This is a genomic window from Limnohabitans sp. JirII-31, assembly GCF_002778315.1.
Taxonomy (GTDB): Bacteria; Pseudomonadota; Gammaproteobacteria; order Burkholderiales; family Burkholderiaceae_C; genus Limnohabitans.
In genome coordinates, this window is record NZ_NESA01000002.1 from 54,480 (window position 1) to 112,150 (window position 57,671).

The 57,671-nt window shown below is 58.7% G+C and carries 44 protein-coding genes and 1 other RNA gene (2 of these 45 cut by a window edge); 35 read left to right on the plus strand and 10 right to left on the minus strand.

Features of this window, described 5'->3' with window-relative positions; translation table 11 throughout:
• On the minus strand, positions 1-363 hold the beginning of the coding sequence (locus B9Z41_RS03850) for an NAD(P)/FAD-dependent oxidoreductase (RefSeq protein WP_100145265.1). The gene continues 1,482 nt to the left of window position 1, outside the view; the window shows 363 of its 1,845 coding nt (coding positions 1-363); its start codon is at positions 361-363; its stop codon lies off the left edge, out of view.
• 72 nt (positions 364-435) lie between these two features.
• On the opposite strand from B9Z41_RS03850, the gene rnpB reads away from it, so the two are divergent.
• An RNA gene (rnpB, locus tag B9Z41_RS03855) (RNase P RNA component class A) lies at positions 436-779 on the plus strand.
• Positions 780-781: 2 nt separating this feature from the next.
• Here the strand turns inward: rnpB and B9Z41_RS03860 are convergent.
• Positions 782-2,446 (minus strand): MBL fold metallo-hydrolase, encoded by a 1,665-nt coding sequence (locus tag B9Z41_RS03860; protein ID WP_100145267.1) that lies wholly within the window; start codon positions 2,444-2,446, stop codon positions 782-784.
• Between the two features lie 124 nt (positions 2,447-2,570).
• Between B9Z41_RS03860 and B9Z41_RS03865 the strand changes: the two genes are divergently transcribed.
• Entirely contained in the window at positions 2,571-3,551 is a 981-nt protein-coding gene (locus B9Z41_RS03865; protein WP_100145269.1) for a tripartite tricarboxylate transporter substrate binding protein, read from the plus strand.
• Positions 3,552-3,616: 65 nt separating this feature from the next.
• On the opposite strand, the gene B9Z41_RS03870 is transcribed toward B9Z41_RS03865, so the two are convergent.
• Positions 3,617-4,162: a carboxymuconolactone decarboxylase family protein gene (locus B9Z41_RS03870; protein WP_100145271.1), complete on the minus strand. Its 546-nt coding sequence runs from the start codon at positions 4,160-4,162 to the stop codon at positions 3,617-3,619.
• Positions 4,163-4,270: 108 nt separating this feature from the next.
• Here B9Z41_RS03870 and dapF point away from each other — a divergent pair, with 108 nt between their 5' ends.
• From dapF to lpxC, 22 genes are all read left to right on the plus strand, one after another.
• Entirely contained in the window at positions 4,271-5,152 is an 882-nt protein-coding gene (gene dapF, locus B9Z41_RS03875) for a diaminopimelate epimerase (protein WP_100145774.1), read from the plus strand.
• Complete coding sequence (locus tag B9Z41_RS03880; protein WP_100145273.1) at positions 5,149-5,853, plus strand: DUF484 family protein; 705 nt, start codon at positions 5,149-5,151, stop codon at positions 5,851-5,853. The genes dapF and B9Z41_RS03880 overlap by 4 nt, the downstream gene beginning before the upstream one ends.
• On the plus strand, positions 5,853-6,797 hold the full coding sequence (locus B9Z41_RS03885) for a tyrosine recombinase XerC (RefSeq protein WP_100145275.1): 945 nt from the start codon (positions 5,853-5,855) through the stop codon (positions 6,795-6,797). Before B9Z41_RS03880 ends, B9Z41_RS03885 begins: the two co-directional genes overlap by 1 nt.
• A 185-nt stretch (positions 6,798-6,982) precedes the next feature.
• Complete coding sequence (locus B9Z41_RS03890) at positions 6,983-8,218, plus strand: class I SAM-dependent rRNA methyltransferase (RefSeq protein ID WP_100145277.1); 1,236 nt, start codon at positions 6,983-6,985, stop codon at positions 8,216-8,218.
• A gap of 20 nt (positions 8,219-8,238) precedes the next feature.
• Positions 8,239-9,327: a GTP-binding protein gene (locus tag B9Z41_RS03895; protein WP_100145278.1), complete on the plus strand. Its 1,089-nt coding sequence runs from the start codon at positions 8,239-8,241 to the stop codon at positions 9,325-9,327.
• 207 nt (positions 9,328-9,534) lie between these two features.
• Positions 9,535-10,686 carry an RNA polymerase-binding protein DksA gene (gene dksA / locus B9Z41_RS03905; RefSeq protein ID WP_369823283.1) on the plus strand — a complete coding sequence of 384 codons (1,152 nt, stop codon included), beginning with the start codon at positions 9,535-9,537 and terminating at the stop codon, positions 10,684-10,686.
• A 296-nt stretch (positions 10,687-10,982) separates the two neighbouring features.
• Positions 10,983-11,411: a division/cell wall cluster transcriptional repressor MraZ gene (gene mraZ, locus B9Z41_RS03910; protein ID WP_100145282.1), complete on the plus strand. Its 429-nt coding sequence runs from the start codon at positions 10,983-10,985 to the stop codon at positions 11,409-11,411.
• Positions 11,412-11,420: 9 nt separating this feature from the next.
• Positions 11,421-12,344: a 16S rRNA (cytosine(1402)-N(4))-methyltransferase RsmH gene (gene rsmH / locus B9Z41_RS03915; protein ID WP_100145284.1), complete on the plus strand. Its 924-nt coding sequence runs from the start codon at positions 11,421-11,423 to the stop codon at positions 12,342-12,344.
• Complete coding sequence (gene ftsL, locus B9Z41_RS03920; protein WP_100145286.1) at positions 12,341-12,634, plus strand: cell division protein FtsL; 294 nt, start codon at positions 12,341-12,343, stop codon at positions 12,632-12,634. The genes rsmH and ftsL overlap by 4 nt, the downstream gene beginning before the upstream one ends.
• Positions 12,631-14,367 (plus strand): penicillin-binding protein 2, encoded by a 1,737-nt coding sequence (locus B9Z41_RS03925; RefSeq protein ID WP_100145288.1) that lies wholly within the window; start codon positions 12,631-12,633, stop codon positions 14,365-14,367. The genes ftsL and B9Z41_RS03925 overlap by 4 nt, the downstream gene beginning before the upstream one ends.
• A complete protein-coding gene (locus B9Z41_RS03930; RefSeq protein ID WP_100145290.1) occupies positions 14,367-15,911 on the plus strand; it encodes a UDP-N-acetylmuramoyl-L-alanyl-D-glutamate--2,6-diaminopimelate ligase in 1,545 nt (514 codons plus the stop codon). Before B9Z41_RS03925 ends, B9Z41_RS03930 begins: the two co-directional genes overlap by 1 nt.
• Positions 15,904-17,334, plus strand: a complete 1,431-nt coding sequence (gene murF, locus B9Z41_RS03935) for a UDP-N-acetylmuramoyl-tripeptide--D-alanyl-D-alanine ligase (protein WP_100145292.1) — start codon at positions 15,904-15,906, stop codon at positions 17,332-17,334. The genes B9Z41_RS03930 and murF overlap by 8 nt, the downstream gene beginning before the upstream one ends.
• A complete protein-coding gene (gene mraY, locus B9Z41_RS03940; protein WP_100145294.1) occupies positions 17,325-18,503 on the plus strand; it encodes a phospho-N-acetylmuramoyl-pentapeptide-transferase in 1,179 nt (392 codons plus the stop codon). The genes murF and mraY overlap by 10 nt, the downstream gene beginning before the upstream one ends.
• A 7-nt stretch (positions 18,504-18,510) precedes the next feature.
• Positions 18,511-20,373 (plus strand): UDP-N-acetylmuramoyl-L-alanine--D-glutamate ligase, encoded by a 1,863-nt coding sequence (murD, locus tag B9Z41_RS03945; protein WP_100145296.1) that lies wholly within the window; start codon positions 18,511-18,513, stop codon positions 20,371-20,373.
• Between the two features lie 44 nt (positions 20,374-20,417).
• Complete coding sequence (gene ftsW, locus B9Z41_RS03950; RefSeq protein WP_233202526.1) at positions 20,418-21,677, plus strand: putative lipid II flippase FtsW; 1,260 nt, start codon at positions 20,418-20,420, stop codon at positions 21,675-21,677.
• Positions 21,674-22,762 carry an undecaprenyldiphospho-muramoylpentapeptide beta-N-acetylglucosaminyltransferase gene (gene murG / locus B9Z41_RS03955; RefSeq protein WP_100145298.1) on the plus strand — a complete coding sequence of 363 codons (1,089 nt, stop codon included), beginning with the start codon at positions 21,674-21,676 and terminating at the stop codon, positions 22,760-22,762. The genes ftsW and murG overlap by 4 nt, the downstream gene beginning before the upstream one ends.
• Positions 22,759-24,165, plus strand: a complete 1,407-nt coding sequence (murC, locus tag B9Z41_RS03960; protein ID WP_100145300.1) for a UDP-N-acetylmuramate--L-alanine ligase — start codon at positions 22,759-22,761, stop codon at positions 24,163-24,165. The genes murG and murC overlap by 4 nt, the downstream gene beginning before the upstream one ends.
• Before the next feature lie 4 nt (positions 24,166-24,169).
• Positions 24,170-25,156 carry a D-alanine--D-alanine ligase gene (locus B9Z41_RS03965; RefSeq protein ID WP_100145302.1) on the plus strand — a complete coding sequence of 329 codons (987 nt, stop codon included), beginning with the start codon at positions 24,170-24,172 and terminating at the stop codon, positions 25,154-25,156.
• Positions 25,153-25,977: a cell division protein FtsQ/DivIB gene (locus B9Z41_RS03970; protein WP_233202506.1), complete on the plus strand. Its 825-nt coding sequence runs from the start codon at positions 25,153-25,155 to the stop codon at positions 25,975-25,977. The genes B9Z41_RS03965 and B9Z41_RS03970 overlap by 4 nt, the downstream gene beginning before the upstream one ends.
• Positions 25,978-26,013: 36 nt before the next feature.
• On the plus strand, positions 26,014-27,243 hold the full coding sequence (gene ftsA, locus B9Z41_RS03975) for a cell division protein FtsA (protein ID WP_100145304.1): 1,230 nt from the start codon (positions 26,014-26,016) through the stop codon (positions 27,241-27,243).
• Between the two features lie 182 nt (positions 27,244-27,425).
• Entirely contained in the window at positions 27,426-28,691 is a 1,266-nt protein-coding gene (ftsZ, locus tag B9Z41_RS03980) for a cell division protein FtsZ (RefSeq protein ID WP_100145306.1), read from the plus strand.
• A gap of 75 nt (positions 28,692-28,766) precedes the next feature.
• Positions 28,767-29,690, plus strand: coding sequence for a UDP-3-O-acyl-N-acetylglucosamine deacetylase (gene lpxC / locus B9Z41_RS03985; protein ID WP_100145308.1), 924 nt, complete (start codon positions 28,767-28,769; stop codon positions 29,688-29,690).
• A 1-nt stretch (position 29,691) separates the two neighbouring features.
• On the opposite strand, the gene ruvC is transcribed toward lpxC, so the two are convergent.
• Genes ruvC through B9Z41_RS04015 form a run of 6 tightly spaced genes read right to left on the minus strand, consistent with a single transcriptional unit; the run spans position 29,692 to position 45,385 of the window.
• The gene (ruvC, locus tag B9Z41_RS03990) at positions 29,692-30,240 is read right to left on the minus strand and encodes a crossover junction endodeoxyribonuclease RuvC (RefSeq protein ID WP_100145310.1); all 549 of its coding nucleotides are present in this window, start codon (positions 30,238-30,240) and stop codon (positions 29,692-29,694) included.
• 9 nt (positions 30,241-30,249) lie between these two features.
• Positions 30,250-30,987: a monofunctional biosynthetic peptidoglycan transglycosylase gene (gene mtgA, locus B9Z41_RS03995; protein ID WP_100145312.1), complete on the minus strand. Its 738-nt coding sequence runs from the start codon at positions 30,985-30,987 to the stop codon at positions 30,250-30,252.
• Entirely contained in the window at positions 30,984-31,796 is an 813-nt protein-coding gene (locus B9Z41_RS04000; protein WP_100145782.1) for an energy transducer TonB, read from the minus strand. Before B9Z41_RS04000 ends, mtgA begins: the two co-directional genes overlap by 4 nt.
• Before the next feature lie 47 nt (positions 31,797-31,843).
• Complete coding sequence (locus tag B9Z41_RS04005) at positions 31,844-33,937, minus strand: ribonuclease catalytic domain-containing protein (protein WP_100145314.1); 2,094 nt, start codon at positions 33,935-33,937, stop codon at positions 31,844-31,846.
• Positions 33,938-33,989: 52 nt separating this feature from the next.
• Positions 33,990-34,580: a YqiA/YcfP family alpha/beta fold hydrolase gene (locus B9Z41_RS04010; protein ID WP_100145316.1), complete on the minus strand. Its 591-nt coding sequence runs from the start codon at positions 34,578-34,580 to the stop codon at positions 33,990-33,992.
• 29 nt (positions 34,581-34,609) lie between these two features.
• Positions 34,610-45,385 carry an S-layer family protein gene (locus B9Z41_RS04015; protein WP_100145318.1) on the minus strand — a complete coding sequence of 3,592 codons (10,776 nt, stop codon included), beginning with the start codon at positions 45,383-45,385 and terminating at the stop codon, positions 34,610-34,612.
• Positions 45,386-45,996: 611 nt separating this feature from the next.
• On the opposite strand from B9Z41_RS04015, the gene B9Z41_RS04020 reads away from it, so the two are divergent.
• The 4 genes from B9Z41_RS04020 to B9Z41_RS04035 all read left to right on the plus strand — a co-directional run bounded on the left by B9Z41_RS04020 (position 45,997) and on the right by B9Z41_RS04035 (position 51,356).
• On the plus strand, positions 45,997-47,292 hold the full coding sequence (locus B9Z41_RS04020) for an alpha/beta fold hydrolase (RefSeq protein ID WP_233202507.1): 1,296 nt from the start codon (positions 45,997-45,999) through the stop codon (positions 47,290-47,292).
• Between the two features lie 70 nt (positions 47,293-47,362).
• Positions 47,363-48,517 (plus strand): rod shape-determining protein RodA, encoded by a 1,155-nt coding sequence (rodA, locus tag B9Z41_RS04025; protein WP_100145323.1) that lies wholly within the window; start codon positions 47,363-47,365, stop codon positions 48,515-48,517.
• A gap of 64 nt (positions 48,518-48,581) precedes the next feature.
• Positions 48,582-50,042 (plus strand): metalloprotease TldD, encoded by a 1,461-nt coding sequence (gene tldD / locus B9Z41_RS04030; RefSeq protein ID WP_100145784.1) that lies wholly within the window; start codon positions 48,582-48,584, stop codon positions 50,040-50,042.
• A 198-nt stretch (positions 50,043-50,240) separates the two neighbouring features.
• Positions 50,241-51,356, plus strand: a complete 1,116-nt coding sequence (locus B9Z41_RS04035) for a 3-deoxy-7-phosphoheptulonate synthase (RefSeq protein ID WP_100145325.1) — start codon at positions 50,241-50,243, stop codon at positions 51,354-51,356.
• A gap of 1 nt (position 51,357) precedes the next feature.
• Here B9Z41_RS04035 and mpl read toward each other — a convergent pair whose 3' ends face one another.
• Positions 51,358-52,797, minus strand: coding sequence for a UDP-N-acetylmuramate:L-alanyl-gamma-D-glutamyl-meso-diaminopimelate ligase (mpl, locus tag B9Z41_RS04040; RefSeq protein ID WP_100145327.1), 1,440 nt, complete (start codon positions 52,795-52,797; stop codon positions 51,358-51,360).
• A 34-nt stretch (positions 52,798-52,831) separates the two neighbouring features.
• On the opposite strand from mpl, the gene B9Z41_RS04045 reads away from it, so the two are divergent.
• The 7 genes from B9Z41_RS04045 to B9Z41_RS04075 all read left to right on the plus strand — a co-directional run.
• Complete coding sequence (locus tag B9Z41_RS04045; RefSeq protein WP_100145329.1) at positions 52,832-53,422, plus strand: hypothetical protein; 591 nt, start codon at positions 52,832-52,834, stop codon at positions 53,420-53,422.
• Positions 53,419-53,943 carry a TlpA disulfide reductase family protein gene (locus tag B9Z41_RS04050; RefSeq protein WP_100145331.1) on the plus strand — a complete coding sequence of 175 codons (525 nt, stop codon included), beginning with the start codon at positions 53,419-53,421 and terminating at the stop codon, positions 53,941-53,943. The genes B9Z41_RS04045 and B9Z41_RS04050 overlap by 4 nt, the downstream gene beginning before the upstream one ends.
• An 85-nt stretch (positions 53,944-54,028) precedes the next feature.
• Positions 54,029-54,478: an acetyl-CoA carboxylase biotin carboxyl carrier protein gene (gene accB, locus B9Z41_RS04055; RefSeq protein ID WP_100145333.1), complete on the plus strand. Its 450-nt coding sequence runs from the start codon at positions 54,029-54,031 to the stop codon at positions 54,476-54,478.
• A gap of 14 nt (positions 54,479-54,492) precedes the next feature.
• Positions 54,493-55,842: an acetyl-CoA carboxylase biotin carboxylase subunit gene (gene accC, locus B9Z41_RS04060; protein WP_100145335.1), complete on the plus strand. Its 1,350-nt coding sequence runs from the start codon at positions 54,493-54,495 to the stop codon at positions 55,840-55,842.
• Positions 55,842-56,723: a 50S ribosomal protein L11 methyltransferase gene (prmA, locus tag B9Z41_RS04065; RefSeq protein ID WP_100145337.1), complete on the plus strand. Its 882-nt coding sequence runs from the start codon at positions 55,842-55,844 to the stop codon at positions 56,721-56,723. Before accC ends, prmA begins: the two co-directional genes overlap by 1 nt.
• Complete coding sequence (locus B9Z41_RS04070; protein WP_100145786.1) at positions 56,723-57,442, plus strand: zinc-ribbon and DUF3426 domain-containing protein; 720 nt, start codon at positions 56,723-56,725, stop codon at positions 57,440-57,442. Before prmA ends, B9Z41_RS04070 begins: the two co-directional genes overlap by 1 nt.
• Positions 57,443-57,458: 16 nt before the next feature.
• Positions 57,459-57,671, plus strand: the 5' portion of a protein-coding gene (locus B9Z41_RS04075) for a carbohydrate kinase family protein (protein WP_100145339.1). 687 nt of this gene lie beyond the right edge of the window; the window shows 213 of its 900 coding nt (coding positions 1-213); the start codon lies at positions 57,459-57,461; its stop codon lies beyond the right edge, outside the window.

Here is a 57,671-nt window from a genome sequence, read left to right on the forward strand (position 1 = left end):
GCCCCAATCGCCTGGGGCGTGGGCAGGGGGCTGCCAAGTCATGGCCGGTGTGGGGTGAATGTGTGGGTGCTGCGCGTGCTGAGCCAGCAAGGCGGCCTCTTGCGCGGGGTCGGTCAGTGTGACGTCGACGATGTAGACCACCAGCAATTTTTTGCGCGCATCAAAGCTGCGCTTGAACACGTCCAGGGTGGCAATGGCAGACGGAGCCAGCCCCAAAGCTTGTGCCGCCATCTGGCGCAAGGTGTCTACGGGGTGGGGCACCGCATGGCGGTCAGCCTCGGTTTCTGCGGGGGCATCGGCGGCTCGTCGCTCGGGCAGCGGCAGATCAGACAGGGGAAGTTTGAGTTCAGAGAGTCGAATCACAAGCGTAGGGCCCGTGGTGATCGGGCAAAGCAATGAGTGAGGCCATGATTATCGGCGGATAATCGCGCCCGTGAAGCTCACTAGGCCGTCGCCGGTGCAAGCCGCAAGGTCAACGCGCAAGCGTTGGGCAGAAATGCCGCACTGGAGGAACGTCCGGACTGCATAGGACAGCGCAGGAGGTAACACCTCTCCACCGTGAGGTGAGGATCAGAGCAACAGAGACGAGCCGCTTGAGTGCGGGTGAAACGGGCAATCTCTGCGCGCAGCAATACCAAGTAGGCCAACGTTGAGGCGGTCCGCTGAGTTGGCGGGTAGGTAGCACCGAGCCGAGTGGGTGACCCTCGGCCCAGATTAATGACGGTCACAGGGTGGGCAACCACTCTGCACAGAATCCGGCGTATCGGTGGGCTTCACACTTTTATCCCAGACTTCGAATCCGCTCCACATGCGCCAACAACGAGCGCATCGCCACCGGCCACAAACGTGGGGGCACATCGTCGTAGGCCAGTTGCACCCAGTCGTCCATGCTGCCCTCGGGGTGCTGTTGCATCACCCCCAAAATTTTGGCTTCGCGCTTGAGACGGTGTGCTTTGAGGTGCGCAATGCAGGCGCGTGCGTCATGTGGTTCATCCCACAAGTTGCCCAGCACGTAGCCGTGCGCTGGCAAGATGAATTCAATGTGGTCTTGCTCACACGCATCCAACAATTTGTCGAGTGACTGGAGGTAGTCGTGCATGTGGCCATCGGGTGGGTCGACCACGGTGGTGCTGCCATTGAGCACATGGTCGCCGCTGAACAACAAACCGTCTTCTTCCAGTACCAAACACAGGTGGTTGGCTGCGTGGCCAGGGGTGTGCACCACCCGCAAGGTGTGCGTGATGTGCGTGCCTTGCAGCACCAACAATTCGCCATCATGGAGTTCGCGATCGGGGGTGAAGTGGCTGTGTGCGCGTGCTGTGGCTGCCGAGCTCAAGCCCAGCACGGGCGGGCGATGGCCATGCTGTGCGCACAAGGCTTGCAGTGGCGCAGCACCGGGCGAATGGTCGGGGTGCGAGTGGGTGCACACGATGAGTCGGATGTTGCCGCCAGCGGCACGCCACAAGCGATCCAGGTGCTCAAGATCAGCAGGGCCTGGGTCGATGGCGATGAACCCAGTGTCGGGGTCACCCACTAGGTAGCTGTTGGTGCCGGGGCCCGTCATCACGCCTGGGTTGGGGGCGGTGAGGCGTTGCACGTTTTTCAAAAGCAACACGGGCTGGTCGGTTTGCCAGTCGAGGTGGTGCACGATTTGGCCATCGGGGCAGGTCAATGCCAGTTCGCCAAACGGGGGCTCGTGTTCCATGTGCCGAGACTCTTTACCGGCTATCCAGCCCGCACGTGGGCAACTGGTGAACCAGGGCTGTTCGTTGGCACATGCGGCCAACACGCTCTGGGCATCGGCAAAGTGCTGCAAGCGCTCCAAGGTGCGGATGGTGGGGAAGATGATGAAAAAGTCGCCTGCTGCATGGCGACTCAGCGCATCGGCTGGGCGCACCCATACCGGTTCAAACTGTTCTTTGTCATCGGCGACCGGGGTTTGGCCATCGGGCATGTGGGCTACCAAAAACGGCACGTCAAAGCGACGTGGCAAATCGCGATCGGTGACCCAATGCGCCAACAGATACACCTGGTCGGCGGCCAAGGTGAGGCCACGTTGTTGGCATTGCTGCGCAAAGTCGGCTGCCGAGGCATGGCGATCTAGGGCCGCAATGTCGCTGTCATCGGCCATGCGGCCATCGCCATGGCGTGCCAGCAAGATGCCCAGCTCTTCAAAGCTCTCGCGGATCGCGGCAATGGCTTGGGTCAGCTGGGTGTCGCTTTGCGTGGCGCGACGTGCAGCCAGCGCGTGGGCCTGTGCATCGGCAGGGTCGATGCCACCACCCGGGAACACATAGGCACCGGGCGCAAAGCTGGCGGTCATGGCACGGCGTGTCATGAGCACTTCCAGGCCTTGCGGCCCATTGCGCAGCAGTAACACGGTGGCGGCAGGGCGCAGAGGGGCTGGCTCGCGTTGGGTGTGGATGAGTTGGGTAGGTCTGACCATGGTGGGATTATGAAGAGTGAACGGTGCGTACTTTCCCCATCCGTAAAAGCCGCAGGCTTGAGGCACTGTCCGTGACGACAATTCTGGCTTTGACAACTCTCCCTCATTTCTGGAGCGCCTCACCATGCAACGACGTACTTTGAAAGCTGCCCTAGGCTGTGCTTTGACTTTTGCCGCACTGAGCGTGCCGATGCTGGCTTGCGCACAAGCCTGGCCCAGCAAACAAGCCATTCGTCTGGTGGCGGTGTTCCCACCTGGGGGTTCGGTGGACCAAGTGGCGCGCATCATTGCCCAGCCGCTGTCACAGCAATTGGGGCAAACCGTGATTGTGGAAAACCGCGGCGGCGCTTCTGGCGTCATTGGCACAGCAGCCGTGGTGCAAGCCCCAGCTGATGGCTACACCTTTGCGGTGGTGTTTGACACCCACGGCGTGAACCCGAGCCTGAACCCCAGCATGCCGTTCGACAGCAAAAAAGATTTGATGCCTCTGGTGCTGGTTGGCACGTCGCCCATGGTGCTGGCCACCAACGTCAACTCCGAATACAAAACCTTTGCCGATGTGATGGCGGCGGCCAAGGCCAAAAAGAATGTGAGCTTTGGCACCATCGGCAACGGCAGCCTGGGTCACTTGGCCATGGCTTTGCTGGCCAAGGATGCCGGTGTGGAGTGGACCCACGTGCCTTACAAAGGCGGTGGTCCCTTGATGAGCGATGCGGTGGCGGGCCATGTGCCCTTGTCGATTGGTTCGGTGTTTGTGACCAAGCCCCACATTGACAGTGGCCGCATGCGCCCGTTGGCCGTGACCAGCAGCAAGCGTGCTGCTGATTTGCCCAATGTGCCCACCATCGCTGAAAACGGCTACCCCGGCTTTGAAGCACCGGCTTGGTGGGCCGTGTTGGCATCCACCAAAACGCCTCCTGAAATCACCAAGCGCATGAATGAAGAACTCAACAAAGTGCTCAAGAACCCCGAGGTGGCTAAAAAGCTAGACGCCCAAGGGATTGATGTGGCAGGTGGCACCCCAGAGCAAGCCCGTGTTTTCATTGAAAAGCAAATGAACATCTGGGCCAAGGTGGTGAAAGATAACAACATCAAAGCTGACTGAGGTCTTCTCAAACCTGATGCAAAAAGCCGCCTCAAGGCGGCTTTTGCTTTTGGACGGTGCTGCGTTCAGTGTTCTGGCGACACACCCAAAGCCACCAAAAATCGCGCCACCATGTTGTAGGTGGCAATGGCCGTGGTCAGTTCCACCACCTCGGTGGTGTTGAAGTGAGATTGCAACTGGGCAAACAGCGCGTCATCCACTTTCACGTCCAGGGTCATTTGCGCAGCGTACTGCACCACCAAGCGGCCCACCTCGTCCAAGCCCGCATCCGTGCTGGTGCGACGTGCATCGCCTTGCACCACACGGTTGAGGGCATCCAGCTCGGCTTGGGTGCCGCCGGCCTTGAGGAAGTCGGGCGCATGGTGGTGGTATTCGTAGGTGGCACCGGTCAACAGGGCCACGGTGCAAATGCCCAACTCTCGCAGCTTCCAGCTGGTGGGCAGGCCAGAGCGCACATTGCCCACGTAGTGGTTCCAGCCACGCGCTACGGGTTCGCTCCAAAGCAACGCGCGGTCTAAATTGATGAACTCGCCACCCCGACGCTTCAGCACAGCGTCGATCAAATCTTGGGGTTGGGGTTTTTGTTCAGGGGTCCAATCTGGAATACGCATGGTGAGGCCTCGGTTAAAACATGAATGACAAACAAGGCCGCGAGGATAAACCGCGCTTCTTGTGTCAGATGACCGTTGCGCGACAGCTGGGTGGCCGATAATCCACGCATGCGAATTCGCTTCACCAAAATGCAAGGCGCAGGCAACGATTTCGTGGTCTTAGACGAGACCCGGGAGCGCTTGAACCTGAGCCCTGCACATTACCGTTTCTTGGCCGATCGCCACTTTGGCGTGGGAGCCGATCAAATTCTGAGCGTGCGCCCCGCGCCGCAACCCGATGTTGACTTTGAGTACGTTATCCACAACGCCGACGGCGGCGAGGTGGAGCAGTGTGGCAACGGTTCCCGCTGCTTCGTGAGCTTTGTGCGTGAGCAGGGCCTGACGGACAAAACCAGCGTGCGCGTCAAAGTCCATGGTGGCGTGATCGAGCTGCACCAACTGCCCAACGGCCAGGTCACGGTTGACATGGGCGCTCCTGTGTTCGACGTGCGCCGCGTGCCGTTTGACCCGTTGCATGCAAACGCTTTGCACGATGAGAGCACAACGTCGACTCCTGCGCAAACCTGGCAACTCGCACTCAGCACTGGGGACCGCGTGGACGTGGGCGTGGTCTCCATGGGCAACCCGCATGCCGTGCAAGTGGTGGACAACGTGGACACCGCCCCCGTGCTGACCCAAGGTCCGTTGATAGAACACCACGCAGCGTTTCCTAGGCGCGTGAATGCCGGCTTCATGCAAATCGTCAACCGCCACATCATCCACTTGCGCGTGTTCGAGCGTGGTGCCGGTGAAACCTTGGCCTGTGGCACCGGTGCTTGTGCTGCTGTGGTCACGGGCATTCGTTGGGGCCTGTTAGACCCTGAAGTGCTGGTGCACACACAGGGCGGCGACCTGACCATTGCGTGGGCAGGGGGCGGCCATCCGGTGTACATGACCGGCCCCGCAACCACCGTTTTTCACGGCGAAATTAACCTACCTGATACCTTATGACTTCTTCTGCCATGAACCCGATCACCGAAGACGACATCGCCAACTTCTTGGTGAATACGCCTGATTTCTTCAATCGCCATGCCGAGTTGCTGGCTGCGGTGCGCCTGAGCAGCCCGCACGGCCAACGTGCCGTGAGTTTGCAAGAGCGTCAAGCCGAGATGCTGCGCGAAAAAATCCGTGCGCTTGAATTGCGCATGATGGACTTGATGCGCCACGGCACTGAAAACGAGGTGCTGGTGGAGCGCCAACAGCGCTGGGTCAAAACCTTGTTGATGACCACCAATGCGCGTGACTTGCCCCACACCATTGCAGACCAAATTCAACACGACTTCATGGTGCCGCAAGTGGCCATCAAGGTGTGGGGCGTGGCCGACACCTTTCAGATCGAGCCTTTCGCGGTGGGTGTGAGCGATGCTGTGAAAGAATTTGCCGCAGGTTTGGCCACGCCCTATGTGGGCCTCAATACCGAGTTTGAAGCCACGCAATGGCTTGCTGAGCCGAGTGCGGCACAGTCGGTGGCCTTGATTGCCTTGCGTGCCACGCGGGTTGAAGACACGCCACAAACCGCAGCGTCAGCGCCAGTCATTGGCCTGTTGGTGTTGGCCTCACCCGACGCCCAGCGCTACCACGAGGGCATGGGCACGGCCTTCATTGAGCGCTTGGGTGATTTAGCCAGCGCGGCACTGTCGCACCTGCGCTGATGAACGCCACGCACATGGACTGGGTTGCCCGCTACCTGGACCATGTGCGCTTTGAAAAGCGCTTGGCCGAGCGCACGCTGGCGCTTTACACCCTCGACCTGCAAAAACTTGCAGATTACGCTGCCCAAGCTAATGTGGCGTTGGACGCTGTGCAGACCAGCCACATCCGCCGTTGGGTGGCGCAGATGCACAGTGGTGGCCGCAGTGGCCGTGGCATTGCCCTTATCTTGTCGGGTTGGCGCGGCTTTTATGTCTGGATGGGACGTGAGGGCTTGATTACCAACAACCCGGTACAAGGTGTGCGTGCCCCCAAAGCCCCCAAACCTTTGCCCAAGGCCTTGAGCGTGGACGACGCGGTGCAACTTGCCGAGTACACAGGCGCATCGGCGGCGGATGATGACCCGTGGTTGCGTTGCCGTGACGCCGCCATGGTGGATTTGCTCTACAGCTGCGGCTTGCGTGTGGGCGAACTCACGGGCCTGGACGTGCATGCCAGCACCCAAGCCAAAGGCTGGATTGATTTGCAAGCGGGTGAGGCCCATGTGTTGGGTAAAGGCAGCAAGCGCCGCAGCGTACCTGTTGGGCGCAAAGCCCTGGATGCGTTGCAGGCTTGGTACAACGTGCGCGCCGAGGGCTTAACCCCTGCCACGGCTGAGCAGCAAGCCTTGTTCATTGGCCGTTATGGCACGCGTTTGACTGCGCAGGCCATTTGGCAGCGTTTACGCCAGCGCAGCTTGCAGGCCGGGTTGTCAACACCGGTGCATCCCCACATGTTGCGCCACTCGTTTGCCAGTCATGTGTTGCAGTCGAGCAGCGATTTGCGTGCTGTGCAAGAGTTGTTGGGCCACGCCAACATCAGTACCACGCAGGTGTACACGCGCTTGGACTTTCAGCATTTGGCGCAGGCGTATGACGCGGCGCATCCTCGGGCGCGTAAGAAGTAGCGCTTTGTTTTTCGTATGGTGATGGCGTGTTCTGTCGTGGCGTTTGTTCTTTGTCGAGGCGCGGTGAAGCGGGCCCGGCGCCGCGCCTTGGCGCAGCGAATGAAGTAAATCAACAGCAAACAACACAGAGCACAAGCGAAACAGCGCCGCAAAGCCCAATACCGAAGCAACGACAATAGCGGGCTATGAAAACGATTCGACTCAAAGACGGCAAAGAACGCTCTGCCCTCAGAAGCCACCCCTGGATTTTTGACAGCGCCATCGCCAAAGGTGGGGCTGATTCGGGCGAGACCGTGCGTGTTGAAGCCCACAGCGGCAGCTTCCTAGGCTGGGCCTCCTTCAGCCCCAGCTCCAAAATCCGCGCCCGCATTTGGAGCTTTGACGAAAGCCAACGCATTGATGCCGATTTCTTCAACGCCGCCATCCGCCGCGCCATCGCGGCGCGTAGCCGTTTTGACATCCAAAGCAACGGCCTGCGTTTGATCCACGGTGAGTCCGATGGCTTGCCCGGCCTGATCGTCGACCGCTACGACGACACCTTGGTGGCGCAATTCCTGTCCAGCGGCACCGAGCGTTGGAAAGACGTGATTGCTGATGCCTTGCTGGCGCAAACCGGCCTTACCAAGCTGTTTGAACGTTCTGATTCGGGCGTGCGGGGTTTGGAAGGTTTGCAGCCTGTCACAGGCTGGCTGCGAGGCGAAGGGCCCACCGCCATCATCTTGCGCGAGCACGACTGGCAACTCTCGCTTGACATCGCCGAGGGCCACAAAACAGGCTTCTACTTGGACCAGCGCGACAGCCGCAAAAAATTTTCCGACTACACCCGTCGTTTGCAATTTCAGCGTGTGCTCAACTGTTATTGCTACACAGGAGGCTTCACGGTGGCGGCTTTGGCGGGCGGTGCGGCGCATGTCACGTCCATCGACTCATCGGGTCCCGCCATTGAACGCGCCCGTGCCAACGTGGCACTGAACGGCTTTGATGCCGAACGCACCACCATGATGGATGCCGACGTCAACGGCTCTTTGCGCCAGTTCCACAAAGAAGGCCGTACGTTTGACGCCATCGTGCTGGACCCTCCCAAGTTCGCACCGTCTGCTGCGCATGCCGACCGTGCGGCGCGGGCCTACAAAGACATCAACCGCTTGGCTTTCAAAATCTTGGAGCCCGGTGGCGTGCTGTTCACCTACAGCTGTTCCGGCGGCATTGGTGCGGAGCTGTTCCACAAAATCGTGGCGTCTGCGGGCACCGATGCGCATGTGGATGGCTACATCAGCGAGCGCATGCAAGGTGCGCCCGACCACCCCATGACCTTGACTTTCCCCGAGGGCGAATACCTCAAGGGTTTGGTGGTCATGAAAGCGGCTGACCTGGTTGAAAAACCCAGTCACGCCACAATATCCAACGATTCAGTCCTCTAAAAATCACACAAGGCTCCCTCATGTTGATCCCCGCCACCATCCTGACCGGCTTTTTAGGCTCCGGTAAAACCACCCTCCTCAAGCGCGTGCTGACCGAGGCCCATGGCCAAAAAATTGCCATCATCGAAAACGAGTTCGGCGAAGAAAACATCGACAACGACATCTTGGTGTCTGACACCAACGAGCAAATCATCCAAATGAGCAATGGCTGCGTGTGTTGCACCATCCGTGAAGACTTGCGCACCACCTTGCAACTGCTGGCGGCTAAAAAGCGCAAAGGCCTGCTCGACTTTGATCGTGTGGTGATCGAGACCACCGGCTTGGCCGACCCCGGTCCTGTGGCGCAAACCTTTTTCATGGACGATGAGATTGCCGAGAGCTTTCTGCTCGACTCCATCCTGACTCTGGTAGACGCCAAGCACGCCGCGCAACAGCTCAACGACCGCCAAGAGGCGCGTCGCCAAGTGGGTTTTGCCGATCAAATTTTCATCAGCAAAGCCGATCTGGTGTCACCCCAAGAGCTCGATGCCTTGCAGCACCGCTTGAAACACATGAATCCGCGTGCGCCGCAAAAAGTGGTGCACTTTGGCGAAGTGACCTTGGCCGAGGTGTTTGACCTGCGAGGCTTCAACCTCAATGCCAAGCTCGACATTGACCCCGACTTTCTGTCGGACGACGCCCACCATGAACACCACCACGGCGAGCATTGCGACCATCCCTCGCATGCCCACGACCACGCCCACCATGACCATGAGCACGGCGAACATTGCGACCACCCCTCGCATAGCCAGGGTCACCACCATCACCACGATGACGACGTGAAGAGCTTCGTCTTCAAGTCGCCGCGCCCGTTTGACCCGGCCAAGCTGGAAGACTTTTTGGGGGCCATCGTCAACATCTATGGCCCCAAAATGCTGCGCTACAAAGGCGTGCTCAACATGAAGGGCACCGACAAGAAGGTGATCTTCCAAGGTGTGCACCAGCTCATGGGCAGCGATTTGGGTCCAGACTGGGGCCCCGGTGAAGAGCGCCTGAGCAAGATGGTGTTCATTGGCATTGATTTGCCCAAAGACATCTTGATGCAGGGTTTAGAGAATTCTTTGGTTTAAAGAACTTATCGATTTTCTTCAGCTGAAAGAGTGTTCAGGCTTTGTGGCTACAATCCCGCGCGCCAGACCAAAGCCGTGCCGCGTCAGTTCTTGACTGCGGCACACAGGGTATAAAACCGGGTTTATTCAACTCAAAATGATGAAAAAAATCAGGCCTGAAACTCTTCGCACAGTCACGTGCGGCAACGGCCTGCCAGGAGACACACCGTGAACGCCCAAGCCCGCAAACCCGCTTCCAAGAAGCCTGCGCCTGCTAAAAAAGCCGGTAAAACTGGTGCAACGCCCAAAGCGGTTGCGAAGAAGATTGTGAAAAAACCTGTGCCAGCCAAAGCAGCGGCAAAGCCCGTCAAATCTGTGACGCCCAAAGCCAAGCCCAAAGCGTCTGTCGTTAAAAAAGCTGCAGCGCCCAAAGCTGTGGCTAAAAAGGTCGTGACGGTCAAGCCTGTGGCAAAAAAAGCAGCGACATCTAAAGTGGCCGCCAAGCCGGTGGCCAAAAAAGCGGTGAAAGCTGCTGCGCCCAAGCCGGTAGCTGCCAAAAAAGCAGGCAAGGCAGCGCAAAAGCCTGCTGCGGCTAAAAAGCCGGTTGCCAAAACTGTTGCCGTCAAAGCAGCTGTCAAACCTGCTGTGAAGGTGGCACCTGCGGCTAAAAAGCCCAAAGCTGAAAAAGTCAAGACCGCCAAAGCTGCTGCACCTGCCAAAGCGGTGGTTGCTGCCCCTGTGGTGCACGTGGTGCCCGTGATTCCTGGCTACACCCCTGTGGTGCACAAGAAAAACTCCAGAGCGGCCAAGATGGCTGCTCTGGTGCCTCCTCCGCCCGCTGCGGTGGTGGTGACCAATGCCGCCAAATCGAGCTTCATGCCGATGACCGCTCCCTCTGTTCCCTCGATCGTTCCTGTGATACCTCAAAAAGACGCCAAACTCGCCAACAATTGGAAATCTAAAACTGCTGACCAGCTCACCGATGCAGAAGTCATCGCCATGCCCGACAGTGAGTACATGAACGACATTCAAATGGCGTTCTTTCGCCTCAAGCTCTCCAAGCTGAAAGACGAAGTGCTCAGCAACGCCAGCGAAACCACTGAACATTTGCGCGAAGACACCGTGGTCACACCTGACCCCGCAGATCGCGCCACCATCGAAGAAGAACACGCGCTTGAGCTGCGCACACGTGACCGTGAGCGCAAGCTGTTGAAAAAGATCGAACAATCCATCAACCGCATTGATGCGGGTGACTACGGCTATTGCGACGAAACGGGTGAAGCGATTGGTGTGGGTCGTTTGTTGGCCCGTCCCACCGCCACTTTGTCGCTTGAAGCCCAAGAACGGCGCGAATTGAAACAAAAAATGTTCGGCGATTGATGAATTTTTTCTGTTTGCCATCAAAAGCAGGCCATTTGCCTGCTTTTTTTTCGACTCCTCACATCTTGATAAGCCACTTTTACAGGTCGTGCTAAGTGCTTAATTCGTAACGTTTTTTGAGTTTCTGTTTGCTTGTTGAAGCGGCTGTAAGTCCTTGATTTCATTGAAAAAAGTTAGAAATTGCCCCGCATGATCAAGTTTTCCTGATACAGTGCAATTAAGTGCAATTAAGTGGTGAAAAGTGCCCGTCACCTTTCTCTCTTGTTTGCTGTCGCTGTTTTTTAGGAAGGTTGCCCGTGTTCCAGGGAGCTTCATCGCTGAGTCTTGACGCCAAAGGTCGTTTGTCGGTTCCGACGCGGCATCGTGACGTCTTGAGCGCGACGGCTGCCGGGCAACTCACCATCACCCGTCATCCGCATGGCTGTTTGATGGTGTTCCCGCGCCCCGAGTGGGAAAAGTTCCGCGAACGCATTGCCGCCTTGCCGATGAGTGCGCAATGGTGGAAGCGCATCTTCTTGGGCAACGCCATGGATGTGGAGATGGATGGCACGGGTCGTGTGCTGATTTCGCCTGAGCTGCGCACCGCAGCAGGTATCAGCAAAGACACCATGTTGCTTGGCATGGGCAACCACTTCGAGCTGTGGGACAAAACCACCTACGAAGCCCAGGAAGCCCAAGCCATGCAGGGCGACATGCCCGATGTCTTCAAGGAATTCTCTTTTTAAAGGCAGACGGTGGAAACGGCATGCACGCACACCACCGTTCTTTTGCGCGAAGCTGTCGAAGCCCTCGACATTCAGCCCGATGGAACGTACGTCGACGCGACCTTTGGGCGCGGGGGGCACAGCCGTTTGATCTTGTCCAAGCTCTCGCCTCAGGGGCGGTTGATTGCGTTCGACAAAGACCCCGAAGCAATTGCTGCAGCCCAGAGCATCCAAGACCCTCGTTTTTCCATCCGCCACCAAGGCTTTACCGACCTGGGCGAGTTGCCGGCGGGCTCAATCGACGGGGTGTTGATGGACTTGGGGGTCAGCTCGCCCCAGATCGACACGCCCGAGCGGGGCTTTTCATTTCGATTCGACGGTCCCCTGGACATGCGCATGGACACCACCCGTGGCCAGAGCGTGTCTGAGTGGTTGGCCGATGCAGAACTCCAACACATCGCGGAGGTGATACGTGAATATGGCGAAGAACGGTTTGCTCAACAGATTGCAAAGGCGATTGTTGCTCGCCGACAGGAACGGGGCGTGCCTACAAGCACCTCTGAACTGGCCCAGCTCGTGGCTGACACGGTCAAAACCCGCGAGCCGGGCAAGGACCCTGCAACGCGCACATTTCAGGCTTTTCGGATTTTCATCAACGCCGAGCTTGAGGAGCTGCAACAGGCGCTAGACGCGTCGTTGCAGGTGCTGCGCACGGGAGGACGGTTGGCTGTGATCAGTTTCCATTCGTTGGAAGACCGCATCGTCAAACAATTCATCGCGAAACATTCCCGCGAGGTGTATGACCGTCGCGCACCATTTGCGCCGCCTCAGGTCATGGCGCTCGAGGCCATTGAGCGAATCAAACCCAGTGCCGAAGAAGTGGCTGCCAACCCGCGTTCGCGCAGTGCGATGCTGCGCGTGGCCAAGCGTCTGGGTGAGGGGACGCAGCCATGAGCCGCTTGAGCGTGGTGTTGTTCTTGGCGGTGCTGCTGAGTGCTTTGTACTTGGTGCGCACCCAGTATGAATCGCGCTCGCTCACCACCGAACTCGATCGCGCCACCAGCGAGGCCCGTCGCCTAGAAATTGAGTACGACCGCCTCGACGTGGAGCGTCGCGCCCAAGCCACGCCGCTGCGCGTGGAAAAATTGGCGCGTGAACAGTTGCGCATGCGCACCATCACCCCCGCCATCACCCAATACGCCACCGTGCCCGGATTGGCTGCTTCAGCGCAGGTGCAGCCATGAGCAGCCGCAGCGTGCAGTACGCCACCAGCCCCTTGTTGGCCAGCAAGACGCCCGTCTGGCGCAGCCAGTTTGTGGTGGCCTGCATTGCTTTGGGCTTTATTGGTCTGGTGGCTCGCGCAGCCTATGTGCAGGTGATCGACAACGCCTTCTTCAAGCGTCAAGGTGCTGTGCGTTTCATTCGCACCTTGGACTTGCCGGCCAACCGCGGACGCATTCTGGACCGCAATGGCCACATCCTGGCCTCCAGCGTGCCTGTGCCCAGTATTTGGGCCAGCCCGGAAGATGTGGAGCGCGACCCAGTCAAGCTCAAGGCTTTGGCCAAATTGTTGGGCATGAGCCAGGCTGAACTCGATAAAAAATTGCAAGACGAAGACAAGAACTTTGTCTGGGTCAAGCGTCAGGTGGACGCTTCGGTCGCGAAAGAGATTGAGGCGCTCAAAATCAAAGGCGTCTACGCCCGCAAAGAATACAAGCGCATCTACCCCGAAGGCGAGGCGGTGGCCCATGTGGTGGGCTTTACCAACGTGGAAAACTTGGGGCAAGAGGGTGTGGAGCTGACCTTCAACAAAGAGCTCGGTGGCAAAGCCGGCTCGCGTCGCGTCATCAAAGACCGCTTGGGCCGCGTGGTGGAAGACATCGGTGAAATGGTGCCCCCCATTGATGGTCGTGACTTGGAGTTGAGCATCGACAGCAAGGTGCAGTACTTTGCCTACGAAAAAATCAAAGAAGCGGTGATCAACAACAAAGCGGCGGCAGGCAGCGTGGTGGTGTTGGACATCAAGACCGGCGAAATTCTGGCGCTCACCAACTACCCCAGTTACTCCCCAGACAAGCGCGGCAACTTGAGCGGCGCACAGTTGCGCAACCGCGCGTTGACCGACACGTTCGAGCCCGGCTCCACCATGAAGCCACTGGTCATTGGGTTGGCGCTGGAAAAAGGCATCGTCAAGCCCGAGACCATGATCCAAACCGCACCGGGCAAATTGCAAATAGGCACTGCCGTGATCTCGGACTCACACGCCCACGGCTTGCTCAGCGTGAACGAAGTCATTCAGAAATCCAGCAACATCGGCACGGTCAAGATTGCGCTGCAAATGCAGCCCCACGACATGTGGGAAGTGTTCACCCAAGTGGGCTTGGGGCAAAAACCGCAAGTGCCTTTCCCCGGTGCTGTCTCTGGCAAGGTGCGGGCCTACAAAACCTGGAAGCCCATTGAACAAGCCACCATGAGTTACGGCTACGGTTTGTCGGCCAGTTTGTTCCAACTCGCGCAGGCCTACAGCGTGTTTGCGCGCGACGGCGAGCTGATTCCGGTGAGCTTGCTCAAAACCCACGACAACATCAGCGGTGCACGCGTGTTCTCGGTGGCCAACGCCACGGCGGTGCGACACATGTTGCACTTGGTCACGGGCCCGGGTGGCACCGCCATGAAAGCCCAGACCATGGGCTACTCTGTGGGTGGCAAAACCGGCACCGCACACAAGGTGGAAGGCAAGGGCTACGCCGGCAAAAAATACCGAGGCTTCTTTGTGGGCATCGCGCCCATTGACAACCCACGCATCGTGGTCGCTGTGATGGTGGACGAGCCCACCAATGGCTTGTACTTCGGTGGTGATGTGGCGGCTCCTGTGTTCAGCCAAACCGTGCAACAGACCTTGCGCATGATGGGCGTGCAGCCCGACATGGCGGTCAAGCCCCAAGTGGTGGCCAAGGCTGAGAAGGAGGAGTTTTGATGCGACACCTCCACAGCCCCCAAGAAGCCGCGCAATGGCTGCACACCCAAGTGCGCGGTGTGCTGCACACCGACAGCCGACGCGTGACCCCAGGTGATGGCTTCATCGCCTGGCCGGGTGCTGCCAGCGATGGCCGCCGCCACGTGCCAGCGGCCCTGAAACAGGGCGCGGCAGCTTGCTTGGTCGAGCGCTCCGGCGTGGAGGCTTTCAGCGACACATTCGCTACGGCCGCCAGCACCACCACATCAGACGCCATCGCCAGCTACACCGATTTGAAAGCCGCCAGCGGCCCCATCGCTGCGGCCTATTACGAACAACCCAGCCAAGCACTCGATGTGCTGGCCATCACGGGCACCAACGGCAAAACCTCCACCGCTTGGTGGTTGGCCCATGCCCTGGGGCGTGTGGGACAGCGCTGTGCCGTGGTGGGCACCTTGGGCGTGGGTGAGTTGGACCAACTCGAAGTCACGGGCATGACCACGCCAGACCCCGTGTTGCTGCAAGCACGCTTGCGCGACATGGTCACGCGTGGTGTGCAGGCTTGTGCCATTGAGGCCTCGTCCATTGGGTTGGCCGAACACCGCCTGGATGGCACCCAGGTGCGCGTGGCTCTGTTCACCAATTTCACGCAAGACCATCTCGACTACCACGGCAGCATGGCCCGCTACTGGCAGGCCAAAGCTGCCTTGTTCGACTGGCCAGGCCTGGCCGCAGCGGTGGTCAACACCGACGACGCACACGGCGCGCAACTGGCGCAACAACTCAGCCAACGTGACGATGTGGCGTTGTGGACCGTAGGCATCGTGGCCGATACAACGCATGCCCAGACGCTTGGGGCTCAACCGCAAGAGCGTCATGTGCAGGCAACGCGGGTGCGTCACGGCGCGCGGGGTTTGAGTTTTGAGGTGGTCGAAGGCGAGCACAGCCACACCCTGCACACCGTGCTGGTGGGCCACTACAACGTGAGCAATCTGCTGGGCGTCATCGCTGGCCTGCGCGCCTTGGGCCACAGCTTGGCCGATGCGGTGCAAGCCTGTGCCGATTTGCCTGCCGTGCCAGGACGCATGCAAGTGGTGGGTCATGCCGACCAACCCTTGGTGGTGGTGGACTACGCCCATACCCCTGATGCCGTGACGCAAGCACTCCATGCGCTGCGTCCCCTGGCCCAAACCCGAGGCGGTGCCCTGGTGTGCGTGTTGGGTTGTGGCGGTGACCGCGACAGCGCCAAGCGCCCCTTGATGGCTGCTGCTGCCGAACAGCATGCCGACCGCGTGGTGCTGACCAGCGACAACCCGCGCAGCGAAGACGCTCAAGTCATTCTGGCGCACATGCGGGCAGGCTTGACGCAACCCCATGCTGCGCAACACATCCTAGACCGTGGCCAAGCCATTGCCGCTGCGGTCGGCCAAGCGCGTGCGCACGATGTGGTGCTGGTGGCGGGCAAAGGCCACGAAGATTACCAAGAAGTGCAGGGCGTCAAACTGCCTTTCAGCGACGTGGTCCAAGCCCAAGCAGCTTTGCAGCAGTGGAGGGCGCATGTCTGACATGAACCTCAGCCTGCAACGCATCGCCAGTTGGTTGCCCGGCGCTCGTGTGTGTGGCGATCCCACAGTGTGTGTGCAGCGCGTGCACACCGACAGCCGAAGCTTGCAAGCGGGCGACTTGTTTGTGGCCCTGCAAGGTGAACGTTTTGATGCCCACGACTTCTTGCCCCAAGCCGCAGCCAGCGGTGCCGTGGCCGCGTTGGCCCAGCACGGGCTGGAGGCGGCACAACTGCCGGGTGTCGAAGTGCCAGACAGCCGCCGTGCGCTGGGCCAACTGGCGCAAGGCTGGCGTGCTCAGTTTGACTTGCCCCTGATTGCCGTGACCGGCAGCAACGGCAAAACCACCGTGACCCAAATGATTGCCAGCATCTTGCGTGCAGGGTGGGGCGACGCGGCCTTGGCCACCCAAGGCAATTTGAACAACGACATCGGCGTGCCGCAAACTTTGCTGCGCTTGCGCGCACACCATCGCTGCGCAGTGGTGGAGCTGGGCATGAACCACCCCGGCGAAATTGCTGGCTTGGCCGCCATGGCGCAGGCGAGTGTGGCCTTGGTCAACAACGCCCAGCGCGAGCACCAGGAATTCATGGCCACGGTAGAAGCCGTGGCGCAAGAAAACGGGGCTGCCATCAGCGCCTTGCCCGACACGGGCGTGGCGGTGTTTCCGGCGCACGACACCTACACGCCCTTGTGGCAAAACTTGGCAGGCGCACGCCGCTGCATGCGCTTTGCCATGCACAGCCCGCACTCAGGTGAAGCCGCTGCCGAGGTGGTCTTGCGTCATGCGGTTTGGGCCAACGACCACTGGGCGGTTGAAGTGCAAACCCCAGCGGGCCTCATGACCACCCAATTGCACATTGCCGGTCGCCACAACGTGGGCAATGCCTTGGCAGCCACCGCGTGCGCTTTGGCCGCAGGTGTGGCATTGGATGTGATTGCCCAAGGCCTGTCGGCGTTCGAGCCCGTCAAAGGCCGTTCACGCGCCTTTGGTGTGGTGTGCCAAGGCCGTGCGATCACTGGCGTCGATGACACCTACAACGCCAACCCTGACTCGGTGCGTGCCGCCATTGAGGTGCTGGCCGAGTTGCCTGGGCCCCATTTGCTGGTGCTGGGCGACATGGGCGAAGTGGGTACACAAGGCCCCGAGTTTCATCAAGAGGTAGGTCACCACGCACAGGCTTGCGGTATTGAACACTTGCTGTGCCTGGGTGAGTTGGCGGCCTTCAGTGCCCAGGCCTATGGCCCAGGCGCACAACACTTTTCAAACATCGACGCCTTGACAGCCCAGGTGTTGCAGCAACTGCCGCACTTGGGGAGTGTGCTGGTCAAAGGCTCGCGCTTCATGAAGATGGAACGTGTGGTCGACGCCATCCAAACCTGTCACGACAACAAAAACAACAAGGAGTCTTCCCCATGCTGCTGACACTGGCCCAATGGCTGCAAACCCTCTCACCCGAGTTCGGTTTTTTTCGTGTCTTTCAGTACATCACCTTTCGCGCGGTGATGGCGGCGGTGACGGCGTTGTTGATTGGTTTGATCGCTGGCCCTGCCGTGATCCGTCGCTTGGCGGCGTTGAAGATCGGGCAGCCGATTCGCGAATACGCCATGCAAAGCCACTTGGTGAAAAGTGGCACGCCCACCATGGGCGGCGTGTTGATCTTGATTGGCATCGCCGTGTCCACCTTGCTGTGGGCCGACTTGAGCAACCGCTTTGTTTGGATCGTGATGATCGTCACCTTTGGCTTTGGTGCGATTGGCTGGGCCGATGACTGGCGCAAGGTGGTGCGCAAAGACCCCGAGGGCATGCCTTCGCGTGAAAAATACCTGTGGCAATCCTTGATCGGTTTGTTGGCGGCGCTGTACTTGGTGTTCAGCATTTCCGAGAGCAACAACCTGCGTGTGCTGGAGTTGTTTTACTCCTGGGTCAAGTCGGGCTTTGATGTGAACCTGCCACCCAAAGCGGGCCTGTTGTTGCCCTTCATCAAAGAGGTGAGCTATCCGTTGGGCGTGTTTGGCTTTGTGATCATGACCTACTTGGTCATCGTCGGTTCGAGCAATGCAGTCAACTTGACCGACGGGCTGGACGGCTTGGCCATCATGCCGGTGGTGATGGTGGGTTCGGCCTTGGGCGTGTTTGCCTATGTGACGGGCAGTTCGGTGTATTCGAAGTACCTGCTGTTTCCCTACATCCCAGGTTCCGGCGAGTTGATGATTTTCTGCGCCGCCATGGCTGGCGCTGGCTTGGCATTTTTGTGGTTCAACACCCATCCCGCGCAGGTGTTCATGGGTGACGTGGGGGCATTGGCCCTGGGTGGCGCTTTGGGCACCATTGCGGTCATCGTGCGGCAAGAAATTGTGCTGGCCATCATGGGTGGCATCTTTGTGGTCGAGGCTTTGTCGGTCATGCTGCAAGTGAGCTACTTCAAATACACCAAGAAAAAATTTGGCGAAGGTCGTCGTATTTTGAAGATGGCTCCGTTGCACCACCACTTTGAAAAGACCGGTTGGAAAGAAACCCAGGTCGTGGTGCGCTTTTGGATCATCACCATGCTGCTGTGCCTGGTGGGTCTGTCGACCTTGAAGCTGAGGTAAGACGACGATGTTGCAACTCCACAACCAATCGGTGCTGATTCTGGGCTTGGGTGACTCCGGCCTGGCGATGGCGCGTTGGTGCGTGCGCTGTGGCGCACAGGTGCAGGTGGTGGACACCCGCGAGGCACCGCCTCAGTTGGCTGTGCTGCGCGCTGAGTTGCCGCAGGTCCGCTTCATTCACAGCGCGTTCGCGGCCAGCTTGGTCGACGGTCAAGACGTGCGTGCCGTGTTCAAAAGCCCTGGCCTGTCGCCCGAGTCGGTGGCCCCTGTGTGGCAGGCGGCGCAGACCGCAGGCTTGTGGGTGGGCACTGAGTTGACCTTGTTTGCCCAGGCCTTGCACGACTTGCAAAGCACACAGGCGTACCACCCCAAAGTGCTGGCCATCACCGGTACCAATGGCAAAACCACGGTCACCTCTCTCACCGGTCAGCTGTTGGAGCGCGCGGGTTTGCGTGTGGCCGTGGCGGGCAATATTGGCCCCACCTTGCTTGACACCCTGACGCAGGCCCTCGACCAAGCCGCTGCCGATGAGGCTGTGGCTCAGCAAGCGGCACAGGCGCAAGCGGCCCAAGAGCAAGCCGAGTTGGATGCTCAGCAGGCCACACAGCGGGAGGCTGACGCACAAGCTGCGAATCTGGCTGCCCAGCAGCAGGCGCAACTAGAGGCCGAACAAGTTGCGGCCCATGAAGCGCTGGCCGATCACGACGCACAGCACACAACCCCCGCTTTGGATGCACAAGGCGAGCTGTTGCCCGACGCTGCGCCCGAAGCGGACGCAGCGTCCGAGGCCGCCCAGGACGACGCGCCCTACGAGGTGGACTTGCCACCTTTGGTGCCGCCGCCACCGCCTCCTGCCGATCACCCCTACTTGCCGCAGGTGTGGGTGCTGGAGTTGTCGAGCTTTCAACTCGACGGCGTGGACAACTTCCAACCCACCGCAGCCACCGTGCTCAACCTGAGCCAAGACCACCTGGACTGGCATGGCGACATGCGTGCCTATGGCGCAGCCAAGGCACGCATCTTCGGTGCCCAAGGCCTCATGGTGCTCAACCGCGAAGACCCGGTGGTGATGGTCATGTTGCCGGAACCGGTGCGCGTCAAATTGCAACGACCTCAGGTGCGTGCCCATGTCACCTTTGGTGGCGACTTGCCGCAGCGCCCGGGTGACTACGGCATTGAAAACATGAACGGCATGACCTGGCTGGTGCGTGCCTTGGAAGCTGACGAGACCCGCCGCAAGAAGCGCTTCAGCAGCCCGGAAGATGAAGAAGAAATTCACATTCAGCGTTTGATGCCTGCTGATGCCTTGCGCATCCGTGGCCGTCACAACGCTTTGAATGCCTTGGCCGCGTTGGCCTTGGCCAGCAGCACCGGTGCCAGTTTGGCCCCCATGCTGTACGGCTTGCGCGAATACAGCGGCGAGCCGCATCGCGTGGAATCTGTCACGGTGCTGCAAGACGTGGCGTACTTTGACGACAGCAAGGGCACCAACGTGGGTGCCACGGTGGCCGCCATTCAAGGCTTGGGCGCTGAGCGCCGTTTGGTGGTGATTCTGGGTGGCGACGGCAAAGGCCAGGACTTCGCGCCGCTGTTGAACCCGGTCCGCCATCATGCACGTGCGGTGGTGTTGATTGGCCGTGACGCGCCTGCGCTGCGCGCGGCCTTGCAAGACAGCGGCGTGCCTTTGCATGACGCCGCCTCGTTGCCCGAGGCCGTGAACCTGTGCCACCAGTTGGCGCAGTCTGGCGATGCGGTGTTGTTGTCGCCTGCATGTGCCAGCCTGGACATGTTCCGCAACTACGCCCATCGGGCGCAGGTGTTTGTCGATGCGGTGCAGGCGTTGGCTATTGAACACGGAGGTGCCCTATGACGGCAACCACCCTGGGCCTCAAACAGGGCATGGGCGCGCGCTTCATGCAACGCATCAACGCGCGCATGGGCCGCTTGCTGGGTGCCGAGCCCGATGCTGGCTTAGACGCCTTGCCCGTGCGCGTGCATGGCACCGAGTTCACCCGCACCGGGGCATCCCCTGTGCACGTCAAAGGCTTTGACCAACCCTTGGTGTGGGTCACTTTTGCGTTGTTGATGGTGGGCTTGGTGATGGTCTATTCGGCCTCTATTGCCATGCCCGACAACCCACGCACCGGCGGTTACTACACCCAAACCCATTTCTTGATTCGTCACACCTTGTCGCTGTTTGTGGCGTTTGTGGCAGCGCTACTCGCGTTTCAGGTGCCGCTCAACACCTGGGAGCGCGTGGCGCCGTGGGTGTTCATCGTCTCCATCGTGCTGTTGATGGCGGTGTTGATGCCCTTCATTGGCAAGGCAGTCAATGGCGCACGACGCTGGATTGGTTTGGGCTTCATGAACTTCCAGCCCTCGGAGTTGGCCAAGTTTGGGGTGCTGCTGTATGCCGCCAACTACATGGTGCGCAAGATGGAGGTGAAGGAGAAATTCTTCAAAGCCGTGACCCCCATGGGCGCGGCGGTCTTCATTGTGGGTTTGTTGCTGCTGGCCGAGCCTGACATGGGCGCCTTCATGGTGATCGCGGTCATCGCCATGGGCATCTTGTTCTTGGGCGGCGTGAATGCCCGCATGTTCTTCTTGATTGCCACCGCCTTGATTGGCGTGTTCGGTTTGATCATTGCTTCGTCCGAGTGGCGACGCGAACGTATCTTTGCCTACCTCGATCCCTGGAGCATGGAGCATGCGCTGGGCAAGGGCTACCAGCTCTCGCACTCGCTGATTGCCATTGGTCGGGGCGAAATTTTTGGCGTGGGTTTGGGTGGCAGCGTGGAAAAGCTGCACTGGTTGCCCGAAGCCCACACCGACTTCTTGTTGGCCGTGATTGGCGAAGAGTTTGGCTTTGTCGGCGTGGTGGCCATCATTGCCATGTTCATGTGGTTGACACGCCGCATCATGTACATCGGTCGCCAAGCTATCGCCATGGACCGCGTGTTTGCCGGTCTGGTGGCACAAGGCGTGGGCATTTGGATGGGCTTTCAGTCCTTCATCAACATCGGGGTGAACCTCGGGGCCTTGCCCACCAAAGGCCTGACCCTGCCGCTCATGAGTTACGGCGGCTCCGCCATCTTGCTCAACCTCATCGCCATCGCCGTGGTGCTGAGGGTGGACTACGAAAACCGCGTGCTCATGCATGGAGGTCGTCTATGACGAACTCACCTCGCACGGCTTTGGTCATGGCAGGTGGCACGGGCGGTCACATCTTCCCGGGTTTGGCCGTGGCCGAGTTGCTGCGCAGCCAAGGCTGGCGCGTGCATTGGCTGGGTGCGCCTGCACCGAGCATGGAGAGCCAGTTGGTGCCGCCACGTGGCTTGGCTTTCGAGACGGTGCAGTTCTCGGGTGTGCGTGGCAAAGGCTTGGCCACCCTGGCCCGGTTGCCGTTCAAGTTGGCACGTGCCTTCTGGCAAAGCCTGTGTGTGATGCGCCGTGTCAAACCCGACGTGGTGGTGGGCCTGGGTGGCTACATCACCTTCCCAGCCGGTTTGATGGCTGCACTGTGCGGCAAGCCCCTGGTGTTGCACGAGCAAAACTCGGTGGCAGGCATGGCCAACCAAGTGTTGGCACGTGTGGCTCAGCGGGTGTTCAGCGCCTTTCCTGGGGTGATGCCCAAAGCCGAATGGGTGGGCAATCCTTTGCGCGCCGGGTTTGTCAGCCAGCCCACGCCTGCCGAGCGCTTTGCCCATCGCAGCGGGCCTCTGCGTGTGCTGGTGGTGGGTGGCAGCTTGGGCGCTCAGGCCTTGAACACCTTGGTGCCGCAAGCCTTGGCTTTGATTCCTGTGAGCGAGCGCCCACAGGTGATCCATCAAAGCGGTGCCCAACAAATTGACGCGCTGCGCGAGGCCTATGCCGAGGCGGGCGTGCAAGCCGAACTCACACCTTTCATTGACGACACCGCGCAGGCATTTGCCGACGCCGATCTGGTGATTGCACGCGCAGGCGCGAGCACCGTCACCGAACTGGCCGCCGTGGGTGTGGCCGCCATCTATGTGCCGTTCCCGCATGCGGTGGACGACCACCAAACCACCAATGCCCGATTTTTGGTGGATGCGGGTGGCGGCTGGTTGATTGCGCAATCGCAACTGGCGCCACAAGACTTGGCCAACCGCTTGCAATTTTTGACACGACGCACGCTGTTGGCGTGCGCAGAGAAGGCTTATGCCATGAGAAAAGTGGACGCCGCCCAGACCGTGGTGGCTGCCTGCCATGCCTTGGCAGGCCAAGGGGGGGCACGATGAAACACGCCATTCGACACATCCATTTCGTGGGCATCGGTGGTGCCGGCATGAGCGGCATTGCCGAGGTGCTGTTGAACCTGGGCTACGTGGTGTCGGGCTCCGACTTGTCGGACAGTGCGGCCCTCAAGCGCTTGCATGCCTTGGGCATACAAACCCATGTGGGCCATGCCGCCACGCACATCGAAGGCGCCGATGCGGTGGTGACCTCGACCGCCGTGCAAGCCGACAACCCCGAGGTGGTGGCGGCCCACGCCAAACTCATTCCCGTCGTGCCCCGTGCCGTGATGCTGGCTGAGTTGATGCGCTTGAAGCAAGGCGTGGCCATTGCAGGCACCCACGGCAAAACCACCACCACCAGCTTGGTGGCCAGTGTGCTGGCCGAAGCCGGCATGGACCCGACGTTTGTGATTGGTGGGCGTCTCAACAGCGCCGGGGCCAATGCCAAGTTGGGGTCTGGTGAGCACATCGTGGTGGAGGCCGACGAGTCGGACGCCTCGTTCTTGAACTTGTTGCCTGTGATGGCGGTGGTCACCAACATCGACGCCGACCACATGGACACCTACGGCCACGACTTCAACCGTTTGAAGGCCGCGTTTGTCGAGTTTTTGCACCGCATGCCGTTTTATGGCGCTGCCATTTTGTGCACCGACGACGCGGCTGTGCGCAGCATCTTGCCCGAGGTGTCGCGCCCCATCACCAGCTACGGCTTCAACGAACAAGCCCAGGTGCGTGCGGTGAATGTGCAGGCCGACAACGGTCGCATGCGCTTCACCGTGCAACGGCGCAATGGCGTGACCTTGCCCGATCTGGACATCACCCTCAACCTCGCGGGCGAGCACAACGTGCTCAATGCCTTGGCCGCCATCGCGGTGGCGGTGGAGTTGAACGTGCCCGATGCTGCGGTGGTCAAAGCCTTGGCCGAGTTCAAAGGCGTGGGCCGGCGCTTCCAGCGCCATGGCGAGGTGGCGGCTAAACACGGTGGCCACTTCACCTTGATCGAAGACTATGGCCACCACCCCGTCGAGTTGGCGGCCACTTTGGCTGCTGCCCGTGGCGCTTTCCCAGGTCGACGCTTGGTGCTGGCGTTTCAGCCGCACCGCTACACCCGCACCCGCGACTGCTTTGAAGACTTTGTGCAAGTCATGGCGCGCGCCGATGTGCTGTGGTTGTCTGAAATTTACGCCGCAGGCGAAGCGCCGATTCCCGCAGCCGATGGTCGGGCCTTGTCACGCGCCATGCGTGTGGCGGGCCATGAGGCCTTGGTCTTCGTGGATGACATTCAAAAAATGGCCCAAGTCATTGTCGACAACGCCCAAGACGGCGATGTGGTGATGTGCATGGGCGCAGGCTCGATCGGTCAGGTGCCCGCCCAGGTGCTGGCGCTGACCCTAACCCAGAGTTGATGGCATGAACCGCGTGAATACAACATTCGATGTGCAAACCGCCAAGGTGGCGGTGTTGATGGGCGGCCTGTCGGCAGAGCGCGAGGTCTCGCTCATGTCGGGCAGTGGCGTGCTCAAGGCTTTGCAATCCAAAGGCGTGAATGCCCTGGCCTTTGACCCGGCCGAGCGCAGCTTGGATGCGTTGAAGCGTGAGGGCTTCACCCACTGTTTCATCGCGCTGCATGGCCGCTATGGCGAAGACGGCTCGGTGCAAGGTGCGCTGGAGTTGCTGGGCATTCCCTACACCGGCTCGGGCGTGATGGCGTCGGCCATGGCCATGGACAAGGTGATGACCAAGCGCGTGTGGACCGCGGTGGGTTTGTCCACCCCCGGCTATGTGTGGCTGGATGCCGATGAACAAACGCCCGATAAAGTGGCCGCCATTCCTGCGCAACTGGGCTTGCCGTTGATCGTCAAGCCGCCGCGTGAAGGCTCATCCATTGGCATGACCAAGGTCACCGATGCCGCGCAGATGGCAGACGCTGCGGCCCTGGCCACGCGTTACGACCCCGATTTGTTGTGCGAAGAATTCATCACCGGTGAAGAGTTGACCTGTCCCGTGCTTGGCAGCGGTGCGACCGCCTACGCTTTGCCCGTGGTGCGCATTGCCGCGCCTGATGGCGCGTACGACTACAACCACAAGTACTTCACCGATGACGTGAAGTACCACTGCCCCAGTGGTTTGCCTGCTGACGAAGAGCGTGACGTGCAGCGCTTGGTGGTGGCGGCTTACCGCGCCCTGGGCTGTCGTGGCTGGGGCCGCGCCGACATCATGCTGCGTGCCAGTGACCGCAAACCCTTTTTGCTGGAGATGAACACCTCACCCGGCATGACCAGCCATTCGCTGGTGCCCATGTCTGCACGTGCTGCGGGCATCAGCTATGAAGACTTGTGCTTGAAGCTGCTGGCCAGTGCCACGCTCGATCACCCCGCAGGTGCACACCACCCATGAGCACCCGCTACACCACCCACATGCGCCCGCGCCCCGAGGTTGATACCTCGGTGGTGGTGCCATTGGACGTGCGCTTGATGCATGTGGCGTCGTCGCTCATGTTGACGGCTGTGGTGGTGTGCGCGTTGGTTGCCGGGGTGTGGGCGCTGGTGCGCTTGCCAGCGTTTGCCCTGAACGGCATCACCGTGCTGGGAGATGTGGAGCACAACAACGCCGTGACTTTGCGTGCCAATGTGGCGGCGCGTTTGACGGGTAATTTTTTCACCGCCGATTTGGCTCGGGTGCGCGCTGCCTTTGAAGCCGTGCCTTGGGTGCGCAGCGCCAGTGTGGCGCGTGAGTTTCCCAACCGTTTGCGTGTCACCTTGCAAGAGCACAGCCCCGTGGCGTATTGGGGCGACGACGGCGAGTCGCGCATGGTCAACAGCTACGGCGAAGTGTTTGAGGCCAATGTGGGCGAGTTGGACGACGAAAAGATGCCGCGCTTGCGCGGGCCAGACAGCCAGTCGCAGCAGGTGCTGGCGATGTACCGCACCTTGGCCCCGGTTTTTTCGGAGCTGACTTTGGCGCTGGAGAGTTTGGAGTTGACAGGGCGTGGCAGTTGGCGCGCTCGGGTGGCGCACGGCGCCGTGATCGAGTTGGGCCGTGGCAGCACGGCAGAGGTGATGGTGCGCATGCAACGGTTGGCTCAAACCCTGGTGCAAGCGACAAGCAAGTTGGGACGCAAGGTGACAGCCATTGAATCGGCTGACCTGCGTTACGACAACGGTTATGCGCTTCGGCTGCGCGGAGTGAGCACGACAGACGTGCCCGCTGTGCGTTGACGGGTGGAGCAAGAGTAGAGAAAGAACGAGGCGGTTATGGCAAGAGATTACAAAGATTTGGTGGTCGGCTTAGACATTGGTACAGCCAAGGTCATGGTGGTCGTGGCCGAAGTCATGCCCGGCGGTGAGCTCAAACTCGCAGGCCTGGGTGTGGCCCCGAGCAACGGCCTCAAGCGTGGTGTGGTGGTGAACATCGACGCCACCGTGCAAAGCATTCAGCAGGCGCTGAAAGAGGCCGAGCTGATGGCCGATTGCAAGATCACGCGGGTCTACACCGGCATCACCGGCAGCCACATCCGTGGCATCAACTCCACCGGCATGGTGGCGGTGAAAGACAAAGAGGTGACGGCTGCGGACGTGGCGCGCGTGGTGGAGACGGCCAAGGCCATCAACATCTCGACCGACCAGCGCTTGCTGTTGGTGCAGCCGCAAGAGTTTGTGATCGACAACCAAGATGTGCGCGAACCGATTGGCATGAGCGGCATCCGACTCGAAGCCAAGGTGCACATCGTGACCGGTGCGCAGAGTGCCGCCGAGAACATCATCAAATGTGTGCGCCGTTGTGGTTTGGATGTGGACCGTCTGATGTTGAACCCCTTGGCTTCTAGCCTGTCGGTGTTGACCGATGACGAGCGTGAGTTGGGTGTGGCTTTGGTGGACATTGGCGCGGGCACCACCGATGTGGCCATCTTCACCAACGGCGCCATCCGCCATACCGCCGTGATTCCAATTGCCGGTGACCTGATCACCAGCGACATCGCCATGGCCTTGCGCACGCCCACCAAAGACGCCGAAGACATCAAGGTGGAGTCGGGCTTTGCCAAGCAGTTGCTGGCCGATCCTGATGTCCAGGTCGAGGTGCCGGGCTTGGGCGACCGCGCACCACGCATGCTGAGCCGCCAAGCCTTGGCAGGTGTGATTGAACCCCGGGTGGAAGAAATTTTCTCGCTGGTGCAGCAAGTCATCCGTGAGTCAGGCTACGAAGAGGTGTTGTCTTCGGGCATCGTGCTCACCGGTGGCAGTGCGGTGATGCCTGGCATGGTGGAGCTGGGTGAAGACATTTTCTTGAAGCCTGTGCGTCGCGGCATTCCGCAGTACAGCAGCGCCCTGGCCGACATGGTGTCGCAGCCACGCGCAGCTACTGTGATGGGGCTGTTGGAAGAAGCCGGTATCGACCGCATGCGCGGTGTCAAGGTGTCGCAAAAGAGCGGTTCGGTCAAGTCGGCGATGGACCGCATCAAAGACTGGTTTGTGGGGAACTTTTAACCATGATCCCCACCTCCTTGCTTTACTTGGCGCGCGGCAGTCCGCCGCTTCGCCACCGTGGTCGACGATGGCGACCCGGTGCTGCGCACGCACCGCCCACTTGAAAGGGGCGCGATGCACAACAACAAGCAACAGACGAATTCAAGGCAACTGCAAATTTTTAGATCGATAGGAGAAACATCATGAGCATCGAAATGATCGAAGTTGAAGCATTCAACTCAGGCACACAAATCAAGGTCATTGGCGTGGGCGGTGGCGGCGGTAACGCGGTCGAGCACATGATCAGCTCGGGCGTGCAAGGCGTGGAGTTTGTGTCGGCCAACACCGACGCCCAGGCACTGCGCGTGAGCAATGCGCACAAAGTGATTCAGCTCGGTTCGACCGGCCTGGGCGCTGGCAGCAAGCCAGAGCGCGGACGCGAAGCAGCCGAAGCGGCGATTGACGACATCCGCTTGGCGCTGGAAGGCACCAACATGTTGTTCGTGACAGCCGGCATGGGTGGCGGCACCGGCACGGGCGCAGCCCCAGTGGTGGCGCGTGTGGCGCGTGAGATGGGCATCTTGACCGTGGGCGTGGTGACCAAGCCGTTCGAGTTTGAAGGCAGCCGTCGCATGGCCAACGCCGAAACAGGGTTGGCCGAACTCGAAGCCAACGTGGATTCGCTGATCGTGGTGTTGAACGAAAAGCTGATGGATGTGCTGGGCGACGATGCCAGCCAAGACGAAGCCTTTGCCTTTGCCAACGACGTGTTGAAAAACTCGGTCGGCGGCATTGCCGAAATCATCAATGTGGAAGCTTTGGTGAACGTCGACTTTGAGGACGTGCGCACCGTGATGAGCGAAACCGGCAAAGCCATGATGGGCACCGCCGTGGCCAACGGCCCAGACCGCGCCCGCATCGCTGCCGAACAAGCGGTGGCTTGCCCACTGCTGGAAGGTGTGGACATGTCGGGTGCCAAGGGCGTGCTGGTGCTGATCACTGCCGCCAAGGGTGGCTTGAAGTTGTCTGAGTCGCGCGAAGCCATGAACACCATTCGCAAGTTCGCTTCGCCCGAGGCGCACGTGATTTATGGCACGGCCTACGACGAAGAACTGGGTGACCAGATTCGTGTCACCGTGGTGGCGACTGGTTTGGCCGGTGGCCGTCGTGCTGCGCCTCAGTTGCAAGTGTTGCGCACGGGCACCGATGGTGTGGGCATGCCGATGCACGCCAACAACGCCTCGCCTGCTGGTGTTCTGGCTGCTGCCAGCGCAGGGTTGTCGGGTTTGGCTGCTGGTTTGGGGGTGGGGGCTGCACCTGCGCCCACGCAACCGGACTACAACAGCATGGCCGTTCCCAGCGTGTGGCGCACCAACCGCACACAAGCTGCGGCCAAGGTGGATGCCCTGTCGTCGGGCGGCATGGATGACTATGAAATTCCAGCCTTCTTGCGCAAGCAAGCGGACTGAGTGTTTCAAGCTTTCTATCAAGGTCATTGAAACGAACCATGCCCCCTGAACGGGGGGCTCGGTAAAATTCACCCTGTGCTGAAACAAAGAACCCTTCAATCCCTCACCAAAGCGGTGGGAGTCGGCCTGCACAGCGGCCAGCGTGTGGAGCTGACCCTGCGACCGGCGCAACCCGACACGGGCATCGTGTTCCGTCGGGTGGATTTGCCGCAACCGGTGGACATTCCTATCAGCGCTGTGGCGGTGACCGACACGCGTCTGGCGTCGACCATTTCCAACGCCGGTGCCAAGGTGTTCACGGTGGAGCACTTGATGTCGGCGTGTGCAGGCTTGGGGCTCGACAACCTGTACATCGACATCACGGCGGAAGAGGTGCCGATCTTGGACGGGTCGGCTTCGTCCTTCGTGTTCTTGCTGCAAAGTGCGGGCATCGTGGAGCAAAACGCACCCAAGCGTTTCATCCGTGTCTTGCAGCCGGTGGAAGTGCGCGAGGGGGAAGGTGCCAACGTGAAGTGGGCCCGCCTAGACCCGCACCATGGCTACAAGCTGAGTTTTGAAATTGACTTTCACCACCCGGCGGTGGACTCCACGGGTCAACGCGTGGTGTTTGACATGGACACCGGCAACTACGTGCGCGACATTGCCCGTGCACGCACCTTTGGCTTCACGCGCGATGTGGAGATGATGCGCGCCAATGGCCTGGCCTTGGGCGGTGGGTTAGACAACGCCATCGTGATGGATGACTACAAGGTCTTGAACAGCGATGGTCTGCGCTATGACGACGAGTTTGTGAAGCACAAAATCTTGGATGCCATGGGCGACTTGTATTTGATCGGCAAGCCCTTGTTGGCCGCGTACTCCGCGTTTCGTTCAGGCCACGCGATGAACAACAAACTGTTGCGTGAACTCTTGAGCCGCCCCGAGGCTTATGACGTGGTGACGTTTGAAGATGCGCGCAAAGCGCCACCGGGTTTGGCGCAGCTCGCGCCGGCCTGGTAATTCAGCGACTCCGCCCCGCCTTGTACATGCCGCTGGTGGCGCGCTGCAAGCCAGTGGCTGCGGCCAAGCGCGCCATCGATTGCCCGGCATGTGCGTGTGTGATGGCCAGCCCCAAGGCGTCGGCGGCATCGGGGCCAGGCAGGCCGGGGAGGTTCAACAAACGTTTGACCATTTCTTGCACTTGCGCTTTTTTGGCCATGCCGTGTCCGGCTACGGCCTGCTTCATTTGCAAGGCGGTGTATTCGGCCACGGGCAAGTTGCAGGTGACCAACGCCGTCACGCAGGCACCACGTGCTTGACCCAGCAGCAGCGTGGCTTGCGGGTTGACGTTGACGAAGACGATTTCCACCGCCGATGAGTCGGGTTGGTAGCGTGCCACCACTTCGTGGATGCCGTCGAACAACACCTTCAAGCGCGCGGGCAAGTCGCCTTGCACTTGCTTGTCGGTGCGGATGGTGCCGCTGGCGATGTAGTGCAGTTGTTGGCCGTCTTTTTCCACCACGCCAAAGCCAGTGGTGCGTAAGCCGGGGTCAATGCCAAGGATGCGCATGGTGATGGTTCAGGGCAGTTGCGCGCCGCCCATGCGGGCCACGATGATGTCGGTGCGGCCCGCGAGGTATTCAGACTGCGGAAATTTTTGGTAGTACTTGGGGCGCGGCAACATGACGGCCAAGCGTGCCGCTTCCCAAGCAGCCAGTTGCGCAGCAGGCTTGTGGAAGTAATGTTGCGCGGCGGCTTCGGCACCAAAGATGCCTTCGCCCCATTCCACGTGGTTGAGATAGATCTCCAAGATGCGACGCTTGTCGAGCACGGCTTCAAGCATCAAGGTCAGCACAAATTCTTGGCCTTTGCGCAGGAAGGTGCGCTCGCCCGACAGAAACAAATTCTTGGCCAGTTGCTGCGTGATGGTGGAGCCACCCACCACTTTGGGCGGGCGTGTGGTGTGTGAGGCCGCGCGGCTGGCTTGCAACTCTGCCTTGGCGTTCTTGGCCCAGGCTTTTTCAATGGCGTCCCACTGCACGCCGTCGTGCTGGGCAAAGATGTCGTCTTCTGACGCGATGACCGCACGTTTGAGGTGGTTGGAGATGCTGTTGTAAGGCACCCAGTCTTGACGCCAGCGCAGTCGGTCTTGGCTGGTGACGATGCGCCAGGCCTCCGAGCGTTCAAAGGCTGTGGACTCAGGCGCGATACGGGCCATCAAGGCGATGCGCGCCAAAAAGAAAACTTGCAAACCCAGCCATGCCACGAGCAGCAGCAGCAGCCAGCGCCAGATGGGGGAAGTGCGAGAGAACGTCATCCAGGGGCTCCTGCACCGCCGCGTGTTTGCAAGGTGTTGTTGCGGCTGAAGATGAAGCGCGAGACGATGGCCAGTTGATCGGCTTGTTTGCGCATGGCCGTGGTGAAGCTGCCAAAAGGTCCAGCGCTGGTGGCAATGGCTTGGGCCCGTCGGTCCAGGTCGGGCTGGCCAGAGCCTTGGACCACTTCGGTGCTGAGCACACGCCCATTCGCGTTGACGGTGATGACCATGGTGAGTTCGCCGTAGAGTTTTTGTCCGCCGCGTTCGGGGAAGTACAAGGTGCCGCGTTCTTCGATTTTGCGCCGCAGGGCATCGTAGTACTGGGCGTAGGCCACTTCACGGGTGGCGGGGCTGATGTAGTGCTTGCGTGGGCGTGCGTTGTCTTGGTCGATGCGTTGTTCAATCTCGGCCAAGAGTTTGAGCAGTTGGCGACGTTTTTCTTCCAGCGCTTCTTGGGCCGGGTCGGCTTTTTGGGGTTGCGGCGGGGGCAACTGGGCCAACAAGTCTTTGACTTGAGCCAGCAGCAAGGCCTGTTGTTTTTGCAACGAGGCCATTTGCTTTTGCATGGTATCGGCGCTGTCACCCGCGGTGGTGGTGGCCGCTGAGGGCAAGGGCGAGGCTGCACGTCCGCTGCGTTGTTCGCCACCGCCTGCCAACTGGGTTTGAGCCAGGGCTTGGGCCTTGTCGGGGGCTTTGGACACGACCCGGGTGTTGACCAAGATCACGTCGAGTGGCGTGTCTTTGAACAGGCGATCGAACTGCGCTGGCGCTGCGATGCGCAAGCTCAGCAGTGCAACGTGCACGCCCATTGAAATGGCCAAGGCCCATTGCAAACGGGTGACACGCTGCAAGACGCTCACGCTGGATTGACCTCCGCAGCGGGTGCATCGTCCATGTCCACCGCGATGGCGATGGGGCCGGCAGTTGCGCTGTCGTCTTCATCTTCTGCGGGCTCGGCACTGTCGGTGCCATGGGGCTGGTCAGCGTCGAGCAGGGCCATGAACTGACCGCTGATGTCCAGGGTGATGTCGTCGATCGCACCCAGGCGCAGTTGCACGCGTGCGCCGCGCTGCAATTCACTGTTGCCCAGCACGGGCAACACTAAGGGCAGGGTGTCGGCGCGCGCCATGGGCGGCTGGCCCGGAAAGGTTTTGAACACGGTGGCGGTGAGTTCAGTGATCTGGTGTTGCTTGAGGTATTGCAGCGTCCAGAAACGTTCCATGCCCGCCTGGTAGCCGTTGTAAGCGCTGTAGGCACCGTCGAAGGCCGAGATGATCGAGAACAACTCGGCATCTTTGGGTTTGAACGGCGCAGCCAACGCCGCGGTGTTGCCGTGTTTGGCGCAAGCAATGATTTGCCATTGGTTGACCAGGTCGGTGTAGCGGCGCAGAGGCGAGGTGCTCCAGGCATAGCTGGGCACACCAATGCCGGCGTGGGGCAGGGCTTTGGTGCCCATGCGCACTTTCACGCCCGGCAACAGGCTGGCTTGGCTGCGGTAGATGCCGGGCACACCCAGCTCGTTCATCCAGTTGCCCCACGTGCTGTTGGCGAGAATCATGGCTTCGGCCACCATCAGGTCGAGTGGCGCGCCGCGTTGGCGCACGCTGATCTGCACCTGTTCGTGGCCCGTGGGTGCCAGCCCGCTTTTGGGGTCTTGCGTTGCGTCTGCGCCGCTCACGAGTCGGAAGTTGTAGTCCGGTCGGTTGAAGTTTTCAGGCTTGCCGCGTACCACCTCGCGCTGGGCTTTGAGATGTTGGGCCAAGCGAAACAAAAACGCCAGTTGCACGCGTGGCATGGCAGGCTCTTGCGTGCCTTGTGCGTGCTGGAAATTGGCGTCGTTGAGCCAAGCTTCGGTGACGATGGCATCGAGTTGGTCGTGGCGCAGGTTGGCCGCAATCGGCACACGCTCGATGCGTGTGTCGGTGTGTTGAATGCCTAAAGTGGTTTCGTCAAAGGTGACGTACAGCGACACCGCCGGGCAGTCGCGCCCCTCTTGCAGGGTGTAGGTTTGCACCACGGCGTCGGGCAGCATGGTGACTTTGTAGCCGGGCATGTACACCGTAGACAAACGCTGGCGACCCAATTGGTCGATGGCGTCGCCTGGCTTCAACGCCAAGCCGGGTGCTGCGATGTGAATGCCCAGTGTGACCTGCCCCGAGCCCAGCCCTTGCACCGACAAGGCGTCGTCGATTTCGGTGGTCTGTGAGTCGTCGATGGAATAGGCCTGCACCGGGGCCAGTGGCAGTTCGTCGGCAATGACCGGGGCTTGGACGGCAGGAAAGCCCGTGCCTTTGGGAAAGTTGTCGAACAAGAAGCGTTGCCAGTGGAACTGGTAGGCCGAGGTGATGGCGCCGGCTTGTTGCAGCAGGGCCAGGGGCGCCGTCTGAGTGGCGCGCGCGGCGTCGACCACAGCTTTGTATTCGGGCGCGTTTTTGTCGGGCTTGAACAAGATCTTGTAGAGCTGGGCTTGGACTGGCTCGGGGCATTGCCCTTGCGTCAAGGCCAGTGCCCAGGTGTTGATTTGCTCTTGGATTTGTTTTTTCTTGTCGATCGCAGCTAGGGCTTGCTGGATCACTTCAGCAGAGGCTTTTTTGAAGCGGCCTTTGCCCGCGCGACGAAAGTAATGGGGCGCTTCAAACAGACGCAGCAGGGCGGCGGTTTGTTCGGTCAGTGTGGCTTGGGCGCTGAAATATTCACGCGCCAAATCGGCAAAGCCAAATTCGTCTTCGGGGGCGAATTCCCAAGCCAAGTCCAGCTCAATGGTGGCGCTCAAGGCGTGTGCCTCGCGCATCAAGTCGGCGGGCGAGGGCTTGTCGAACTTGAGCAGCAGCTGAGCTGCCTTGACCTTCACCCGTTTGCCGGATTCCAGTTCAATTTGGGCCGAGCTCTCTGCTTCGGACAGCACCCGACCGGTCTGGAATTTGCCAGCTTCTTCAAACAATGCGTACATGGGTGCGATTGTCCCATGCCCGCCCTGTGCCGTTGCACGATGTGGTGCGGAATTAAGACAGGCCGAGGAAGGCCAAGACTTGGGGGATGTACTGGTCAAAGTCGCTCAGGGCATGGTCACCGCCTTCGAGCACGGTTTGCTGTGCGCCTGCATAGCGGGCGGTCATTTCGCGCCAATCGAGCACCTCATCGCCCTTGGCAATCAGGGTCATGAAGCGTTCGGGTTGCGCTAGGGGGCCAACGGCCAAGGCACGCAGTTCATCGACAAATTCAGGGGCAAAGAAAAAACGCTCTGCTGGGTCGTGCCAGTTGGTTTGCTCGCCGATGTAGCGGCTCAAGTCACGGGCTGGGTCCACCGCAGGGTTGAGGAGCACCGCACGCCAGCCGCGCTGGGCGGCGATCCAGGTGGCGTAAAAACCGCCCAGGGACGAACCGATCACGGCCGAAGTGTCTGCGGGCCAATGGGCGGTGCCTTGCGCGATCAACGCGGCAGCCGCTTGCGGCGAGGGCGGCAACTGCGGACACCACCACTGCACCTGCGGAAAACGCTCGGCCATGAGTGCTGCCATCAAGCGGGCCTTGTTGGACTGAGGGGACGAGCGGAAACCGTGCAGGTAGAGCAGGTGGGTGGTGGGGGTGGGCATGTCAGGAGCTTAACGCCACCCCTGTGTTTTTATATGACGGTGGTCGTTTGTATACCGCTTTGTAGCAACAACTGCACCGAGCTATTTGAGTTGGTCCAGATGTCAAACACCACGCTGTCAACGGTGGTGGTGGTGCTGGCTTTTTCCCAACCTGTGTTGAGGAAAGACACCGTGTCAACCGCATCGCCCTTGGCCATGAACTGCTGCATGCCAGAGTAGCCTGCCAATGAGCCCCAAATGTCTTTGTCGGTGTTGTCTTGATTCCGCAGAAAACTTGTACTGAGCGTGAATGTGTTACTGCCGGCCCCAGTCATGTCAAAGATCTCAAACTGCTGGGTGTTGATACCCCAGTTTCCACCCGGTGTGGTGGGGACTGCACTGTCACTGAGCTTCAAAGTGTCGATGCCACTGCCACCTGCAAAATAGGAAATGTTGGTGAAGTCGAACAAGTCAGTGCTGGCCAGAATCACTGTGTCATTGCCGTCACCGGCAAACACCACCGAGTCACCCACGACGTTGATGGTGTCATTGCCCGCCCGTGCCCAGACCACGCCGTTGGCGGTCAAGGTGTCAGCATCCGTGCTGCCAATGGTCAACAGTGCACTGTCGCGCTCGTTGTTGTTGGTGAAACGTACCTCTAACTGCTCAACGCCCGTGACGCTACTGGTACCTGACAAGCCGCTGCCCGAGTCGGCAACAACGCTGACCTTGCCTGTGGCTTCCGAGAAGCTGAAGGTGTAGTCGCTGGTGTAGCCCGATGCGTCAGTGACAAAAGCACCGTTCACCCAAGAGCCATTGGCGCTTTGCAGGTCGAAGCTTTGGTTGGTGGCTGAGGCGTTGAATGCTCTGGACTCTGCACCATGCAGTTGAACCGCCAAGGTGTCGGTGCCCGTGCCGCCATCGATGGTGTCAGTGCCGCTACCTATCAAAATCTTGTCGTTGCCAGCGCCCGTGCTGATGGTGTCGTTACCGCCTTGGCCCAGCACGATGTCGGTGCCGCTGTGCCCGGTGATGATGTCATTGCCGAACCCCGCTTTGACGGTCACGCGTTGGTCACTCGTGTAGCTGGACAGATCTATCGTGTCATTGAGATAACTGCCTTGCACCACAATGTCGTTGGTGTTGACAGCATCGGTGAAGGTTTCGACAGACTTCCACAGCTGCACAGCGCTGTGGTCGGCAAATTGCACCTCACTGTTGCTGTCTTTGTAGGTCAGGTGGTAGACCAAAGACTCGATGCCGTCAGGCCAGTCGCTGGTTGTGCTGGGGACGGTGTAGGTGTAGCCAGACACGATAGATCCATCCTTGAGCAAAGACACATAGCGCGTAACGGACGCACCAGACCCACTGCTTGCATAACCTAGGGAATACTGTGCTGCGTCGGCGGCTGTGGTGACGCTGTCTGGCAGCAAAATGGAAATCGCCAATGTGTCGCGTTGGTTGGAGCCTGTATCCGTTCCCCCTGAAATGCTTTGGCCTGCTAGAGACTTAGGCGCTGCGGTATCGCTGTAAGTCCAAGGTGCCAATAAGTCATTGCCATCAGTTCCCGTGGACGACCCGTTTGTAGGTGCATACAGCCAGAAGTCTGCGGTAGCGCTCACGCTGTGCAGTGTCAGGTCGGCGGCGACTGAGCCGTTGGCACTGGTGATGGTGCTGCCGCTGGCGGTGCTCAAGCCAACGATGTGGTACTGTCCACCCAGGTTGTCGGTGTCTGCGGCAGCATAGGTGTAGGCAAAGCTCAGCACGGTGGAGCCGCTGCTGCCCGTGGTGGTTTGGCAGGTGGCGTAGACCGTGTGGTTGGTGCCGTTTGCATCGGTGAGGGTAAATTCCAGCTGAGGGGTGCCAGACACCACCACAGCCTGATCGAAGCCGACGTTGATATAGATCGTGTCGTCGGGTGTGAAAAAAGTCGTGTAGCCGAGGGGTAAACCAACGAAGCTCACCACGGGGGTGCCTATAGCAATGGACTGCGTGGCTGCACCTGTCACGCTCATGCCGCTTTGTGTGAGCAATTGCACCCCGCTGGTTGAATTGGTCCAGACCTTAAACACCGTGCCGTCAACCGTGGTGGTGGCATTGGAATCCACCCAGCCTGTGTCGGTAAAAGCTACGGTGTCAACCGAATCACCCTTGACCATGAACTGTTGCATGCCAGAGTAACCTGCCAGTGAACCCCAAATGTCGGTAGAGGTATTGCCCTGGCCCAACACATGTTGCGCAGAAAATTTGAGGGTGTTGCTGCCTGCGTCTGTGATGTCCCAAATTTCAAACTGCTGGGTGTTGATGCCCCAATTGCCGCTTGGCGTGGTGGGGGCCGCGCTGTCGCTGAGCTTTAACGTGTCGATGCCGCTGCCGCCAACGAAATAAGAAATGTCGGTGGAATCGAACAAGTCGGCACTGGCCAATACCACGGTGTCATTGCCATCGCCAGCAAATACCACCGAGTCACCCACGACGTTGATGGTGTCATTGCCCGCCCGTGCCCAGACCACGCCATCGGCGGTCAAGGTGTCAGCATCCGTGGTGCCTATGTTGACCAAGGCGTTTGCGCGCTCGTTGTTGTTTGTGAAGCGCATCTCCAACGCTTCGATGCCCGTGACGCTGCTGGTGCCTGACAGTCCGCTCGCCGAGTCGGCAACAACGCTGACCTTGCCTGTGACTTCTGAGAAGCTGAAGGTGTAGTCGCTGGTGTAGCCCGATGCATTGGCCACAAACACACCGTTGACCCAAGAGCCATTGGCGCTTTGCAGATCGAAGCTTTGGTTGGTGGCCGAGGCGTTGGCTGCTCTGGCTTGTGCACCATGCAGTTGAACCACCAAGGTGTCGGTGCCCGTGCCGCCATCGATGGTGTCGGTGCCGCTACCCATCAAAATCTTGTCGTTGCCAGCGCCCGTGCTGATGGTGTCGTTGCCGCCTTGGCCCACCACAATGTCGATGCCACTGTGGCCAGTGATGGTGTCATCGCCCGTACCGGCCTTGACGGTGACACGCTGGGTGCTGTTGTAGCTGGACAGGTCTATCGTGTCATTGAGGTAAGTGCCTTGCACCACGATGTCGTCGGTGTTGACGGCATCGGTGAAGGTTTGAACAGACTTCCACAACTGTCTGGCGCTGTTACTCACATACTGCACCTCACCGTTGCTGTCTTTGTAAAGCAGGTGGTAGACCAAAGACTCCACACCGTCAGGCCAGTCGCTGGCTGCGGCGGGAACGGTGTAGGTGTAACCAGACACGATAGAGCCCGACTTGAGCAAGGGAACTGTGTGTGTGGCCGATAAGTAGCCAAGGGAATACTGCGAGGCTTCAGCCGCCGTGGTGACGCTGCTTGGCAAGAAAATAGAAACAGCCAAGGTGTCGCGCTCGCCGTCTCCGCCTGTGATGCTTGAGCCTGACAAAGATGTGGGCGCTGTGGTGACGCCTGAAAACCACGGAACCAATAAATCGTTACCGCTGGTGCCTGTCGAGCCCACGATGGGGTCGTTGTACAGCCAGTAATCGGCGGTAGGGGTCACGCTATGGAGCGTCAAGTCGGCGGCGACAGAGCCGCTGGCACTGGTGATGGTGCTGCCGTTGGCGGTGCTCAGGCCAACGATGTGGAACTGCCCCCCCAGGTTGTCGGTGTCTGCGGCAGCATAGGTGTAGGCAAAGCTCAGCACGGTGGCTCCACCGCTGCCCGTGGAGGTTTGGCAGGTGGCGTACACCGTGTGGTTGGTGCCGCTTGCGTCGGTGAGGGTGAGTTGGAGTTGGGGTGTGCCAGACACCACCACGGCTTGATCGAAACCAACGTTGATGTAGATCGTGTCGTCGGGGGTGAAGAATGAGGTTTGGGTGCTGTCCAAAGAAACAAAGTTCACCACGGGGGCAGTGCCAGCACTCGAAGTTACCAACACGTTCATGAAGGAAGCGATGTTGGTGTAGCCGTTGCTGCCTAGTACGCTGCTGCCACTGCTATCTGTCACTATCGCACCGTTGTCAACCAAAGGTGTCGCCATGACTTGAATGCCATCGCTGTCGCTAAGCCCCGCTTCAACGACATAAGTAAAAGTAAGCTGCTTGCTCCCGCTGCCCCCTGTGTAGGTGGCGTATTGGGTTGTGTCACCAATTCTGAGTTGGCATTGTGGAGTGCCGTTGGTGGTATCCACATAGACGGCTTCATCGGTTGTGAGGGTGATGGTGATGGTGTCGCCCGTTGTGTAAGTTCCTGCAACGGCACCGACACCCGTGAGGTCCGCGTGCGAAACGACGTTCACTGTCCGCTGTGCCGAGACCAACGCGCTGCCACTGCTGTCATCGAGCTCAAACTGAATTGTTTTTGTACCTGCTGCGCTAGACCAGTCTTGGGTGACGCTGGCGTCGCTGGTGTTCCTGACGCTCAAGTAGATTTTGGAGGCCAGTGCTTGTGTGATGGCAGGCGTGGCTGTGTCGTAGAGATGAATCCAGAGCGCGTCGCCATGCAGGCCCTTGTAGGTGCTGTCGACGGCACCTACAACAATGTCTGCGTCGGTGTTGCTGGCCGTGTGTGGCGTGACGTTGAAGCCTGTATTGCCGTCGTAAGTGGCGTCGCTGTAGTAGTGAATATAGCCACTGCTATCAACAGAGAACATGCCAGATGCATTGCTCACACCCATGAACAGTTGCGTGGTGCCACCGCTGGTGATGCTCACCTTGAGCGTGTCGCCGCCAAAGTTGGCAGTGTCTATATCGGTCAAGCTGAGCTGCTCTAGCCCAGCGACAGCGTTGACCACACCTAAGTCTGAGGCACTGCCGTTGTGGGCGATGTAGCGCCCTGTGTTGTTGAGGTCTTCGTCGATGATGCGGGTGCTTGCTGCGATGGTTAGCACTGGCGCATCGTTGGTGCCGGTGATGGTGACCGTCAAGACTTGTGTGGTGCCGTCTGCTGCGGTCACGGTGGTCGTGTCGGTGTAGGTGGTGCCAGCCACAAACTCGTTGTGTGCTGAGTTCATGGTGTAGGTCCACACCCCACCGCTGGTGATGCTGAAGCTGCCGTAGCTGCCCGCGACTCCCGTCTGCGCGGTGAACAGGCTGGCTGTGCCGTCGACATCGGTGCTGGTCAGGGTTCCGCTGGTGCTCAGTGCTGCGTTTGTTTCTGTCAAGCTGGCAGTTTTGGTGCCGCTGATGACTGCCGCATCGTTGGTGCCGGTGATGGTGACCGCCAAGACCTGTGTGGTGCCGTCTGCTGCGGCCACGGTGGCCGTGTCGGTGTAGGTTGTTCCGGCCACAAACTCGTTGTGGGCTGAGTTCATGGTGTATTTCCACACCCCACCGCTGGTGATGCTGAAGCTGCCGTAGCCGTTGCTGCCCTTGACGCCAGACTGTGCGGTGAACAGGTTGGCTGTGCCGTCGACATCGGTGCTGGTGAGGGTTCCACTGATGGTTTGGAAAGCATTGCTCTCCGTCAAGCTGGCTGTGCTGGTGCCACTGATCACCGCTGCATCGTTGGCCCCGTTGAGGGTGATGGTCAAGGCAGATAAAGCTGTTTGGCCGTCACCGCCTGTGACTTGATAGCTGAAGACATCGCGCAGGCTTTGCCCAACGGCCAAGGCTTGTACAGCGGCAGAGCTGTCGTTGGGGGTGTAGGTGTAGCTGCCATCTGCGCTGATGGTGAGGCTGCCATAGAGGCCTTGCAAGGTGAGGGTGCTGGCAGCGTCGACGGTGGTCAAGGTGGTGCTAGTTGCTGCCTTGGCTCCGCTGACGACCAGGCTGGTGCCGACATCGTTGCTGAGAACTGACCCAGTGGCAAGCACCGCTGCGGTGGCGTTGTTGATGCCGCCCGCCTCGGTGGCAGACGCGCTGTCAGCCACAGGCTGGGGGGCGCTGGCGGCCAGCACTTGCAGGGTGAGTGTGCTGCTGGCTGACAGGCCTCCTGCATCGGTGGCTTGGATAAGCACGGACAGAACGGCTGCGTCTGTGGCGCTGGGTGTGCCGGTCAGTGCGCCTGTGCTGCTATTGATGCTGAGCCAACTGGGCAGGCTGGAGCCGTCGGCCAACTTGGCGCTGTAGGTGAGGCTGGCGTTGTCGACATCGGCAAAGGTGTTGCTTGGCAGGCTCCAGCTCAGGGCTTGGCCGCTGACCGCGTTGGCGGTGGTGAGTTCGTATTGCACCGTGGGGGCGTCGTTCACGGCGTTGACGGTGATGAGCACAGTTTTCGTGCTGGTGGCCGTGCTGCCGCCGGACTCGGTGCTGGTGACGCTGGCGGTCAGGCTGATGCTGCCGTTGTAGTTGCTCGGTGGTGTGAGGGTGAGGCCCTCTAAGCTTGCCACGGGTACCAGTGCGCTGCCGTTGGTCACGGTGAAGGTGGCGCTGCCGCTTTTGAGCACGGCCCCGGTGGGGATGCCGCTGAGGGTGATAGACGAGAGCGTTTCTGAGCCGTCGGTGTCAGTCAAGGCGGCGCTCAAGTTCAAGGCGATGGCAGAGTCTTCGTTGCCAGTGGCGGCGCTGGCAGTGAGGGTGGGTGTGCTGGCCGCAGCGTCTACAAGGCTGGTGTTGGAGGCGGTGATGCTGCCTAGCGTCAAGCTGGCGTCGGTGCCTGTGGCGTTGCGCAAGGTGCTGCCGTTGAGGCTTAAGGGGGTGTAGGCGCTACTGCTGCTGGTTTTGACACTCACACCATCGCTGTCGCTGTCACCGGCTTGCACGGTGTAGCTGAAGCTGAGGGTTTTGCCGTCGACAGAGATACCGCTATAGCGCGCCAAACGGGTGGTACCTCCAACGTCGAGTGCCAGGGTGGCGCTTTTGCCGCTAACCGTCAATGCTTGGTCAAAGGTGACCGTGGCGGTGAGTGTGTCGCCCGCACGGTAGCTGCTACTTTCGCCACTGGGTGTGCCGCTGAGGGCCATGCTGCCAATAGCAGGGGCTGTGCCGCCTGCCAACAGAAAAGTTTTCGTGGCTTCGGTGATGTTGCCTGCAAGGTCGGTGCTGGTGGCTGTGAGGGTGGCGGTGCCACCATCTAAGTTGGTCAAGTCTGCGCTGCTGAGCGAGATTTTGTCGAGCCCGCTGCCTTGCGCGCTGGCAATGGTTTTGGTCACAGATTGGCCTGTGTCGGTGATGATGGTCACGCTGACGCTCGCACCCTTTTCTGCCACCAGAGCCATATCGATGGTTTTGGTGCTGCTGCTGTCAACCACTTTGCGCTCCAAGGCACTGACGATGTCATCTCCTGCCACCTTGCCCAGCGTGAGGCTGGTGCTGGTGTCGAGCACGATGGCACGACTGGCACTGGCTTGAACTGTGCTGCCGTCTTGGGTGTGATTGACAGCCAAGTTGACGATGTAGCCACCTGCCGTGCTCAGGCTATTGGCTGGCAGGGTGTAGCTCCAGGTGTGGTCGCTGTTGAGAGCGATGCCGCTAACTATGAGTGTGTTGCCCCCCGCTACAGGCTTGAGCGTCAACGTCAAGTCACTGGCCGACAAGGTGCTGAGCAGGGCACTGTCGCCCGTCAAGCTGCCTGTGATGGCCATGCTGTTGCTGGCTTCTGTGGCGTTGATCAGGTTGTTGCCACTGATGGTGTCGATGCTGGCTTTGACTGCACCGACCGTGAAGTTCCACACGCTGCCTAGGCTGCTGGCCAGGGCCGTCATGGTGTTGCCAGCGCTGTCTTTGAAGGCGGTGGATGTCACCTCCACGGTGTAGTCACCTGTGCCGAGTGTGCTGGGTAGTGTGAGTGTGGCGGTGGTGCCTGTGGCGTCGATGGTGACCCGTGAGGTGTCCGATGCGCTCAGCGTGGCGACGGTGGCATCGCCTTTTTTCACGACGATATTGCCTGTGCCACGTTGCACGGCTTCGCTGAAACTCAAGGTCAGGGTTTGTGTGCCGCCGACGGTGCTGCCGTCGCTGGGAATTTCGGACACCACGTTGGGTGCTGTGGTGTCGACCACCACCGGCAGGCTGCTGGCCATGGGCAGTAGTGTGGTTTTCAAGGCGTTGCCTGCAATGTCGGTGATGCTGCTGGAGCCACTGATGCTGCTGACACTCACACCCTCAGCGGCGTTGTCGGTGCTGCCAATGGTGTACGTAAACACCAAGTTGCTTGTGCTGCTGAGCGTGCTGCTGTAGCTGGCGGTGACGGTCTGTGTGCCCACGAGCAAGCTGAGCGAGGGGGTTCCATCGACTAAGACAGATTCGCTCGCGCTGAGGGTGACGCGCACCACATCGCCTGTCGTCAGCGCGCCGGTTTTGATTGCGCCTGTGGTGCTGTCGTAGCCTTGAATTTGCAGGGTTGACAGAGTGGGGGCCGTGTTGTCTAAGGTGATCGACACATCGTTGGCGAAGAAGCTGTAGTCGCCGTTTGCACTGGTGATGCTGATCCCTGGTGTGTCGCTACCGCTTTGGGTGAACGTGGCGGTGTACTTGGTGGGGTCGCTGCTGTCTTGGGTCAGACTGCTCACACTGCCGCCGGTGACACTGAGTTGTGCGCTCAAGGCGGTGAGCACGTCTTCGGACGGTTCGGCATCGAATGTGAAGGTGACGGTGGTGGTTTTGCCGCTCCCAATGAGGTTGGCCTTTGTGGTGATGAAGACAGTGGTTTGGCTGTCTTCTTTGGCGGTGGCAGCTGCATCCTTGGCCACACTGGTCAAGGCGTCGATCAAGGTGGTGTCGCTGCTGTAGAGGGTTTGTACTTCGGCCACCCCTTGTGACAACAAGCTGAGTGTCTCCACGTCGGCGCTGCTGAATTGGGCATCCACACCACCGCTGATGGTGATGGCGTTCTCTAGCTTTGACAGCGTGGCGTCCATGGGGTTTTCGGCACCCGAGCGGTCGTTGACGGCGTCCATGCCTGAGAACAGAGCCAAGGCCTTGCCATAGTCGTCGCTGGTTTCGCCGCCCACCACATCAGGGGCCGAGCCACCCACGATGTCTTTGACACCAAACAGGGTGCCAATGGCCGTATTGGTACTCGCGATAGTGCTGGTGTCTACAGCAGCGAGCGTGTCACTGCCATTGAGGATTTTGCGTGTGGCCAACTCAGTCAGCGGGGTGATTTGGGCCGTTTGTTCGTCCGCAGTGCCCAAGACCAGGGTTGTACGCAGCGCACTGCCAAAGTCTTTGCTTTGGCCGGTGGCTTCGTCGGTGTAGCCCACGCCGTCACTGGGGTCTGGGTCGCTCACGCGCAAGACCAAGGCCTGACCCTTGTAGCTGGCCGCAATATTGAGCGTGTAATGCCCCGTGCTGTCGGTGGTGGTGGAGGCGATCACAGTGCCGGCGCTATTCACAGCTTCTACCAAGAGCCCGGCGGCGGCTGTGCCCGCCGTGCCAGAACCACTGATGGCAATGGTGGGCTCTGCTTGCAAGACCAAGTCGATGGAGGTGCTAGCTGTTGCATGCGCCTTGTCGGTGGCTGTGACTTTCAGAGACAGTGTCTCAGCTGTAGTGCCAGTTGGCGGTGTGCCACTGAATGTGCGCGTGCTGGCATCAAACGTGAGCCAGCTGGGCAAGGCACTGCCATCGCTGAGTGTGGCCGTGTAGGTGAGCGTGTCGCTACTGTCTGCGTCTGTAAAGGCAGACGCAGTGAACGAGATGGCTTCGTTGATAACCCCGGTTTGATCTGAGGTTGCTACGGCAACGGGGCTGTCGTTGGTGCCGGTGATGGTGACGCTAACGGTGCGTACGACGCTGCCGCCTTGACCGTCTGAGATGGTGATGTTGAATTGTTCGACTTTGGTTTGACCCTCTGCAAGGTACTCCACCGCACTGTCGGCCACCGTGTAAGACCAACTCAACGTCCCGCCCGTACCTGTGCCGGTGGTGTCGCTGGTTTTGGTAGCGGTCAGGGTGCCCAAGACACTACCGACTGCTGTGGCGCTGATGGTGTGGGTATCGGTCAAATCAACATCGCTGAAAGTGATCACACCGCTGTCGGTCAAGGTGCCTGTTGCGGTGTTGGTCAGTTCCGTGACGCCGCCGATGACGTCGGTGACGCTGACGACAGGCACATCGTTGGTGCCGGTGATGGTGAAGGTGGCTGTTTGTGCCACGCTGCCGCCTTGGCCGTCGCTGATGGTGTAGCTGACGACGATGGTTTGTTTTTCTCCAGTGGCCAAGCTGTCAAAAGCGCTGCTGGTGGGGTCGAGGCTGAGTGTGTTGTCACTCAGGCTCAGGCCGTTGGGTAATGTGGATGAGGCTGATCCATTCCCGACTTTGTAAGTGATGTTTGACACGCTGAGCGTGTCGTTGTTGGCATCGGATGCACCACTGAGCAGGTCGATGGTGGTGCTTGTGTCGCCTTCATTGGCACTGGCTGTGAGTGCTGCACTCACGACGGGAGCTTGATTGGTGGGGGTGCTGGAAGACGATCCGCCAGCCGCGCTGGCTACGCCCACAACACCTGCTGCTGCCAGTACACCGCTAGGTACCGTTGTGCTGACCACTGCTGCCAAGGCACTTGTTTCTGTGGCTGCCGCTGCTGTGGTGGCGGCTTGAGCGCCAGGCAGTGCTGAGGCTTCTGTGGCAGTACCTAAAGCAGTTTCTGCGGCTGCAAGTTGCCAAGTTGGGTTCAGGCTTACTTCGGACACTAACTCTTGGTTTGGGTTTTCAGCCGGCAGGCTGGTGTCGCTGTTGACCATGCTGTCGGAGTCTGGCGTGTCATCAGCAGTGGGGCGCGCTGCTTTTTTAGCCAAGCGCTTCGGGGCGGTAGCGATGGCAGGTGTGTTGAGCAAAAGGGCTGCGGGGTTTTGGGTAGAGATATCTGGATGCAGAGCTGCTTGCGTAGGCGTACTGTCTTGAGCTACCGATGGATTGTTGGCAGTTGTTGCGACGGGCTTGCTGGTTTTGGGCAGATCTTTGGGTTGCACGTGGTTCTCCAGTGTTTGCTGTGATTAAAGTAATTCATAAATACTAATTAAAATGCTAGCGTGTAAATTAAGGTGTCTATAAAAAAGTATTCACCCAAACGGGTGATGGCAACCAAAGCGCGTTCTGCTAGAACATTTCTATGCCTTATTCCCCATCTACGCAGTCCGGGTTGTCACACCCGACCAGCAGTCAAGAGTCTGTGACGCAGCTTTCCCACTTGATTGGATTGATTTACGACATTGCCGCAGATGAGGATGTGTGGCCCCAGTTGCTCCAAGCCTTGACCGACTATGTGGTGCAAACACCTTCTGGTCACACAATGGTCTTGGTCGAGGCCCTAGCGCCGCACTTTGCGCGGGCGCATCAAATGCAACAGGATTTGAAACAAACCGAGGCAGATTCGGATGCTCTCGACCAGGTGATCAACCACTTGCCATTGGGCGTGGCGCTGGTCGATTCGCAAGGTACGGTGGTGCACATGAACCGGGCTTTGTTGTCGATGCTCAGGGGCAATGTGTTCATGCGCTTACAGGCTGGAAGACTGGTGCTTCAACCTGTGGACGCGCTGCAGCAGGTCTTGAGGCCTGTGTTTTTAGATGGGCAAACGGGTGTGCCCGTGCGTTTGGGCAAGGTGGCAGACCCGCGTTCAGTTCTTGTATGGGTGACACGACTTGCGAAAGGACGCAGCCAAGTGGGAGAGGGGCTGGCGATGGTGATGGTGGCCAGTCGGCAGCAGCGCGCTTTGACGGAAGAGGGCTTGCGCAGCTTGTTTGATTTGACCCAAGTCGAGGCACGTCTGGTGCAGCATTTGTCGATGGGAAGCAGTGTGGAAGAGGCCAGTACGGCCCAGGGTATTTCTGTCAACACGGCGAAAACCCAGCTCAAACGCGTGTTTTCTAAGATGGGCGTCAAGCGCCAATCGGAGTTGATTCAAGCGGTGTACAGCTCGCCTCTGTGGTTGAGTTCACAAACCAACGATGCCTCTGCGCAAGGATTGGCACCCTTAGGTGTGAGCTACGACAACCCAGCGCACACGACCCATCATTTACGTCTGGCTGATGGTCGAACCTTGGCCTTTTTTGACCGTGGTGACCCGCACGGCACGCCCTTGATTTTCATGCATGGCTTGGTTGGTGGCCGTCATTTGGCCCCGCCCGATGAAGAAGTGTTGCGCGAGCAACAAATACGTCTCATCGTGCCAGACCGCCCGGGCTATGGCGAATCTGATAACTGGCAGGAACGCTCGATAGCAGATTGGCCTAAAGATGTAGCGCAACTGGCTGACCATCTGGACTTGCAAAGTTTTGCTGTTCTGGGATGTTGGTCAGGAACAAGCTATGCCTTGGCATGTGCAAAATTCTTGAAATCACGTGTGAGCGCAGTTGTTTTAGTTGGCGCACTTCCACCTTTTGAACAGCTAGCTGACTTGCCCGGGCACTATGCGCCTATGCGTAGTGGTTTGATAGTGGCACGTTACATGCCAAAAATTTTGCCATTGATGCATAAAACATTCACGAGAGGGGTTCGAAAAAACGTACATCTCTATTTGACTCGAGCCTTATCGCAAGCCACAGAGTCTGATCGTCAACCTTTTGCAAATCCATGCTTGCGTGCTGATTTCGCAGCAGCCATCTTGGACAGTACCTCAAATGGAGAAAATTTTTTATCTGAGATGCGACTTGCCGCCAATGATTGGGGGTTCAGTCTTGAAGGAATCGATGGTCCTGTTGCGTTCTGGCACGGTGACGCAGATCAATTCATTCCTATAGAGGGTGCCAAACGATTGGCCAAGTTTTTCCAACAAGCCCAATTTCACACAGTGCCGGGCGCTGGTCATTATTTGATTTATTCCCATTGGAATGCGATTTTAGAAAATTTCCGCCTCATTGCTGCCAGCCACGTGTGACCTTGTGACTAAACCACGCCCTCACAGCCAAATCGGCACGGGACAGAAGTTTCACGATAATTGGATCAATATGTCCAACACCCTCCAAAACCCCAGCCTGCTGCAACGCCTGACGCCCTTGCTCAAGGGTTTTGATGGGCCATTGGCATTCGGTGTTTTTTTGTTGGCGTGTGCTGGTTTGTTGATCATGTATTCGTCGGGCTTTGCCAACGGGGCACGGTTTGTGGATCACGGTCGCAACATGTTGTTGGCGGGGTTCATCATGTTCATGGTGGCGCAGGTGCCACCTCAGCGTTTGATGGCTTTGGCCGTACCTTTGTACACCGTGGGCGTGGCTTTGCTGGTGGCGGTGGCTTTGTTTGGCTTGACCAAGAAGGGTGCTCGGCGTTGGTTGAATGTGGGCGTGATCATCCAACCCAGCGAAATCATGAAGATAGCCATGCCCTTGATGTTGGCTTGGTGGTTCCAAAAGCGTGAGGGTCAGTTGCGACCGCTTGACTTTTTGGTGGCGGGTGTCTTGTTGATCGTTCCACTCGCGCTGATCGTGAGGCAACCCGATTTGGGTACTGCCATCTTGGTCTTGTCTGCCGGTTTGGCCGTGATTTTTTTTGCAGGCTTGAGTTGGTATTTGATCGTGCCGCCCATCCTGCTTGGTTTGGTGGGGGTGGTGCTGATCGTGGTGTTTGAACCCACCTTGTGCGCTGAAGGTTTCCGCTGGCCATTGCTGCACGACTACCAGCAGCAACGTATTTGCACCTTGCTCGATCCGAGTCGAGACCCTTTGGGCAAAGGGTTTCACATCATTCAGGGCATGATTGCCATTGGCTCTGGGGGCTTTTGGGGCAAGGGCTTCATGCAGGGCACGCAGACCCATCTGGATTTCATCCCTGAGCGCACTACAGACTTTGTGTTTGCTGCTTTTGGTGAAGAGTTTGGGTTGGTGGGAAATTTGTTGCTGATTGGCAGCTTTATCTTTTTGATTTTGCGTGGTTTGGCCATTGCCGTGGAGGGGCCAACCCTGTTCGCTCGTTTACTGGCGGGCAGTATCACCTTGAGCTTCTTTGTGTATGCCTTTGTGAATATGGGGATGGTGAGTGGCATCTTGCCGGTGGTGGGGGTGCCGTTGCCGTTCATCAGTTACGGCGGCACAGCCATGGTGACGTTGGGCTTGGGGCTGGGCATTTTGATGTCGGTGGCCAAGGCCAAACAGCTGGTGCAGTCCTGATCGTTGACTGACGCGTCACAACCTGTGGCGCATAGGGTTGTTGGGTGACTCCTACAATCAAGCCATGATTTCACGTGAACCCACCCTAGAGCGTTTGGCCATTGCCCAACGGTTGTTGCTTGAGCCGTTTGGCTTGGACGAGTCCCATCTGACAAGAACCTTGGCCGAGATTCGGGCTCACAAAGTAGATGACGCCGATTTGTATTTTCAATACACCCGCTCTGAAGGCTGGAGCTTAGAAGAAGGCATTGTCAAAACCGGCTCCTTCAGCATTGACCAAGGTGTGGGCGTGCGCGCTGTGAGCGGTGAAAAAACGGCGTTCGCGTATTCGGATGATATTTCTGAAGCGTCGCTCATGGATGCCGCTCGCACGGTGCGCACCATTGCTGCGGCTTCCAAGGGCGGGCGCGTGAAAGTGCCTTCGCGTCGGGTGGCTTCGAGTCGTTCGCTGTACCGAGACCTCGACCCCATCGCGTCTCTCGACAGCACCCAAAAGGTGGCCTTGCTAGGCCGCGTGGAAAAGATGGCGCGTGCCAAAGACCCGCGCGTGTCACAAGTGATGGCTGGCTTGGCCAGTGAATATGATGTGGTGATGGTGGTGCGTGCCGACGGCACTTTGGCTGCCGACGTTCGCCCTTTGGTTCGGTTGAGTGTGACGGTGATTGCCGAGCACAACGGTCGCCGTGAAATGGGCTCGGGCGGAGGCGGTGGCCGTTTTGGGTTGGACCATTTTGACGATGCCTTGGCACAAAGCTATGTGGATGAAGCCGTCAAAGCAGCGCTGGTCAACTTGGAGGCGCGACCTGCCCCCGCAGGCGAGATGAGTGTGGTGTTGGGCCCAGGTTGGCCGGGCATCTTGTTGCACGAGGCGATTGGCCATGGCTTGGAGGGCGACTTCAATCGCAAAGGGTCCAGCGCTTTCAGTGGCCGCATTGGCCAACGCGTGGCCGCCAAAGGTGTGACGGTGTTGGATGACGGCACCTTGCCTGACCGCCGTGGCTCTCTGAATGTGGACGACGAAGGACATGCGAGCCAGCGCAATGTGCTGATTGAAGACGGCATTTTGAAGGGCTACATCCAAGACAGCATGAACGCCCGCTTGATGGGGGTTAAGCCCACAGGCAACGGTCGGCGCGAAAGCTATGCCCACGTGCCCATGCCTCGCATGACCAATACCTACATGCTGGGCGGTGACAAGGACCCGCAAGAAATTGTGGCGAGTCTCAAGAAGGGCTTGTACGCCGTGAACTTCGGTGGTGGCCAGGTGGACATCACCTCCGGCAAGTTTGTGTTTTCGACCTCGCAAGCGTATTGGGTAGAGAACGGCAAGATCCAATACCCCGTCAAGGGGGCCACTTTGGTGGGCAACGGCCCCGACGCATTGACGCGTGTGAGCTTGATCGGCAATGACATGGCGCTCGACACCGGGGTGGGTACATGCGGCAAGGAAGGCCAAAGTGTCCCTGTGGGCGTGGGGCAACCCACACTGCGTATCGATGGCTTGACGGTTGGCGGAACGGCGTAAACCCTAGCCCATTGTCAGCAAACGGCTTGTTTTGCTGTGCTACATTTCAAGACATGAGTTCTGCACGTTTTTATTTTGCTTACTTTTTTATCTCACGCCCCACCGGCGGTCGAGAGGTCTGAACGTATCTGAAACAAACGCTCTGAACTCCCAAACCAACCGCCGGAAACCCCGGCGGTTTTTTTTTAGGACGCGACCATGAAATCGAACACAAGTTATCCAAGCCACGTTGAAAACACCAGTCAAACCGACGATCAACGTATCAAGGACATCACCGTGCTTCCTCCTCCCGAACATTTGATTCGCTTCTTTCCCATTCAGGGAACACCTGTTGAAAAACTCATCACCAGCACGCGCAAGACCATTCACAATATCATGCATGGCAGCGATGACCGTTTGTTGGTGGTGATTGGTCCGTGCTCCATTCACGACCCCGCAGCAGCGATTGACTACGCCCGTCATTTGCAACCTTTGCGTGAAAAATACGCTGACACCTTAGAGATCGTGATGCGTGTTTACTTTGAAAAACCACGTACTACCGTGGGCTGGAAGGGGCTGATCAACGACCCTTACCTTGACGAGAGCTACCGCATTGATGAGGGCTTGCGCATTGCGCGTCAGCTCTTGATTGAAATCAACCGCTTGGGGCTACCCGCAGGCAGCGAGTTCTTGGATGCGATCAGTCCACAATACATTGGCGACTTGATTTCGTGGGGTGCGATTGGTGCCCGTACGACCGAGAGCCAAGTGCATCGCGAGCTGGCATCCGGTATTTCCGCGCCGATTGGTTTCAAGAACGGCACCGACGGCAACATCAAAATTGCCACCGACGCCATTCAGGCGGCAGCTGGTGCCCATCACTTTTTGTCAGTTCACAAGAACGGCCAAGTGGCGATTGTTCAAACCAAGGGCAACAAAGATTGCCACGTGATTTTGCGCGGTGGCAAAGCGCCCAATTACGATGCAGCCAGTGTGAGTGCAGCTTGTGACGAGTTGACTAAAGCGAAGTTGCCTGCCAGCTTGATGGTGGATTGCAGTCACGCCAACAGCAGCAAACAACATGAGCGTCAATTGGTGGTGGCACGTGACATCGCCGAGCAAATCAGCGGTGGTTCACACCAGGTGTTTGGTGTGATGATTGAAAGCCACATCCACGGTGGTGCGCAAAAGTTCACGCCAGGCAAGGACGATGTGTCCAAGCTGGAATATGGCAAGAGCATCACTGACGCATGTCTGGATTGGAATGACTCGGTGGCGTCGCTCGATGTGTTGTCACACGCTGTTGCTGTGCGTCGCGCACAGCAACAGCGTTGAGTTATTGCGCCAGCGCTGCCAATAGCTTGTCGTGAATGCCGCCAAACCCGCCATTGCTCATGCACAGTACGTGGTCGCCAGGCTGGGCCGCGGCGACCACTTGAGCAATCACCTCATCCACAGTGGCACCTACACAAGCCCGAGCGCCCATGGGCTGGAGTGCTTGTGCTGCATCCCAATCCAAGCCGCCGGAGTGACAAAACGCCAAATCAGCGTCTTCCAAGCTCCAAGGCAGCTGCGACTTCATGGTGCCTAGCTTCATGGTGTTGCTGCGTGGTTCGAACACGGCCAAGATGCGTGCATTGGGCCCGACCTTGCGGCGTAGGCCATCGACCGTGGTGCGGATGGCGGTCGGGTGGTGGGCAAAGTCGTCGTAGACCGTGATGTCTGCGCCTGCCCGTGGCACATGACCACGCACTTCCATGCGGCGGCGCACGTTTTGAAAGTCGGTGAGCGAGGCCGCTGCTTGCGCCGGTGCCACACCCAAATGCTCAGCTGCTGCAATGGCTGCCAATGCGTTGAGCTGGTTGTGTACGCCTGTGATGTCCCATTGCACGCGACCCACCTCTTGGCCGTTGTGTCGTACTGCAAAGTTGTCGGGTTCGCCTTGGATAGACCAGCCGGTTGATACCCCGTTGATATGTGGGCCGAATTTGGCTACCTCGCTCCAGCAGCCTTGGGCCAATACCCGGTCTAAGCTTTCCTCGCCGGCGTTGACCACCACGCGCCCACTGGCTGGGACCGTACGTACCAAATGATGGAATTGGCGTTCGATAGCGGCTAGGTTGTCAAAAATGTCTGCGTGGTCGAATTCGAGGTTGTTCAAAATTGCTGTACGAGGGCGGTAGTGAACAAATTTGCTACGTTTGTCAAAGAACGCTGTGTCGTACTCGTCGGCCTCAATCACGAACGGTGTGCGTCGATGTGCCGCCACTTCTGCGGTGCTGCTCAAACGGCCCAAACGAGCCGATGTGCCAAAGTTCATGGGCACGCCGCCTACCAAGAAGCCCGGCTCAAGCCCGGCGGCTTGAAGAATCCAGGCCAGCATGGAGGTGGTGGTGGTTTTGCCATGTGTACCGGCCACGGCCAGCACATGCCGGGGTTGGCTGGGGTGGTGCAACACGTGTTCAGCCAGCCACTGCGGACCGCTGGTGTAGCAAGCGCCAGCCTCCAAGATGGCCTCCATCAACGGAAATTTCGGACTGCCGTCGACCAATCGTGCCCGTGACACCACATTGCCCACCACATACACATCGGGGTTGAGGCGCATCTGATCTGCGCCAAAGCCCTCAATCAACTCAATTCCCAGACTGCGCAATTGGTCGCTCATGGGGGGATAAACCCCGGCGTCGCAGCCAGTGACTTGGTGACCAGCCTCACGTGCCAGTGCTGCCAGCCCTCCCATGAAGGTGCCGCAAATTCCTAAAATGTGTATGTGCATAGGGGGATTTTAGGTGGGGGACAATGGCCAACTTATGAATAGTCTGTCTCAAGAGATCGCCGCAACCGCTGCTCGCATGGTGGTGGAAGAAGGCTTGGAATACGGCTCGGCCAAACGTCGTGCCCTCAAGCAGATGGGCTTGCCTGCACGCACGGCATTGCCTGGCAATGATGTGGTTGAAGCCGAGGTGCGTGACTACATCGATGTGTTTTGTGCCGACAGCCAGCCCGCCGAATTGGCTGCGTTGCGACAACTCGCGGTGGTGTGGATGGAGCGTCTGGCTGAATTTAGGCCCCACCTCAGCGGTGCAGTATGGCGTGGTACTGCGACTGCTTTGTCTGATATTTACCTGCAGTTGTTTTGCGATGATCCCAAATCGGCAGAAATTCGGCTCATTGATCATCAAGTTCGCTACGAAGTCAGCACAGTTCAGGGGTTTCAGGGTGAAACGGTCGATGCCTTGAGCATGGTGTGTTCCTGTCCTGGTTTAAGCCAGCGGACCCTGGTGCATTTGATGATTTATGACCGTGATGACCTCCGTGGTGCGTTGAAGTTGGATACGCAAGGTCGTAGCTCGCGTGGCGATTTGTTCGCATTAAAAAGATTGATTGAGGAAGTTAAATGACGATGAATACATCACGCCGATATGCTTTGTATGCGGGGGTGGCTGCGGCGGCAGGGCTGACTGGTGTGGGTGTAGCCTGGCACCGACATCAATTGGCAGAGGTATCTAAAGAGGCCTTAGATGGTTTATGGGGAGCTGAATTTCAGACGCCAACCCAAGACACATTGCATTTGAAGGCTTTTCAGGGGAAAAGCCTGGTGTTGAATTTTTGGGCTACATGGTGCCCTCCTTGCGTGGAGGAGATGCCTCTATTGGATCGCTTTTTTCGGGAAAATTCAGCTAAAGAGTGGCAAGTTCTGGGATTGGCCATTGATCAGCCCAGTCAGGTACGTAAATTTTTAGCGCAATTCCCGGTGAGCTATCCAATAGGTTTGGCTGGTTTGGGAGGGACTGAGCTGTCTAAGTCTTTGGGTAATCCAGAAGGCGGCTTGCCATTCACGGTGGTGCTGGATGCGCAAGGGCAGCTCAAACAGAGAAAAATCGGTAAATTAACCGAAGATGATGTGAAAAACTGGGCTTGAATTTGTATTTTCAAACTTATTCCAAGTCTCTCAATCGATTTTTGGTGTAAATTCAGAGGTCTTTCGCAACAAATAGGATGTAGTTATGGATTTGAGAAAACTCAAGACGTTGATCGACCTGGTCTCGGACTCGAATGTCTCTGAACTCGAAATCACCGAGGCAGAAGGTAAGGTCAGAATTGTCAAGAGTGCTCCAACTCCTGTGGCGATGGTGACTTCTGTGGCCGCTCCGGTGGCTGCTGCACCTGCGCCTGTTGCTGTGGCAGCCGCCCCTGCTGTGGTGGTTCCTGAAGCGCCTGCTGGACATACCGTGAAGTCGCCTATGGTCGGTACCTTCTACCGCTCATCAAGCCCAGGCTCCAAAGCTTTTGTGGAAATTGGCAGCCAAGTCAAAGAAGGCGAAACCATTTGCATCATTGAAGCCATGAAGATCTTGAACGAGATCGAAGCAGACAAGTCTGGCACCATCACCCAAATCTTGGCTCAAAACGGGCAGGCTGTGGAATACGGCGCACCATTGTTCGTGATCGAATAACGGGCGACGCTTCCATGTTCAAAAAAATTCTGATTGCCAACCGAGGCGAAATCGCCTTGCGCATCCAACGTGCTTGTCGCGAGCTGGGTGTACAAGCGGTGATGGTGTATTCCGAAGCCGATCGAGACGCTAAATACGTGAAATTAGCCGACGAAGCGGTCTGTATTGGTCCTGCAGCCTCTCCTTTGAGTTATCTCAACATGCCCGCCATCATTGCGGCGGCTGAAGTCACCGATGCTGAGGCCATACACCCGGGCTATGGCTTTTTGAGCGAAAACGCTGACTTTGCCGAACGGGTGGAAAAGAGTGGATTCCAATTTATTGGACCGACACCGGAATCGATTCGCATCATGGGCGACAAGGTGTCGGCCAAGCAAGCCATGATCAAAGCGGGGGTGCCTTGTGTGCCTGGTTCTGAAGGCGAGTTGCCAGATGACCCGGCTCAGATCCGTCGTATTGCCAAGACCGTCGGTTACCCAGTCATCATCAAAGCTGCTGGCGGCGGCGGTGGTCGTGGTATGCGCGTGGTCCATACAGAAGCGGCTTTGATCAATGCCGTGCAAATGACCAAGGCTGAAGCGGGTGCTGCATTTGGTAATCCTGCGGTGTACATGGAGAAATTCCTCCAGAACCCACGGCACATCGAAGTTCAAATCCTGGCCGACAAGTTCAAGAACGCGGTGTATTTGGGAGAGCGTGATTGTTCGATGCAGCGTCGTCACCAAAAAGTGATTGAAGAAGCGCCGGCGCCCGGCATTCCACGCAAACTGATTGAGAAAATTGGTGAGCGTTGTGTGGCAGCTTGTAAAAAGATTGGTTATCGCGGTGCAGGTACGTTTGAGTTCTTGTATGAAAACGGAGAGTTCTATTTCATTGAGATGAACACCCGCGTTCAGGTCGAACACCCCGTGACGGAGTACATCACGGGCATTGACATCGTTAAAACGCAAATCATGGTGGCTGCTGGCTTGAAACTACCTTTCACTCAGCGTGACATCGTGATCCGCGGCCACGCCATTGAGTGCCGCATCAACGCTGAAGACCCATTCAAGTTCACGCCTTCGCCGGGTCGCATCACCATGTGGCATGCACCTGGTGGCCCAGGTGTGCGGGTGGATTCTCATGCGTACACCAACTACTTTGTGCCGCCTAACTATGACTCGATGATTGGCAAAATCATTGTGCACGGTGACACGCGCGACCAAGCCTTGGCGCGTATGCGCACAGCCTTGGCGGAGACCTTGGTGGAAGGTATCAACACCAACGTGCCCTTGCACCGCGAGTTGATGGTGGATGCCAAATTCATGGCGGGTGGCACCAACATCCATTACTTGGAAGAGTGGCTTGCCGCTCACAAACGTTGATGGTTGAGTTACGTCTTCTGTGTCCTGAGAACCAGGTGGAAGCGGTATGCGATGCGCTGGATGCCTTGGACGCGCTCAGCGTGTCTGTGGAAGATGCGGATGCCCAAACCGATGCCGAGCAAGCCTTGTTTGGTGAACCCGGCATGCCTCCACCCAAAGAAGGCTGGCAGCGTTCACGCATCATCGCTTTGTTTCCGGAAGGTGCAGCAGCCGATGAAGCCGCCCATTTGTTGAGTGTGCAAGACTTTTTTGCTGGCTGCCAACACCTGGGCGTGCAAGAAGTTGCCGATCAAGATTGGGTGCGTTTGACGCAATCGCAATTTTCTCCTGTGGAAATCACGCCAGAGTTTTGGATTGTTCCCACTTGGCACGAGCCACCCGAGCAAGCGCGCAAAGTCATTCGTTTAGACCCCGGTCTCGCGTTTGGCACAGGCACGCATCCGACCACCCGCATGTGTTTGCGTTGGATTGCGACGCACGATGTGTCGCAACAACGCGTGTTGGACTACGGTTGCGGTTCTGGCATTTTGGCCATTGGTGCTGTGCTTCATGGTGCACAGACTGTCGACGCGGTGGATATCGACGAAGCGGCGGTCACCTCCACTGTGCTCAACGCTGAGGCCAATCGTGTGCAGCTCAATGCGGGTTTCCCTGACAAGGCGACAGGCGTCTACGACACAGTGTTGGCCAATATCTTGGCGACACCATTGAAGATGTTGGCGCCACTGTTGCGACAACACGTGCAAGCTGGTGGGCATTTGGTGCTGGCAGGTATCTTGGAGCGCCAAGCTCAAGAATTGAAGGATGCTTATGCGCCTTATTGCACTTTGCAAGTCAGCGACAGTGAAGATGGCTGGATTTTGATGACCGCACACTGCTGATGGATATCACCCACTGCCCCGAATGCAGCACCGCTTTCAAGGTGACGCCTGAACAATTGGCGTTGGCCAGTGGGTGGGTACGGTGTGGTCGGTGTGGTGCGGTGTTTGAAGCGCAACGGCATTTCACGCCCAATCCTTTGCCAGAAGCAGCGTCATTGATCACGTCAGAGCAGGCGTCATCCAAATCTCAAGACAAGCTGTTTGCGCAGGACAAAAAAGCTGACAGCGTCTCGGGTCATGCACAAGCTGTGTCAACGCGTTGGCCTACGTGGCTGGCATTAAACGCGCTGTTGTTGCTCCTTTTGATTTGGCAAATCGTTTTGTCACAGCGCCACGTCTTGGCCGCAGAAGAGCCTGCCTTGAAGCCCATCTTGGAGGCTTTGTGCGCGCCGGTGGCGTGTGAGGTGACGTGGCCACGTGAGCTAGATGCTGTTCAGATTGAAAACACCAGCTTCAGTGAGAATCTAGAAGGTGGTTACACCTTGCAAATTCGCTTGCGTAACACCCAGCATCATCCGGTTGCCACTCCTTATTTAGAGCTGAACCTCACTGATTTGCAAGACCAGGTGGTGGTCAGGCGCGTGTTCTCCACCGAGGAAATGGCGTTGTCATCGCAGATGACAGCTTTGCGTGATGTGCGCTCGACCTTGAACTTTGATTTGGATGCTGACATCAGTGAGCATGTGTCAGGTTTTCGCGCGCTGATTTTTTACCCTTGATTGAGAAAGTAGTTTTATGGCATCGCTGATTTGCGGCTCGCTCGCGTTTGACTCCATCATGAGCTTTGAGGGCCGCTTTGCTGAGCAAATCTTGCCCGAACAGCTGCACATTTTGAACGTATCTTTTTTAGTGCCTGCCCTGCGTCGCGACTATGGTGGTTGTGCTGGCAACATTGCCTATAGTTTGAAAATCTTAGGCGGTACACCCTTGCCCATGGCCACTTTGGGC

Coding starts and splice junctions, on each gene's coding strand:
- B9Z41_RS03860 (WP_100145267.1), bottom strand. CDS start 2,446: ATGGTCAGACCTACCCAACTCATCCACACCCAACGCGAGCCAGCCCCT.
- B9Z41_RS03865 (WP_100145269.1), top strand. CDS start 2,571: ATGCAACGACGTACTTTGAAAGCTGCCCTAGGCTGTGCTTTGACTTTT.
- B9Z41_RS03870 (WP_100145271.1), bottom strand. CDS start 4,162: ATGCGTATTCCAGATTGGACCCCTGAACAAAAACCCCAACCCCAAGAT.
- dapF (WP_100145774.1), top strand. CDS start 4,271: ATGCGAATTCGCTTCACCAAAATGCAAGGCGCAGGCAACGATTTCGTG.
- B9Z41_RS03880 (WP_100145273.1), top strand. CDS start 5,149: ATGACTTCTTCTGCCATGAACCCGATCACCGAAGACGACATCGCCAAC.
- B9Z41_RS03885 (WP_100145275.1), top strand. CDS start 5,853: ATGAACGCCACGCACATGGACTGGGTTGCCCGCTACCTGGACCATGTG.
- B9Z41_RS03890 (WP_100145277.1), top strand. CDS start 6,983: ATGAAAACGATTCGACTCAAAGACGGCAAAGAACGCTCTGCCCTCAGA.
- B9Z41_RS03895 (WP_100145278.1), top strand. CDS start 8,239: ATGTTGATCCCCGCCACCATCCTGACCGGCTTTTTAGGCTCCGGTAAA.
- ftsL (WP_100145286.1), top strand. CDS start 12,341: ATGAGCCGCTTGAGCGTGGTGTTGTTCTTGGCGGTGCTGCTGAGTGCT.
- B9Z41_RS03925 (WP_100145288.1), top strand. CDS start 12,631: ATGAGCAGCCGCAGCGTGCAGTACGCCACCAGCCCCTTGTTGGCCAGC.
- B9Z41_RS03930 (WP_100145290.1), top strand. CDS start 14,367: ATGCGACACCTCCACAGCCCCCAAGAAGCCGCGCAATGGCTGCACACC.
- murF (WP_100145292.1), top strand. CDS start 15,904: ATGTCTGACATGAACCTCAGCCTGCAACGCATCGCCAGTTGGTTGCCC.
- mraY (WP_100145294.1), top strand. CDS start 17,325: ATGCTGCTGACACTGGCCCAATGGCTGCAAACCCTCTCACCCGAGTTC.
- murD (WP_100145296.1), top strand. CDS start 18,511: ATGTTGCAACTCCACAACCAATCGGTGCTGATTCTGGGCTTGGGTGAC.
- ftsW (WP_233202526.1), top strand. CDS start 20,418: ATGCAACGCATCAACGCGCGCATGGGCCGCTTGCTGGGTGCCGAGCCC.
- murG (WP_100145298.1), top strand. CDS start 21,674: ATGACGAACTCACCTCGCACGGCTTTGGTCATGGCAGGTGGCACGGGC.
- murC (WP_100145300.1), top strand. CDS start 22,759: ATGAAACACGCCATTCGACACATCCATTTCGTGGGCATCGGTGGTGCC.
- B9Z41_RS03965 (WP_100145302.1), top strand. CDS start 24,170: ATGAACCGCGTGAATACAACATTCGATGTGCAAACCGCCAAGGTGGCG.
- B9Z41_RS03970 (WP_233202506.1), top strand. CDS start 25,153: ATGAGCACCCGCTACACCACCCACATGCGCCCGCGCCCCGAGGTTGAT.
- ftsA (WP_100145304.1), top strand. CDS start 26,014: ATGGCAAGAGATTACAAAGATTTGGTGGTCGGCTTAGACATTGGTACA.
- ftsZ (WP_100145306.1), top strand. CDS start 27,426: ATGAGCATCGAAATGATCGAAGTTGAAGCATTCAACTCAGGCACACAA.
- ruvC (WP_100145310.1), bottom strand. CDS start 30,240: ATGCGCATCCTTGGCATTGACCCCGGCTTACGCACCACTGGCTTTGGC.
- mtgA (WP_100145312.1), bottom strand. CDS start 30,987: ATGACGTTCTCTCGCACTTCCCCCATCTGGCGCTGGCTGCTGCTGCTG.
- B9Z41_RS04000 (WP_100145782.1), bottom strand. CDS start 31,796: ATGGGCGTGCACGTTGCACTGCTGAGCTTGCGCATCGCAGCGCCAGCG.
- B9Z41_RS04005 (WP_100145314.1), bottom strand. CDS start 33,937: ATGTACGCATTGTTTGAAGAAGCTGGCAAATTCCAGACCGGTCGGGTG.
- B9Z41_RS04010 (WP_100145316.1), bottom strand. CDS start 34,580: ATGCCCACCCCCACCACCCACCTGCTCTACCTGCACGGTTTCCGCTCG.
- rodA (WP_100145323.1), top strand. CDS start 47,363: ATGTCCAACACCCTCCAAAACCCCAGCCTGCTGCAACGCCTGACGCCC.
- tldD (WP_100145784.1), top strand. CDS start 48,582: ATGATTTCACGTGAACCCACCCTAGAGCGTTTGGCCATTGCCCAACGG.
- B9Z41_RS04035 (WP_100145325.1), top strand. CDS start 50,241: ATGAAATCGAACACAAGTTATCCAAGCCACGTTGAAAACACCAGTCAA.
- mpl (WP_100145327.1), bottom strand. CDS start 52,797: ATGCACATACACATTTTAGGAATTTGCGGCACCTTCATGGGAGGGCTG.
- B9Z41_RS04045 (WP_100145329.1), top strand. CDS start 52,832: ATGAATAGTCTGTCTCAAGAGATCGCCGCAACCGCTGCTCGCATGGTG.
- B9Z41_RS04050 (WP_100145331.1), top strand. CDS start 53,419: ATGACGATGAATACATCACGCCGATATGCTTTGTATGCGGGGGTGGCT.
- accB (WP_100145333.1), top strand. CDS start 54,029: ATGGATTTGAGAAAACTCAAGACGTTGATCGACCTGGTCTCGGACTCG.
- accC (WP_100145335.1), top strand. CDS start 54,493: ATGTTCAAAAAAATTCTGATTGCCAACCGAGGCGAAATCGCCTTGCGC.
- prmA (WP_100145337.1), top strand. CDS start 55,842: ATGGTTGAGTTACGTCTTCTGTGTCCTGAGAACCAGGTGGAAGCGGTA.
- B9Z41_RS04070 (WP_100145786.1), top strand. CDS start 56,723: ATGGATATCACCCACTGCCCCGAATGCAGCACCGCTTTCAAGGTGACG.